Below are 57,671 nucleotides of genomic sequence, written 5' to 3' on the forward strand. Positions count from 1 at the left end.
CTGTTTCGCCGTCCTCCTGCTCTGTGGTGAACCATCATCATCCCGCACGCACCTCCGCGGTGTACATTTCGCCCACCCCATCGGCCACCAAGCGGTCCTCGCGCACCGGATCGCGCTGCATCAGTCGCGCCGCGGCGACGTTCGCGTACGACATCCGGTGCTCACGACTCGGGCCGAGCGCGGCCATCGCCGCGGTGTGCGCGGCCGTGCTGTACCCCTTGTGCGCGGCGAACCCGTACCCGGGCAGGTCCGTGTCCATCGCCACCATCGTGCGGTCGCGCGAGACCTTCGCCAGCACGCTGGCCGCCGCGATACACGCCGCCGACGCGTCGCCGCCGATCACCGGCAGCGACGGCGCGGGCAGGCCCGGCACCCGAAACCCGTCCGTCAGAACGTATCCCGGGGACAACGCCAGGCCCGCGACCGCGCGCCGCATGCCCTCGATGTTCGCCACGTGCACGCCGAGCGAGTCGACCTCCCACGCCGGGATCTCCACGATGCACCAGGCCCTGGCGATGCGCGTGATGGCGGGGAACAGCTCCTCCCGCGTCCGCTCGGTCAGCTTCTTGGAGTCGTCGAGGTTCGCCAGGGCCGGGTGCAGCTTGGGCCCGAGCGCGCAGGCGGCGACCACGAGCGGACCCGCGCACGCGCCACGGCCGGCCTCGTCGACGCCCACCACGGGGCCGAGGCCGCTACGGATGAGGGCAGACTCCATCGTCCGCAGGCCAGCCGCTCTGCGGATGATCGTCCTCGGTGGCCAGGTACTCACTGTCCTTGGATATCAGGCGAATCGATGAGGCCCCAACGCGAGGGCGGCAGCACGATGGCGACGGCCTTGCCGATGACGTTGTCCACGGGCACGCTTCCGTTGTACTCGTCGCCGACGTGATAGCGCGAGTCCGCGGAGTTGCTGCGGTTGTCGCCCATCATCCAGAGGTTGCCCTCGGGGACGGTGACGGGACCGAAGCAGCGACCCGACTTGAGCGGGGTGTCGCAGGTCTGGGTGCCCGGGGTGAAGGGGAAGTCGGTGACGACGTACGGCTCGTCGATCGGCTTGCCGTCGACCAGGATCCGGCCCTGGTCGTCGCAGCATTCGACGGTCTGACCACCGGTCGCGATGACCCGCTTGACCAGATCGTTCTCGTCCGGCGGCACCAGGCCGACCAGGGAACCGAACTCCTGCAATCCGCGGACCACCGGGTTGTCGGAGCGGGTGGACGACCAGCCGCTGTTCCAGGACTCCGGGCCCTTGAACACGATCACGTCACCGGGCTGCGGGTCGCCGAAGCGGTAGCTGATCTTCTCGACGGCGATCCGGTCGCCGGTGCAGCCGGCGCAACCGTGCAGCGTGGGTTCCATCGACTCCGACGGAATCAGGTACACCCTGACGATGAAGGTCTGCAGCAGAAAGCTCATCACGAGCGCGACGAGAATGAGGATGGGGAGTTCCCGCCAGAACGAGCGGGGTTTCTTCTCGACCCTCCCCGACATCGGTTCGGGGGATTCGGCACCGTCCGGCGCCGTCGATTCCTGAGGGGTATTTACCACCGGAACAGGTTAGCCCGGCCCCGGAACGGTGGTGCTGTTCCGGGGCCGGGCCGACGAGAAAAAGATCAGCGCTTTTCCTTGATCTTGGCGGCCTTGCCACGCAGATCGCGGAGGTAGTACAGCTTGGCGCGACGGACGTCACCACGGGTGAGGACCTCGACCTGAGCAATGTTGGGGCTGTGCACCGGGAAGGTGCGCTCGACGCCGACGCCGAAGGAGACCTTGCGAACGGTGAAGGTCTCGCGGATGCCGCCGCCCTGGCGACGGATCACGACGCCCTTGAAGACCTGCACGCGCTCCTTCGAGCCTTCGATGACCTTGACGTGCACGTTCAGGGTGTCGCCGGGACGGAACTCCGGAATGTCGTCGCGGAGAGAGCGGGCGTCCAGAAAGTCCAGGGTGTTCATCGGTTGTTCCATCCTTGCGTTTTCGCACGAGTAGAGGAACCGAGCGGCACTGCTCACGCTGTGCTCGGCTGGTTCGTACTCCGATTAGGTAGGTGTGGCCTGTACAGGCAACCCGTCAATTGTGCCAGACGACCAGGACGGGACGAAATCGGGACTACCGAGGCACCCGCTCGTGGTGCGGGGCCGGGGGCGCGGCCTGCACGGTCCGCTCCAGCTCCTGCTCGGTCGCGGCCTTCGCGTGCTCGACGCTCGGCTTGCCCGCGACGAGGTCCTGGACGTAGATCTTCGCCCGGACCGCCGGCCGGTGGTAGCGCTTCTCCCGTTCGATCGCCCGCAGCATCCGCTTGGGCCGCTCCGCGTAGCGCCACCGCGCCCACGGCGCCCCGGGTCGGCTCAACCGGATCGCGCCGACCAGGAGCACCGGGAAGACGAACATCCCCAGCAGGGCGGTCCAGATCTTGCCCTTGGCGATCACCACCGCCGCGACCATCAGGCCCAACACGGTGACCAGCACCACCAACCCGCGCACCCACCAGGGCTCCTGCCCGCGGAAGTCCTCGACGTCCAGGATCGCCGTCGGGCGGGCACCGAGCAGCAGCAGTCCGGTCACCCCGATTGCGACGAACACCGCGTCGACGGAGGTCCGGCCCTGCTCCGCCCAGTAGACGTCCTTGAGGTAGAAGATCAGCGCGAACTCGTCGAGCACCAGCGCGGCGCCGACCCCGAAGACGCCGGCGAGCACCGCGCCGGTGGTCGAGCTGCCGTCCTCGAAAACCGCGATCAACCACCCGCCGCTGACGAGCATGGCCACCACGCCGAAAACCACGTGATGCACGTGCTGGCCGCCCGGGGTCACGTTGCCGGGCCACCACCGGACCTTGGCGCGGATCATCCGCACGCTGAGCCGGATGAACGCGAAGCCGCCGATGAAACCCAGGAAGAACATGAGCAGCGGCAGCTTGCCCGGCTCGACGATCGCCCGCTGCAGCCAGTGGTCCATCAGCTCGGCCCCGGCGACCTGACGATGCAGCGGAACCCGAGGTGGCAGGTCGAGGTCTCCTCGGTCTCGCCCTGGCGGGCGGCGGGGCGATAGCGGAGGCAGTAGTTGGGCGCGCACAGGTGCGAGCCGCCCTTGATGACCCGGCGCGGGTAGCTCTCGCCCTCGGTCTGCGCCGCCGACTCCGACCTCGGATTGCGCGGGATGCAGCACGAGCTCGCCGGGTTGACGTTCTTCCCGCCCGCGCTGTGATCGGCGGTGTGGAGGTCGGTGGTCCACTCCCAGACGTTGCCCGCGACGTCCAGGAGCCCGTAGCCGTTGGGCTTGAAACTCCCGACCGGCGAGGTCCCGACGAACCCGTCCTCGACGAGGTTCTGCCACGGGAACTGGCCCTGCCAGGTGTTGGCCTGCTGCTTTCCGCCGGGGGTGTACTCGTCGCCCCACGCGTATGCCGTGCGGTCGAGACCGCCGCGGGCGGCGAACTCCCATTCGGCCTCGGTCGGCAGCTCCTTGCCCGCCCACGCGGCGTAGGCCTGGGCGTCCGCGTAGGCGACGTGCGTGACCGGGTGCCGCTCGCGCCCGCCGACGTTGCTGTCCGGGCCCTCCGGGTGACGCCAGTCCGCGCCCGGCACCCAGGACCACCACTGCTGGTAGTCGTCGAGCGAGACCGGTCCGGGCGGCGGGGTGAACACCAGCGAGCCGGGCACCAGCAGCGCCGGGTCGGCGTCGGGGTAGTCGGCGGGGTCGGGCGCGGTCTCGGCGACGGTGACGTGGCCGGCGTCCTTCACGAAACGCCGGAACTCCGCGACGGTCACCTGGTGGGTGTCCATCCAGAAGCCGTCCACCTCGACCTGATGGACGGGCTTCTCCTCCGGGTAGAAGTCCTCCGAGCCCATCCAGAAGAGACCGCCCGGCACCCAGGACATGTTCTTGAGTGGGGTGTTCAACGACTGGGTGTTCGACGCCATGCAAGGAAGCATGTCACCTCACCCGCACCGGGCGCAGCCACCTCCGGTCACCCTTTTCGGGTGGTTCCCGCCCACCCGGCGGCTGAGACCATGCCAACCATGGGAACTGCCATTGGTGACATTCTTCCGCTCGCGCTCGGCGTCGCGATCAGTCCGATCCCGATCATCGCCGCGATCCTCATGCTGCTGACACCGAAGGCGGGGAGCACCGCGACGGCGTTCACCGCAGGCTGGGTTCTCGGCATCGCGCTCGGGTACACGGTGATCGTGACGATCGCCAGCGTGGTCGGCCTGGACAGCTCGTCGGGCGGGAACGCGACGACCGCGACCATCAAGATCGTCCTTGGCGTCGCCCTGCTCTGGCTGGCGCTCAAGCAATGGCGGAGCAGGCCCGCGCCCGGCGCGGAGCCGACCATGCCCGGCTGGCTCGCCGCCATCGACAAGGTCACCCCGGGCAAGGCGCTTGGACTCGGCTTCGCGCTCTCCGCGGTGAACCCGAAGAACCTGCTGATGATCGTCGGCGCGGCGGTGGCCGTCGCCAACCTCGGGGTCAGCGGCGCCACGCTGGTGGTCACCGGGGTGGTCTTCACGGTCCTCGCCGCCAGCACGGTGGCCGTGCCGGTGATCGCCTACTTCGTCGCCAAGGAAAAGGCCACGGTCTGGCTGCAGAACCTCAAGTCCTGGCTGACCGCCAACAACGCGGCCGTGATGGCGACGCTGCTGCTGGTGATCGGTGTCGTGATGATCGGCAAGGGGCTCGGCGGGTACTAGGCGCTGCGCGCCTGTGCGCGGTTGACGAGTCTCTGGACTCGTCAACCGCGCACAGGCGGCGGAGCCGCCTACTTGCCGAAGCCGGCCTTGCGGAGGGCGTCCGCCATCGAGCCGCTCGCCGGGCTGCTGCCGCCCGATCCGCCGCCCTGACGCTGGCCGCCGCCCCGCTGCCCGCCCTGACGCTGACCGCCACCCTGACGTGATCCGCCGTCCCGCTGGCCGCCACCCTGACGCTGACCACCCGCGGCGCGCTGTCCGCCGCCCTGGCCGTCCTGCTTGGCGGCGCCGGGCTCGTCGTCCAGGCGCAGGCTCAGCCCGATGCGCTGGCGCGGGAGGTCGACCTCCATCACCTTCACCTTGACGACGTCGCCGGACTTGACCACCTCGCGCGGGTCCTTCACGAAGTTGTGCGACATCGCGGAGACGTGCACGAGCCCGTCCTGGTGCACGCCGACGTCGACGAAGGCGCCGAAGGCCGCGACGTTGGTGACCACGCCCTCGAGCGTCATACCGGGCTTGAGGTCGGCGACCTTCTCCACACCCGTCGCGAACGTCGCGGTCTTGAACTCCGGGCGCGGGTCGCGGCCCGGCTTCTCCAGCTCGGCGATGATGTCGGTGACGGTCGGGATACCGAACTTGTCGTCGGCGAAGTCCTGCGGCCGCAGCGCACGCAGCGCCGTGGTGTTGCCGATGATCTCCTTGACGCCGGTTCCGGTGGCCTCCACGATCCGCCGCACGATGGGATACGCCTCGGGGTGCACCGCGGAGGCGTCCAGCGGGTCGTCGCCGTCGGTGATCTTGAGGAAGCCCGCGCACTGCTCGAACGCCTTGGGGCCCAGCCGCACGACGTCGAGGATGCCTGCGCGGGCGCGGAAGGGACCGTTCGCGTCGCGGTGCGCGACGATGGATTCGGCCAGCGAGCCGGTGATACCCGAGACCCGCGAGAGCAGCGGCACCGATGCGGTGTTGACGTCGACGCCGACCGCGTTCACCGCGTCCTCGACCACCGCGGCAAGCGAGCGCGCCAGCAGCGTCTCGGAGATGTCGTGCTGGTACTGGCCGACGCCGATCGACTTCGGGTCGATCTTCACCAGCTCGGCAAGCGGGTCCTGCAGCCGACGCGCGATCGACACCGCGCCGCGGATGGACACGTCCAGGTCCGGCAGCTCGGCGGAGGCGTACGCGGACGCCGAGTACACAGAGGCGCCCGCCTCCGAGACCATCACCTTGGTGAGCCCGGCCTCCGGGAACTTCTTGATCAGGTCCGCGGCCAGCGCGTCCGTCTCGCGCGAGGCGGTGCCGTTGCCGATCGCGATCAGGTCGACCTTGTGCTTGGCGGCCAGCGCGGCGAGCGTCGCGAGCGACTGGTCCCATTTGTTGGCCGGCTGGTGCGGGTAGATGGTGTCGTACGCGAGCACCTTGCCGGTGGAGTCGACGACGGCGACCTTGGTGCCGGTCCGGAATCCGGGGTCGAGGCCCATCGTGGCGCGGGTGCCCGCGGGCGCGGCCAGCAGCAGGTCCTTGAGGTTCATCGCGAACACGTCGACTGCGTCCCGCTCGGCGGACTGACGCAGCCGCATCCGGGTGTCGATGCCGAGCGTGATGAGCATCTTGGTCTTCCAGGCCCAGCGGACCGTGTCGAGCAGCCACCGGTCCGCGGCACGTCCGCGGTCCGCGACGCCGAACCGGCCGGCGATGCGGCCCTCGTAGACGCTGACCTCGCCGAGCGGGAGCTCCTCGGTCTCGGGGTCGAGGGTCAGCGAGAGCACCTCCTCCTTCTCGCCGCGGAACATGGCGAGGATGCGGTGGCTGGGCAGCTTGCCGAAGGGCTCGGAGAACTCGAAGTAGTCGGCGAACTTGGCGCCCTCGGTCTCCTTGCCCTTGCGGACGGCGGACTTGACCTGGCCGCGGGTCCACATCAGCTCGCGCAGCTCGCCGACCAGGTCGGCGTCCTCGGCGAACTGCTCGACCAGGATGGCGCGGGCACCCTCGAGCTGCTCGGCGGTGTACTGCGCGGGGTCGGTGGTCGGGTCCGACAGCAGGGCGTCGGCGACGGGCTGGTGCCCGGCCTCGCGCGCGATTTGCGCCTTGGTGCGCCGCTTCGGCTTGAACGGCAGGTAGATGTCCTCGAGGCGGGCCTTGGTGTCCGCGAGCATGATCTGCGCCTCGAGCTCGGGATCGAGCTTGTCCTGGGAGCGGATCGACTCGAGCACCGCGACACGGCGCTCGTCGAGCTCACGCAGGTACCGCAGCCGCTCCTCGAGGGTGCGCAGCTGGGCGTCGTCGAGGGTCCCGGTGACCTCCTTGCGGTACCGGGCGATGAAGGGAACCGTCGCGCCGCCGTCGAGCAGATCGACCGCCGCGCGGACCTGCTCTTCCCGGACGCCGAGTTCCTCCGCGATGCGCGCGTTGACTGATTTCAGAGCTGGTGCATTCGGAGCTGAGGTCACGGCGATCGACCCTACCGGCAGGCACCGTCAGGGCTCGAGAACTGAGCGATCCGCGTCGGTGAGCTCGACGTGTTCGAGCAGGTCGGGGCGGCGTTCGCCGGTGCGCAACAGCGACTGTTCCCGGCGCCAGCGGGCCACCTTGGCGTGGTCACCGGAGAGCAGGATCGGCGGCACCTCGAGCTCACGCCAGCTCACCGGCCGGGTGTAGCTCGGACCCTCCAGCAGGCCGTCGGAGAACGAATCCTCTTGGTGCGACTGCTGATTGCCGAGCACGCCGGGGAGCAGCCGGACGACGGCCTCGGCCATCACCAGCACCGCGGCCTCGCCCCCGATGAGGACGTAGTCGCCGATGCTGACCTCCTCGACCCGCACCCGCCTGGCCGCGTCGTCGAACACCCGCTGATCGATGCCCTCGTAGCGGCCGCAGGCGAACACGAGGCGCTTCTCCCCCGCCCATCGGTGCGCGGTGTCCTGTGTGAAGGGCACGCCCGCCGGGGTGGGGACCACCAGCAGCGTGTCCGGGTCCGGGTCAGTGCCGAGCACCTCGTCCAGTGCCTCGCCCCACACGGTCGGCTTCATCACCATGCCCGGGCCGCCGCCGTACGGAGAGTCGTCGACCGCCTTGTGGACGTCGTGCGTCCAGTCCCGCAGGTCGTGCACGCCGACGGAGATCAGGCCCTTGTCGATGGCCTTGCCCAGCAACGCCGTTCGCAACGGCTCGAGGTACTCGGGGAAGATCGTGATGACGTCGAGGCGCACAGCTACTCCGGATTCAGAAGTCCCTCAGGCGGATCGATCTCGATGACTCCGTCGGCGACGGACACGGAGGTGACGATGGCCGCGACGAACGGGATCAGGATCTCGCCGGTCTTCTGCCCCTCCGGACGCACGGAGAGCAACTCTCCCGCGGCCGAGTGCAGCACCTCGATGACGGAGCCGACCGGGGTGCCGTCGCCCAGCCGGACGGCGAGGCCCTCGAGCTCGTGGTCGTAGAACTCATCGGGATCATCCGACGGCGCCAGGTCCGCGGTGTCGACGATGAACAGCGTGCCGCGGATCGCGTCCGACGCCGTGCGATCGTCGATCCCCTTGAGACGCAGCAGAAGCCGCCCGGAGTGTTCCCGGGCGGCTTCCACCGTGTAGCTGGTGAGTTTCTGCTCGCGGGGCTTGCGGCCGTGCAGCACGGTGCCGACCGCAAAACGCTCTTCGGGATCGTCGGTCCGTATGTCTACGGCCAACTCACCCCTGATGCCGTGTGACTTGGCCACACGCCCGATGACGAGCTCCACTGATTTACTGATCGGTGTCGACCACGTCGACGCGGATACCGCGGCCACCGATACCGGTGACCAGGGTCCGCAACGCGGTGGCGGTGCGTCCGCCACGACCGATGACCTTGCCCAGGTCCTCGGGGTTCACGTGCACCTCGACCGTCCGCCCACGGCGTCCGGTCGAGAGCTCGACCCGGACGTCGTCGGGGTTGGCGACGATGCCGCGAACGAGCTGTTCGACGGCATCGGCGACAACGGCACTCACTTGTCAGCAGCCTCGGAATCCGCGGCGGCCTCGGCCTCGGCGGGGGCCTCGGTGGCCTCCTCCGTGTCGGCCTTCTTGGCGGCCTTCTTCTTCGGGGTGATGGCCTCGGCCACCGGCTCGCTGTCGGCCTGCGCCAGCGCGGCCTGGAAGAGCTCCAGCTTGGACGGCTTGGCTTCCTTGACCTTCAGGGTGCCCTCGGTGCCCGGCAGGCCCTTGAACTTCTGCCAGTCGCCGGTGATCTTGAGCAGGTTCTCGACCGGCTCGGTCGGCTGCGCGCCGACACCCAGCCAGTACTGCGCACGCTCCGAGTCGATCTCGATCAGGGAGGGCTCTTCCTTGGGGTGGTACTTGCCGATGGTCTCGATCGCACGGCCGTTGCGGCGGGTGCGAGAGTCGGCGATGACGATGCGGTAGTGCGGGGTGCGGATCTTGCCGAGCCGCATGAGCTTGATCTTGACAGCCATGGTGGAGCCTTTCAGATGGTCACGGCGCAATTCAGCGATGCGCAAGGCCTGCGCACCCGGTTTCGCGTTGAGGGGTTGTCGTGACCGCCGCGCGGTACGTAACCGGAGACGGGCGAACAGCGGTCCATTCTGCCAGACGATGAGGTCGCTCCGTTAATCGCCCGCGGCCGCCGGTGTTTCGCCCTTCCGCGGGCGCCCCCTCGGCCTAGACTTCGTTGGCACGTCATCACCGCAGGTCGGTGACGAATTCGACCGAAGTCGTCGCTCGTTCACAAGGGGGATCATGTCCAACGCGCCGTTCGCAGCGCCCATCGCGGGGCCACCGGTTCCGGCCGTCGGCCGACCGAACGCACTGGGCATCGCAGTGCTCACGCTCGGCCTACTCAACCTGTTGCTCGGCTTCGGCCCCTACTTCGTCGTCCGAACCTCCGGCGATGTGATCAACATCAGCGGCTTCCTCCTCCCGCAGGCCCTGCTCGTCGTCGTCTTCCTGCTGTTCTCCGGCATCAGTGCGGGCCTGTCCACCGTGTCCCGGCTGTCCCAGTTCCCCGGCGCGGCGCCGGTCCTGCGGGCCATCGCGACCGCCGCGGCCGCGGTCGGCGCCCTGTTGGCCCTGTTCCTGCTGATCGCGATCAGCAACGTCCCCACCTTCACCGGCAACTTCTTCGACGATTCCGACGACGAGAGCCTGGCCGTCTCGCTCGGCTGGGGCGGCATCGCGATCCTCGTCCTGTCGATCCTGCAGACCGTCGCGGCGTTCCTCGCCCTGGCCTACGACCTCGGGCTGGTGCAGCCCCGCGCCGCCCGCGTACTCGATCTGGGCGCCGGTCTCCCGCCCGCACCGGCCGAGCACCTGGACGCGGAGGTCCCCGGGACGCCGCCGCCCGCGCTCGGGTCGCCCGCCCCGACCAAGCCGTACACGCAGGCACTGGCGCTCGATCCGTACACGCCTCTGCAGACGCTCGGGCACATTGCCCAGTCCGATGCCGCGTTGCGGCCGTACGTCGCGGCCAACCCCAGCGCCTATCCCGACCTGCTGGACTGGCTGGCCGAGCTGGGCGACCCCGAGGTGGACGCCGCACTGAAGGCACGCCCGGACCGCACCGAAGCCAAGCCCGGGGACGAGACGACGGACAAGGACGCGGACGCGCCCGCCGACAAGGACAAGGGCGAGGCCGACAAGTCCGCGAAGCAGTCCACCGACAAGGCCGCCCAGAAGGTGGAGGCCCCGTGACCCCCGACGACGGACCTCGCCCCGCCGCCGAGGCGACTCCCCCGCCGCCACCGCCCCCGCCGCCCGCCCAGCCCTTTTTCGACGCGCCCAATGGGCCAGCTCCCGCGCCCGCGCCCGGGCGCGGGCCGCTGTCCTGGAAGGGCTGGCTCGGCATCATCGCTGCCGTCACCGCCGCAGTCGTGCTGCTCGCCGGCGGCGGCTTCCTGCTCAACTCGACGCTGGCCCGCGACACGAACGGCGAGGCGACGGCAGCCACGGAGGAATCCGCCGACGGCGACGCCTTCGGCGGTGGCGACTTCGGCGACTTCGGAACCGACCCCGCCGCGATCACCCCGACCGGTGCCGTCCCCACCTGCGCCGCCTACCCGCCCGCTGTCGACTCCACCGGGCGCAAGAACTCCTACGAGGCCCCGAACGCCACCGACGGCGACGTCACCACCGCCTGGCGCTGCGCGGGCACCAAGGGCCAGGTGCTCTCGGTGAGCTTCGCCTGCAAGCTCGACCTCACCTCCGTCGGGATCGATCCCGGCTACGACAAGAAGGACGTGGACGGCTCGGACCGATTCGCGCAGAACCGCAAGGTCACGAAGGTGACCTGGGCCTTCGATGACGGCACCTCGGTCGTCCAGGAGGTCCGGCCGGAGCGCGGCATCCAGGCGCTCGATGTCGACAAGGCGGCCAAGACGGTCACCCTGACGATCAACGAGACAGTCGACGGTCAGCCGGTGAAGAACGCGGCAGGCCAGGAATCCGCGCCGTTCAACGACGTCACCTCGGTCAGCGAGGTCCGGTTCACCGGTCGCGCCGATGCCGGGGCCGATCCCTGCGTCAAATAGACCGCATCACACGACCTGGCCGCGCACCTCGACCACCCGGCCGCGCAGCATGACCAGGTCCGGGGCGGCGAGCACCTCGGGCCCGGTGCGCGGGTCCTGCTCGTAGACGAGCAGGTCGGCGGGCGCGCCGGGCTCGAGCCCGGGCCGACCGAGCCAGGCCCTGGCGTCCCAGCAGGCCGCGCCGAGGGCGCGCGTCGGTCCCAGTCCGGCCTGCGCGAGCGCGGCGACCTCGTCCGCGACCCGCCCGTGCACGATCGAGCCGCCGGCGTCGGTGCCCGCGTAGATCGGGATGCCCGCGTCGTGCGCGTCGCCGACGGTGCGACGGACCCGCGAGTGCAGCTCCCGCATGTGGCGTGCGTAGGCCGGGTACCGGGTGGCCGAGTCCGCGATGCCGGGGAAGGTGTCGATGTTGATCAGCGTCGGCACCAGCGCGGTGCCGCGTTCGACCATCAGCTCGATCGTCTCCGAGGTCAGGCCGGTGCCGTGCTCGATGCAGTCGATGCCTGCGTTGATCAGGCCCGGCAGCGCGTCCTCGGAGAAGACGTGCGCGGTCACCCGGGCGCCGACCCTGTGTGCGGCCTCGATGGACTCCTTGAGGATGTCGTCGCTCCACAGCGGGCGCAGGTCCCCCACCGAGCGATCGATCCAGTCCCCGACGATCTTGACCCAGCCGTCGCCGAGCAGCGCCTGCTGGGTGACCGCCTCCGGCAGCTGCGACTCGTCCTCGAGATCGACGGCAAGGCCGGGGATGTACCGCTTCGGCATCGCGATGTGCCGACCGGCCCGGATGATCCGCGGCAGGTCCTCGCGCGCGTCGAGGTCCCGGGTGTCCACCGGCGACCCCGCGTCGCGCAGCAGCAGCGCCCCGACCGCGCGTTCGGCCTCGGCCTGCGCGATCATTCCCGGCCGGTCCTCGTGACCCCCGCCGTACTTGATACCGACGTGGCAGTGCGCGTCGACCAGCCCGGGCAGGATCCAGCCCGATTCGCACAGCGACTCCGCGCCGGGCACCGGCTGATCGGAGATCACCCCGCCGCCGACCCACAGTTCCAGCGGCTGCCCGTCGGGCAACCCGACACCGCGCAGCCGGAAGGAACCTGGGCGGGCAGGCGCCACGGCTACTTCTTGGGCAGCTTCAGCTGGGACAGGTCGATGCCCTCGAGGCCGGGCGGCAGCTCGTCGAGACCCTTCGGCATCTTCGACAGGTCCATGCCCGCGGGCAGTCCGGGGAACCCGGCGGGCATCCCACCCGGCATCCCACCGGGCATGCCCGGGAAGCCGCCGCGGATCTTCGGCTGCGTCGGCCCCTTGCCGCCCTTCTTGCCCTTCTTGCCCTTCTTGCTGCGCTGGTTGGCGCGGGCTCCAGGCATCCCCATCCGGCCTGCCATCGCGGCCATCATCTTGCGGGCCTCGAAGAACCGGTCCACCAACTGGTTGACGTCGGAGACCTTGACACCGGAGCCGTTGGCGATGCGCAGCCGACGGGAGGCGTTGATGATCTTCGGGTCGTCGCGCTCCGCGGGCGTCATGCCGCGGATGATCGCCTGGACCCGATCGAGCTGCTTTTCGTCGACGTTGGCGAGCGCGTCCTTCATCTGCCCGGCGCCGGGCAGCATGCCGAGCAGGTTGCCGATCGGGCCCATCTTCCGCACGGCCATCATCTGCTCGAGGAAGTCCTCGAGGGTGAGCTGGCCGGAACCGATCTTCTGGGCGGTGGCCTCGGCCTGCTTCGCGTCGAAGACCTGCTCGGCCTGCTCGATCAGGCTGAGCACGTCGCCCATGCCGAGGATCCGGCTGGCCATCCGGTCCGGGTGGAAGACGTCGAAGTCCTCGAGCTTCTCGCCCGTGGAGGCGAACATGATCGGCTCGCCGGTGATCTCGCGGACGCTCAGCGCGGCACCGCCGCGGGCGTCGCCGTCGAGCTTGGTGAGCACCACGCCGGTGAAGCCGACGCCCGCACGGAACGCCTCCGCCGTCTGGACGGCGTCCTGACCGGTCATCGCGTCGAGGACGAACAGGATCTCGTCCGGGTTGACGGCGTCGCGGATGCCCGCCGCCTGACCCATCAGCTCCTCGTCGATGCCGAGGCGTCCGGCGGTGTCGACGATCACCACGTCGTGCTGCTTGGCCCTGGCCTCCGCGATGCCCTGCCGGGCGATGTCGACCGGGTCGGCGGCGGACTGACCCAGCGCGTTCTCGCCGCCGCCGATCGAGGTGCCCGGGTGCGGCGCGTACACCGCGGCGCCCGCGCGCTCACCGACGATCTGGAGCTGGCTGACCGCGCCCGGACGCTGCAGATCGCAGGCCACCAGGAGCGGCGTGTGTCCCTGCCCGGTCAGCCACTTCGCGAGCTTGCCCGCGAGGGTGGTCTTACCGGAGCCCTGCAGGCCGGCCAGCATGATGACGGTCGGCGGGTTCTTCGCGAACCGGAGCCGCCTGGTCTCGCCGCCGAGGATCCCGACGAGCTCTTCGTTGACGATCTTGACGACCTGCTGCGCCGGGTTCAGTGCACCGGAGACCTCGGCGCCCTTGGCGCGCACCTTGATCTTCTCGATGAAGGCGCGCACCACGGGCAGCGCAACGTCGGCCTCGAGCAGGGCGAGCCGGATCTCCCTGCAGGTGGCATCGATGTCGGCGCCGGAGAGGCGCCCCTTGCCCCGGAGGTCCTTGAGGGCACCGGTCAACCTGTCGGAAAGGGATTCGAACACCGATCGGGCTCCTGGCTGTCGCGTGGGCGTTTCGGTCAAGCCTAGCCGCTCTACCCGGAGCCCCCGTCCGTGGCGCCATCCTCGGCGCCCTCGCTCGTGCGCGGCCGGGGCGCCGGGACCACCGCGAGCATCGCCGCCTCGAACTCTTCCCTGGTGACCCGCGAGTCGGTGTCGCCGAGATGCAGGCAGAACGCGTCGACCACCGACGAGCCGAGCGTGGAGACTCGCGCCCAGCGGATGTCGGCACCGTGGTGCTCGAGCACGCTCGCCAGCCGGCACAGCAGGCCGAGCCGGTCCTCGGCCCTCAGTTCGAGGATCACCTGGCCCTCCACCGGGGTGTCGAACCAGATGATCCGCGGCGGCGCCTGCGCGTACTGGACCGGCACGCCCTCGGCGCCCCGCTCGAGCGCCTGCTCGGCCAGCGCCTGCTGCTCCTTCGCCTCGAGCATCGCGACCAGGTCCAGTTCCCCGGAGATGGCCCGGATGAGTTCCTGGCGCAGCAGGCCTGCCTGCGGCGGCGCACCGAACCGGGGCGCAACGGTGAACGAGTTCACCGCGGCCCCCTCGTGGCTGCCGAGGGAGGCCGAGAGCACGCGCAGCGAATGCAGCGCCAGCACGCCCGCGGCGTCCGAGAGCAGGCCGGGCGTGTCCGGCGCGACCACGGTGACGGTATAGGTGTGCGCGCCCTCCGCGGGCTGCAGCAGCACGTGCACGCCCCCGTCCGCTGCCAGCGCCGCGTGCTCCGGATCGATCGGATCCGGCGTCGGCAGGTGCTCGCCCGCCATCACCATCCGGCAGCGCCGGACCAGTTCCCGGATCAGCGACGACTTCCAGTCCCCCCACACGCCCGGACCGGTGGCAAGGGAATCGGCCTCGGCGAGCGCGTAGAGCAGTTCGAGCAGCACCGTGTCGCCGCCGAGTGCCTCCGCGACCATCCGGACCGTCGCCGGGTCGTCCAGGTCGCGGCGGGTGGCGGTCTCCGGCAGCAGCAGGTGGTAGCGCACCATCGCGCTGAGCACCGCCACGTCCGAGGGCCACAGCCCGAGCCGATTGCCGATCTGATTGGCGAGTTCGGCGCCGACCAGGCTGTGATCGCCGCCGCGGCCCTTCCCGATGTCGTGCAGGAGGGCGCCGAGCACCAGCAGGTCGGGCCGCGAGACCCGGGTGGTGAACCCGCTGGCATAGGCGGCGGTCTCGACGAGGTGCCGGTCCACCGTCCACGTGTGCACCGCGTCGCGCGGCGGCAGGTCGCGGATCGCGCCCCATTCCGGCAGCAGCCGACCCCACAGGCCGGTGCGGTCGAGCGCCTCGATCACCGCGATCGTGTTCCTGCCGGATCCGAGCAGCACGAGCAGGTCGTCGAGGGCCTCCTTCGGCCACGGCTCCCGCAGCTCGGGCGCGCTGTCCGAGAGCCGGTTCAACGTCGAGGCCGACATCGGCATGCCGGTCTGCGCGGCCGCGGCCGCCACCCGCATGATCAGCCCCGGGTCCTTGTTCGGCTTGGCATCGCGCGCCAGCACCACCTCACCCGCGTGCTCGACGACGCCCTCGTCCAGCGGTCGCCGCACCGGCACCCTGCGCAGCCGCGAGAGGCCACGGCGCGGCAACGCGTTGCCCGCCGTCCGCAGCCCGACGTCGACGGAGTAGCTGATGGTGCGGGCCGAGTCGCTGAGCATCCGGGCCAGATCGAAGCGGTCCCCTATCCGCAGGGCCGCGCCGATCTCGTCGGCGTCCTGAGCCCGGAGCTGGTCGCGGGCGCGTCCGGCCACCCGGTGCAGTTCGGTCCGCACATCCAGCAGCCGCTCGTGCGCGAATGCCAGTCCGCCGCCGGGTGTCTGCGGGCCGAGGCCCGGCACCGCGTCGGTCAGCTGCGCGATCGCCAGCGCGCTCAGCAGCTGGATGTCGCGCAGCCCGCCGCGGCCGTTCTTGATGTCCGGTTCGGCCCGGTGCGCGATCTCGCCGCTGCGTGCCCACCGCGTGCGGGCCTGCTCTACGAGTTCGTCGAAACGCGAACGGATCCCGGTGCGCCACTGCCGCCGCACCCCGCCGATCAGCAGGTTGCTCAGCTCCACATCGCCCGCGATGTGCCTGGCCTCGAGAAGACCGAGGGCGGCGGTGAGGTCCGACGACGCCACCTGCAGCGCCTGCGGGACGGTCCGCACGCTGTGGTCGAGCTTGATGTGCGCGTCCCACAACGGATACCAGAGCCGGTCGGCCACGTCGGAGACGACGGCGGGGTCCAGGTCGTCGTGCAGCAGCACCAGGTCCAGGTCGGAGTACGGCAGCAACTCGCGGCGGCCCAGCCCGCCGACGGCGACGATGGCGAATCCGCTGTCCGGCTTGATGCCGAGCTCTGCCCCCTTGGTGGTCAGCCAGAATTCGTGCAGGTCCACCAGTGCCTGCCGAAGGGCGACCGTGTCGAGGCGGCGGCTCCGGGAACCACCGTCCAGCAACTGCTTCCGGGCACGGACCAGATCGTCGGCGGCAACCATGCCCCCGGACGCGGGTGGCCCCGACCCCGCCGACGTCGCGGCGGGATCGGGGCCACCAGATCCGGACCCTGTTGGGTCAGAGCGCATCCGCGCCCCGTTCACCCGTACGTACGCGGATGACGGATTCGACGGGCGATACCCACACCTTGCCGTCTCCGATCTTTCCGGTACGAGCGGCCTCGACGATGACCTCGACGACCTTGTCCACGGCGGCGTCGTCGACGACGACCTCGACGCGAACCTTGGGCACGAAGTCGACCGAGTACTCGGCACCGCGGTACACCTCGGTGTGGCCCTTCTGACGGCCGTAGCCCTGGACCTCACTGACGGTCATACCGAGCACCCCGGCCTGCTCCAGGCCGGTCTTGACGTCCTCGAGGGTGAACGGTTTGACGATTGCGGTGATCAGCTTCATATTTCTCATGCCTCCCTGACGGTCGAGCGACCCGGTACCGAGCTTCCGCCGAGCGCGGCGAAATCGTATGCGTTCTCAGCGTGTTCTGCTTCGTCCACGCCGAGCGACTCGGCCTCATCGCTGGCCCGGAGGCCGATCGTGTACTTGACGATGAGCGCGACGATCGTCGTGGCGACGAGCGAGTACAGCAGAACCGCACCCGCACCGACCGCCTGACGCCACAGCTGGTCGAAGCCCCCACCATAGAACAGTCCCTTGACGCCCGCGGGCGCCTCCTCCGTCGCGACGAAGCCGATCAGCAGGGTGCCGACCAGACCACCGACGAGGTGGACACCGACGACGTCGAGCGAATCGTCGTAGCCGAAGCGGTACTTCAGGCCGACCGCGAGGGCACAGAGGACGCCCGCGGCCACGCCGATGGCCAGCGCGCCGAGCACGTTCACCGAGGAGCAGGCGGGGGTGATGGCGACCAGGCCGGCGACGATGCCGGAGGCAGCGCCGAGGGTGGTGGCGTGCCCGTCACGAATCCGCTCGACCAGGAGCCAGGACAGCATCGCGGCGCAGGTGGCGATCACGGTGGTGAGGAAGGTGGCACCGGCGATCCCGTTGGAGCCCACCGCGGATCCCGCGTTGAAGCCGAACCAGCCGAACCACAGCAGCGCGGCGCCGAGCATCACGAACGGCAGGTTGTGCGGACGGAAAGGCGTTCCGGGCCATCCCCGACGCTTGCCGAGGACGATGGCGAGGACCAGGCCGGCGATGCCCGCGTTGATGTGAACCGCGGTACCACCCGCGAAGTCGATTGCCTTGAGCTGGTTGGCGATCCAGCCACCCTTCTCCGCGGTCACGCCGTCGAAGGCGAAGACCCAGTGCGCCACCGGGAAGTACACGATGGTCGCCCACAGGCCCGCGAACAGGAGCCAGGGTCCGAACCGCAGGCGGTCGGCGACCGCGCCCGAGATCAGGGCGACGGTGATGATCGCGAACATCGCCTGGAAGGCGACGAACACGGTTGCCGGGATGGTGCCGACCAGCGGGATGGCCATGCCTGCGCCGGTGTCGGCGTCGGCCAGGTAGGCGCCGCCGAAGATGCCCTTCAGGCCGAAGTACTGGAAGGGGTCACCGAAGAGGCCGCCCTTGTCCTCGCCGAAGGCCACCGAGTAGCCGAACAGGACCCAGAGGATGCCCACGACGCCCATCGCGCCGATGCTCATCATGATCATGTTCAGAACGCTCTTGGCCCGGACCATGCCGCCGTAGAAGAATGCGAGCCCCGGCGTCATCAGCAACACGAGCGCGGCGCTCATCAGCATCCACGCGGTGTCTCCGGTGTCCGGCGCCCCGATTGTGGGAAATTCCACGTTGAGCCTCCTCCTTCTGTCGTCCCGCTCCTTGCGGCTTTCGACTTGGTGTGAAGACTGCTGATCCGGTGTTTCAGCTGTGGCGCTGTCGTGTTTCGCCCGGGTGAACGCATCCGGGGAATGTGTTGCTTCTGCGTTTCACGAACCTGTCGCCCAAGTGAATCTCCCTGTGCGGAGGCCGAGCCGGGCGAGCCCGGGCCGCTTCGTTACTCATTCGTTAGGCGTCCCCCGACGGTCACGGGGGCGCCGAGAGGGCGCCCCCGTGCCCCCTCACTCCCCGTCGAGCAGCTGCTCGAGTCGGGCCATGCAGAACCCGCTGATGCTGACGTTGTCACCGAGGTTCAGGTGGGTGGACAGGCGCAGCAGCGGCACCGAGAGCAGCACCGCGCCGAGCACCTCGTTGAACAGCAGGTTCTGTACCTTCCAGCCGGTCAGCTCCTCGTAGCGGGCGACGGTCTCCTCCCGCGTCGGGGTGCCGGGCAGGGTCGGGTGTCCCTCGTTCTCGCTGCACGCCCAATCCAGGAACAGCACCCAGGCCAGGTCGGCCTCGTGGTCGCCCAGGTAGGCCATCTCCCAGTCGAGTACGCCGGCGACCGCCAGCTCCGGCGTGTACAGGATGTTCGACATGCGGGCGTCGCCCCAGACCAGCGTCACGTGCTCCGGCTCGTAGAGGTTGCCCTTGAGCCAGGTCAGGGCCCTCTCCATCACCGGGGGCAGTTCCGGCGCCGCCCAGCGCACGGCCTGGTCGAGGTAGTTCACGATCTGCTCGACCGGTTTGTCCCCGAACTCGGGCATCGCCAGGAACCCGAGCCGCAGCTCCTCGGGGTCGAGCAGATGCACCTGTGCCATCGTCTCGATGCACTCCCACCACATCTTCGCCCGACCCTGCTCGTCGGCCTCGAAGTAGTTGCCTGCGGTGTGGTACGACGGGAAGTCGCTGGGCGCCTCGGCATTGCCGATGCGGTCCATCACGTAGTACGGGGTGCCGAGCGGGTTGTCGTCCGCCTCGATCCACCGGACGCTGGGGACCGGGAGATCGGTCGGGGCGAGCCGCTCCGAGACCAGGTACTGGCGCCGCAGGTCGTAGTCAGGGAACAGCGAGATCTCGGGCGGCCGTCGGAAGACGTACCCGGCCGACTCGTGCTCGGCACCCTCGAGGTTGAACAGGTAGGTCTCGGTCGAGAACCCGCGTTCGGTGCGCTTCCAGTCGACGATCTTCGCGTTCTGTGCACCCGGAATGCGCTGTTGGACGATCGGCTCGAGGGCGGCCGCCAGGTCCTCCGGCGCGACCCGCTCAGCCATTGTTCTTGCCGGATCGGTTGGCGCTCCAGTCGGTGTAGCCGTAGCGCGGGTTCACGCCCATGAACACCATCTCGACCAGTCCGTGTCCGACCTTGTCGCCCATCCGGACCTCGACGAGCGTCTCGCTGAGCATGCTCACCTTGCGGATCTCGTTGACGTCGGTGATGTCGACGTCGAAGCTGTCGCTGAAGTCCTTGCCGCGGTACATGCCCGACGCGTAGCCGTTGTACTCGTCGTACCCGGCAAGGCCCGGCCAGAAGTCACACACCGGCTTGACCTCGATGACGTCGGTCGAGCGGTCCGCGCGGTGCACGGTGAACGTGCCGGACTTGACGACGCGGAGGTCGTCGCGGAAGTCCAGGTCGTGCTCGACGTCGATGATCGGCAGCGGCTCCTTGCCGGAGTCGATCGGGAAGAGCACCTCGCCCTCGAACTGCCAACGCTCCCCGGTGTGGGTCTCGCGCTGTGCGAAGTGCACCACCTCGTCGTCGAACTGGAAGATGCCCATGTAGTAGAGGACGCCGGCAGGCACCTCGGAGGGCTGCATGTTTCCGCCCTCGGGCAGGCTGCCGCCGCCGCCGCCGTGGCGCACACCCCACGAGTGGTCGCGGCCGAACCACCAGTTCTCGGGGTCGATCTCGATGCGCTCGCCGTCGATCTCGATCCAGCCGGTGATGGTGCCGTTCTGGTAGAAGCGGCGGGCGTCCTCGCGGACCCGGCCGCGGCTGCGGTGGAAGGCCGCGGTCTGCTCGTAGACCGGGAAGTCGCCGGAGAAGTCGAGCTGCAGACTCAGGCCGTGCTCGTTGGACTCGACGGTGGAGCTCACCTTGCGCAGCGGCTCGACGATCTCGTACGTGTACGGCCCGACGCTGAACGCGTTCAGGGCCCCGGTCTGCGGGTTCAGCTCGGTGGACATGCGCACCACGCGGGCCTGCTCGCCCTTGCGGGTGACCATCGCGTAGGCATCCATGACGTTGCGGTTCGGGTACTTCGCCATGCCGGTCATGATGCTGATCTCGCCGGACTTGTCGAAGCCGTACATCACGATGCGCTCGGTCCAGCGCAGGTCGCTCTGCGAGACGTGGTCCAGGGTGGTGGGGAGCTGGTGGATGAGCAGTTCGTCGTGCGGGGTGATCATGGCGAGCCCTTCGTGAATCGGATGATTCCCGAAATATAATACGGAGCATGTCGCATCGTAATGATTTCGGCGAAATCTCTCCGGTACTGTCCGCCGATGTGAGCGAACACAGTGATCGGCAGGTCCAGCAGCCGGGCGCGGGCAGGCCCCGCGACCCCGAGGTCGACAGGTCGATCCTCCAGGCCACCCGCGAGCTGCTGACGGAAACGGGCTACCAGAAAACCACCATCTCGGCGATCTCCCGGCGCGCGAAGGTCGGCACCGCCGCGATCTACCGGCGCTGGGCGACGAGGGAATCGATCGTCGAGGACGCGATCTTCGGCATGCAGGACGTGGACCTGCCCACCGCGACCGGCGACCTGCACGCCGACCTGCTCGCGTGGACCCGGATGTTCCTCGACCGGATCGCGGAACCCGCGACCCGGTCGGCGATCCCCGGCCTGCTCTCGGCCTACCACCACCACGAAGGCGTCTACGAACGACTCGTCGGCCGCGCCGAGCTGCCCGCCAGGGAGGCGATGACCGAGCTGCTCGCCAGGGAGGCGCCGGAGCGCACGGCCGAGGCCACGCAGGCCACCGCGAACGCGGTCTTCGACCTGCTGATGTCGGCCACGACCATGCGCGGGCTCACGGTCGGGCTGATCGACGCGGAGTCGTTCTGCGCCCGGACCGCGGACGCGTTGACGGTGCTCGCCGAGTCCGGGGTCTGACCCCTCGGGTCAGCCCAGCAGTGCGTCCACGAAGGCGCCCGGCTCGAACGGCGCGAGGTCGTCCGCGCCCTCCCCCAGCCCGACGAGCTTCACCGGCACCCCCAGCTCGTGCTGCACCTGGAAGACGATGCCGCCCTTCGCCGTGCCGTCGAGCTTGGTCAGCACCACGCCGGTGATGTCCACGACCTCCGCGAATACCCGGGCCTGCATCAGGCCGTTCTGGCCGACGGTGGCGTCGAGCACCAACAGCACCTCGTCGACCACGGCGCGCTTCTCCACCACGCGCTTGACCTTGCCGAGCTCGTCCATCAGCCCGGTCTTGGTGTGCAGCCGGCCTGCGGTGTCGACGATCACCACGTCCACGCCGGTCTCGATGCCCTTGGTCACGGAGTCGAAAGCGATCGCGGCGGGGTCACCGCCCTCGGGACCACGCACCACCTCGGCGCCCACCCGCTCCGCCCAGGTCTGCAACTGGTCGGCGGCGGCCGCGCGGAAGGTGTCGGCGGCGCCGAGCAACACCCGGCGACCGTCCGCGACGAGCACGCGCGCCAGCTTGCCGGTGCTGGTGGTCTTGCCGGTGCCGTTGACTCCGACGACCAGCAGCACCCCGGGGGTCGAATCGTGCGGCAGCGCCTTGATCGAGCGGTCGAACTCGGGGTGCAGGGCCTCGATCAGGACGGTGCGGAGCAGGGCTCGGGCGTCGGCCTCGGACTTGACGCTGCCCGCCGCCAGCTCGGAGCGCAGTCGGGTCATGATCTGCTCGGTTGTGGCACTGCCGAGGTCCGCGATCAGCAGCGTGTCCTCGATCTCCTCCCACGAGTCCTCGTCCAGGTCGCCGCCGCCGAGCAGGCCCAGCAGGCTCTTACCGACCGCGGACTGCGAGCGCGAGAGCCGGCCGCGCAGCCGGTCGAGCCGGCCCGCGGTCGGCGCGATCTCCTCCACCGGAGCGGGAACGGCCGGGGCCGGAGCGGGCGCCGGTGCCTCCTCGACGGGGGCCGGCGCAGGTTCGACCGGCGCAGGCGCGGCGGGGGCTACCGGGGCGGGCGCGACCTCCGGCGCCTCCTCGACGGGCGCCTCCTCCGTGGGGGCAGGCGCGGGTTCGACCGGGGTGGGAGCGGCCGGGGCGGGCTCGACGGGCGCGGGCGGCACCTCCGTGACCGGTTCCTCGACCGGCGGAGTCACCGGCGGCGCCTGCGGCGGTGTCGGCCGCGACACGGGCGGCGCGGTGGCCGTCGCACCCTGGCTGAAGCTGATCCCACTATCGGGCTTGTATCCGCCCGACCGGTCCTTCGTTTCCTCCAGCTGACCGGGCGCGGGCTGCGTGGGCTGCAGGCTGACCCGCCGCCTCCGGTACAGCGCCCAGCCCACGACGAGCGCGACGAGAAGGACGGCCACGACAGCCGCGATTGCGATCCAAGCTCCGGTAGTCACGCCCCCCATCCTTTCAGGCACCGATCCGGCGCAGAGAGGCGACGGGAGATCACCCGGTCAGCGAGCGGTCGACGCCGCGCGCATCACTCCGCGACCGGCTGCGGAACGGCCAGGTTCTGCCCCCGCATACGCTGCGAGATGACCTGCGTGATGCCGTCGCCGCGCATGCTGACGCCGTACAGCGCGTCGGCCACCTCCATGGTCGGCTTCTGGTGCGTGATGACGATCAGCTGCGACTTCTCGCGCAGCTGCTCGAACAGGCCGATCAGGCGCCGGAGGTTGGTGTCGTCGAGCGCGGCCTCCACCTCGTCCATCACATAGAACGGGGAGGGACGGGCGCGGAAAATCGCCACCAGCATCGCCACCGCGGTCAGCGACTTCTCGCCACCGGAGAGCAGCGAGAGCCGCTTGACCTTCTTGCCGGGCGGGCGGGCCTCCACCTCGATGCCGGTGGTGAGCATGTCGGACGGATCGGTCAGCACCAGCTTGCCCTCGCCGCCGGGGAACAGTTTCGCGAACACCCCGACGAACTCGCGCTCGACGTCCTCCCACGCCTCGGTGAACACCTGCAGGATCCGGGCGTCGACGTCGGCGACCACCCCGAGCAGGTCCTTGCGCGCGGTCTTGACGTCCTCGAGCTGGGTGGCCAGGAAGTTATAGCGCTCCTCGAGCGCCGCAAACTCCTCCAGCGCAAGGGGATTGACCTTGCCGAGGGTCGCGAGGTCCTTCTCAGCCCGCTTGGCCCGTCGCTCCTGGGTGTCCCGGTCGTAGGGCATCGGCGCGGGCGCCACCACCTGTTCGCCCCGCTCGCGCGCCTGCTCGTACTCCGCCATCTCCAGTGCCGAGGGCGGCAGCGGTACGTCGGGTCCGTACTCCGCGACGAGATCGTCCAGGCCGATGCCGTGCTGCTCGGAGATGGTCTGCTCGAGCTGCTCGATCCGCAGCGCGGCCTGCGCCCTGGCCACCTCGTCGCGGTGCACGGCGTCGGTGAGCGCGGTCAGCTGTCCGGTGTACTGCCGCACCCGCTCCTTGACCGTCTCCAGTTGCTGCGTGCGTTCGGTCCGCTGCCGGGTCAGCTCGTCGCGGTGCGCCACGGCGGCCGCGACCACCTCCTCCAGGTGAGCCGCCACCCGCCTGCCGGACTCCGCGACGGCGGCGGCGACCGCGGCCGCGTTCTGCCGGGCGGCCATGGCCCGTTCGGCGCGGGCCCTGGCCTCGCGTTCCACCTGCGCCGCGCGCCGAAGCGAATCCGCCTTGCCGCGAACGGATTCCGCCCGTTCCTCGGCCGTCCGCAGTGTCAGGCGCGCTTCCATCTCCACGGACCGCACCTCGGCCAGCGCCGCGGCCGCGGCCTCGCGCTCGCCGCTGCTGGGGTCCCCCGCCGCCGGATCGCCGTCCAGCGACTGCTCCTGCTGGGCCAGCGCCAGGCGCTCCTCCAGCTCCCGCAGCGACGCAACCGCATCCTCACGGCCCGCCTCCGCCGCGGTGCGCTGGCCCGTAAGCCGATCGGACTCGGCATGCGCGGCGCGGGCCACCTGGCCGAGCCGGCCGAGCTGTTCGTAGATCGCCGACAGGGCGGCGTCGGACTCGTTGAGCGCGGCCAGGGTCTGCTCGGCGGACTCGGCGCGGTGCTCGCGTTCGGTGGTGGCCCCCGACAGCGCGGCGGAGAGCTCGTCGGCGCGGCGCTCGGCGTCCGCCAGGCCAGCGGTCGACGCGTCGATGGCCGACTGCACCTCGAGGGTGGAGGGTCGACGATCGGAGCCGCCGGTCATCCAGCCGGACCCGAGGAGGTCGCCGTCCCTGGTGACCGCACGCAGGCCGGGTCGTCCGGCGACGAGCTCCGCGGCTTCCTCCAGGGTGTCCACGACGGCCACCTCGCCGAGCAGCGCGCTGAGCGCCGCGCGCAGGTTGTCGGGATGTTCGACCAGGTCGAGGGCGCGCTGCGCGGCTCCGGGCAGGGCGGCGTGCTCACGCGGCGACGCCGAGGCGCCGTCCCCAACCACCAGTGCGGCCCGGCCGCCGTCGGCCTCCTTGAGCGCCACGACGGCCGACCGCGCGGCGGCAACCGACTGTGTCGCGATGGCGTCGGCGGCTGGCCCGAGCGCGGCGGCGATCGCGACCTCGTAGCCGTGCCGGATGCGGAGCATCCCGGCGAGCGGGCCGATCAATCCGTCCCCGGATCGATGTTCGATCAGCCAGGCGGCGCCGTCCTTCTGCTGCAGTCCGATCGAGAGCGCCTCGATCCTGGCCCGCAGCGACGCGACCTCCTGGCCGGCGGCGCGCTCGGCGTCCTGCAGTTCGGTGACCCGGGCGGTGGCCGCCTCGAGCGCGGCGACGGCGCGTTCGTTCTGGGTGTCGAGCCCGAGTTCGCCCTCGTCGAGGTCACCGATCTGTGCCTGCACGCCTTCGAATTCCGCCTGCGCCGCATCGCCGCGGGCACGGGCGTCCTCGATGGCAAGCGTCAGCCGCGCCACCTCGGCGTCGACGGAGTCCGCGCGGGAGCGGAGGGTGTCCACCTGGCCGGAGAGCCGGGCCAGGCCCTCGCGGCGGTCGGCGATGGCCCGGACGGCGGCCATGTGCGCCCGCTCGGCGGCGGCGGAGGCCTCCTCGTACTCGGTCAGGGTGTCCTTGGCGGCGTCGAGGGTGGCCCTGGCCATCTCGACCGCGGCCACCAGCTCCGCCTCCTCCGCCGCGACGCGTTCGGCCTGCGCCTCGAGCTGGTCGGGGTCCTGCCCGCGATTCGAGGTGGGTTCGCTGTCGAGGTGGCGGGCCCGTTCGGCGGCGATCCTGATCGTGGCGTTGACCCGCTCGGCCAGCGCGGAGAGCTGGAACCACGTCTGCCCCGCGGCCTCCGCGCTCGGGGTCAGCCGGGCAAGGGCCTGCTCGTGGGCGCCGAGCTCCGCGGACGCCGCCTCGAGCTCGGCCTGCACGTGCTCCTGCTGGGCTCGGGCCATCGCCTCGTCCTGGGACTGCGATGCCAGCTCCGCCCGCCGGGTGACCAGGTCGTCGGCCACCAACCGCAATCGGGCGTCGCGCAGGTCGGCCTGCACGGTCTGCGCGCGGCGCGCGACCTCGGCCTGCCTGCTCAGCGGCTTGAGCTGACGACGCAGTTCGGTCGTGAGGTCGGTCAGGCGGGCGAGATTGGCCTGCATGGCGTCCAGCTTGCGGACGGCCTTTTCCTTGCGCTTGCGGTGCTTGAGGACGCCAGCGGCCTCCTCGATGAATGCGCGGCGGTCCTCCGGGCGGGACTCCAGGATGGCGGCCAGGCGGCCCTGACCGACGATGACGTGCATCTCCCGGCCGATGCCGGAGTCGCTGAGCAGCTCCTGAACGTCCATCAACCGGCACGAGCTGCCGTTGATCTCGTACTCGCCCGCGCCGTCGCGGAACATCCGCCGGGTGATCGAGACCTCGGAGTACTCGATCGGCAGCGCGCCGTCGGAGTTGTCGATCGTGAGCGTCACCTCGGCGCGGCCGAGCGGGGGCCGGCCGGAGGTGCCGGCGAAGATGACGTCTTCCATCTTGCCGCCGCGCAGCGCCTTCGCGCCCTGCTCGCCCATCACCCAGGTGAGGGCGTCGAGAATGTTCGACTTGCCGGACCCGTTCGGCCCCACCACGCAGGTGATGCCCGGTTCGAACCGCAGAGTCGTCGCGGACGCGAAGGACTTGAACCCCTTCAGCGTCAGACTCTTGAGATGCATGGCGAATGACGTTACTGCACCGCACCGACCGGATCGGCCATTGAACGCCGCGCCGGGGCGAAGACCCGTGCCTTCGCCCCGCGGCACCGGCGAGGCCCTACCCCGATGCGCCCCGAGCCGGGGAACCCACGGTGAACTTGGCGCCGAACGGGTCGGTGATCTCCGCGGTCCGCCCGTAGGGCATGTCGGTCGGGTCGTCCGCGACACCGCCCGCTGCTCGCGCGGCGGCAACGGCCGCGTCGGCGTCGGCGACCTGGAACAGCGTGCCCCAGGCCGATGCGGGCGCCGCCGGGTCGCCCATGATGCCGCCGATCTCGTGTCCGTCCGGCCTGCGCAGGAACGTGAAGTCCATGCCGGGCAGGTCCTCGTTTCCGTCCAGCGTGAAGTCGAACACCGCGGCGTAGAAGTCGCGGGCCGGGCCGGGATCAGCCGTCACCAGGTCGTTGCGCAGCAGCGTGTTCGGCTCGTTCACCAACTCGCAGCCGACGTGCGCCTGTCCCTGCCACAGCCCGAACTGCCCGCTCGAGGGGTCTCGCACGATCGCCATCCGGCCCTGGCCCATCACGTCCATCGGCTCGACCAGCACGACGCCGCCCGCGTCCCTGGATCGCGCGACGGTGATGTCCAGGTCGTCGGTGGCCAGGTAGACGTTCCACCAGAACTCGGTCGCGTTCTCGTCGGGGTTCGGCATCAGCGCGGCGACCTTCTTCCCCCGCAACAGACACATCGTGTACCGCCCTGCCTCCTCGGGGCCGATGTCGAATTCCCACCCGAAGACCTGCCCGTAGAACGACATCGCCCGATCGAGGTCGGGGATGCCCAGGTCGATCCAGGTCGGGGTGCCAAGCGGTTGGTTCGTCGTGACGGCGCTCATCGCTACTCCTCAACTGTCGGGTACGCCGTCGACGCTAGCCTTCGGCGCCGACACGGACCCTGCACTACTCTCCCCCGAGTGATCGATGATGTGACCAGTTCCAAGGGGCTCCGGGCGGGGGCCCTGAGCCTGACCTCCAGCGTGGTGATCGGGGTGGCCTCCGCCGGCCCCGCCTACAGCATTGCCGCCACCCTCGGCCTCGTCGTCGCGGCGGTCGGGCTGCAGGCCCCTGTGGTCGCGTTGCTCGCGTTCGTCCCGATCCTGTTCGCCGCGTTCGGCTACAAGGAACTCAACCGCGCCGACCCTGACTGCGGCACCACCTTCGTCTGGGCCACGCGCGCGTTCGGCCCGTCCTGGGGGTGGATGGCCGGCTGGGCCATCGTGGTGGCGGACGTGCTGGTGATGGCGAGCATGGCCCAGGTCGCGGGCCAGTACACCTTCCTGCTGTTCGGTGCGGACGGGATCGGCCGCGACGCCACCAGCATCTGGGTGCTGCTGCTCGGGGTGGCGTTCATGGTCGCCATGACCTACCTGTGCTTCCGCGGCATCGACATCTCGGCGCGCTTCCAGTCGGTGCTGCTGACGATCGAGTTCGTCGCGCTGGTGCTGTTCGCGGTGGTCGCCCTGATCCGCGTGTGGCTGGGCAATGCGGGCGCCGCGGCCCTGACCCCGCAGTGGAGCTGGTTCAACCCGTTCGAGATCGGATCCTTCTCGACGTTCGTCAACGCGATCCTGCTGATGGTGTTCATCTACTGGGGCTGGGACTCGGTGGTCTCCGTCAACGAGGAGACCGTCGACAAGCGGCGCACCCCCGGCCGCTCGGCGGTGATCTCGACGATCGTGCTGGTCGCCCTGTACGTGCTCGTCACCGTCGCGGCGCAGTCGTTCGCCGGGATCGGCGAGGAGGGAACCGGGCTGGCCAACCCCGAACACGTGGACGACATCTTCGCCGCGCTCGGGACCGCGGTGTTCGGCGAGAGCATGCTCGGGCAGATCCTGGTGCACGTCCTGCTGCTGATGATCCTGACGTCGGCGATCGCCTCGACGCAGACCACCATCCTGCCGACGGCTCGCACCACCCTGTCGATGGGCGTCTTCAAGGCGCTGCCGGACAGCTTCGCGAAGGTGCACCCCCGTTTCCTGACACCGACGGTGTCCACCCTCGCGATGGGCGCGGTGTCCGCGGGGCTCTACATCGCGTTCAACTTCGTCTCCGCGGGCAACCTGATCTTCGACTCGGTCTCCGCGATCGGGATCGCCGTCGGCTTCTACTACGGCATCACCGGTGTGTCCTGTGCGTGGCTGTATCGGGACACCCTGCGCGACGGCCCGCGCGAGCTGTGGATGCGGGGCATCCTCCCGCTCCTCGGCGGCGCGATGCTGCTGTTCTCCGCCGGATGGACGGCGGTGACCTCGTTCGCCTCGGACTACGGCGAGACCAGTTGGACACTGCCCTTCGCCCCGCACTGGCAGATCGGCGGTGTGTTCATCCTCGGCGTGGGGTCGATGCTGCTCGGCCTGCCGCTGATGTGGTGGTGGCGCAGCCGCGATCGCCGGTTCTTCGACGGCGAGATCATCGATCGCCGACTCCCCGAACCCGAGGCCCGCGACCGCGCACCCGTCGTCTGAGCGTCAGGTGCGCTTCGTGGCCGGCATGACCCGCTTGAGCACCTCGAGCATGGGCCGCTGGTACCACGAACCGAGAACCCGCACCATGAGGTCCAGGCCGCGGGCATCGTTGCCGACCAGCACGCGCGCTCGGTTCTTCGCGACGCCGTCGAGGATGATCTCCGCCGCCTTCTCCGGGCTCATCCTCAGCAGCTTCTCGTTGTAGAGCGCGGTCTCGGCCGCGTCCTTTGTCGGGCCCGCATGCCCGGCGTTGTTGGCGACGTTGGTCTTGACGCCGCCCGGGTGCACGCACGTGACGCGCACGGGGTGTCCACCCGCGAGCATCTCCAGGCGCAACGACTCGGTGAACCCGCGGACCGCGAACTTCGCGGAGTTGTAGGCGCTCTGGCGGGGCAGTGCGAGGATGCCGTAGAGGCTGGACGTGTTGATCACGTGGCCGTCGCCCGACGCGATGAGGTGCGGCAGGAAGGCCTTGGTGCCGTTGACGACTCCCCAGTAGTCGACGTCGAGGACGCGCTCGATGTCCTTGAACTCGGACTCGAGGATGGAGCCGGAGAAGGCGATGCCCGCATTGTTGTAGACCTGGTTGACGACGCCGAAATGCTCGACGACGGCGTCGGCATAGTGCAGGACCGATTCGCGCTCGGACACGTCGAGCCGGTCCGACCTCACCTCGGCACCCAGTTCCTCGAGCAGCCCGACGGTCGCGGCGAGCCCCTCGGTGTCGACGTCGGACACCGCCAGTCGCGCCCCGCGGCGAGCCAGACCGAGTGCGAGGGTTCGCCCCATGCCGGAGCCTGCGCCGGTGACGACCGCGACACGTCCGAGGAATTCGCTCATGCCGCCAACCTACTCCCGGCCCGTGGGAGCGGGACGCCTACAGGATGGCGACCGCGACGATCAGGCCGAGCGCGACATGCGCGGCCGCGACGACGAGCACCTCGGGGGTGAAGCGTTCCTCGGCGAGCACCTCGCCGATGTCGATGCCGGTGACGAGCTCGATGAATCGCACCGAGAACACCTGCGCGACAATCCCCAACAGCCCGAAGACGAGCGTGTAGATCAGGCCCTCGACCAGTCGGCCGGAGGAGGCGTAGATCGCCAGCACGATGATCAGCGCCATGCTCACCATGCCCGCCGACGTCACGATCGCGGCGTTGGGCCTGCCCTCGCGCACCAGCGTTCGCAGGTGGCCGGGCGTGGTCCAGTCGATGGCGTAGAAGCCGAGGACCATCAGCAGCAGACCGACGATCGCGTACAGCGCGATCGCGGAGACGCCCCTGCCCAGATCGGACCAGTAATCGCTGCTCAGGGCGAGCACCTCAGTCGTCATCAATCGCTCCGTTTCGGTATGCATCGGGGTTCGAAGAGTGCGGTCACGGCTGCGGAATCCGGTGCGGCACGAAGGCCGCGCCGTCATCGGTGATCAGCCCGGAGGTCTCGCGGATGCCGAGACCGGCTGCCGTGTCGCCGACGATCCAGGCGCCGAGAGCCGGCCGCATGCCGTCGAATTCCGGTAGCGGATCGAGCAATTGGTAGACGAAGCCCTCGTCGCCGTAGATGCCGCCGGTGGTCGTCTCCATGCCGGCGCCCACCACCGAGATGTTCGCGCCCTCCCGGCCGAGCCTGGGCTTGCGCACGTACTCGGTGAGCTCGTGCGGGTCGTCGAGATAGGCGGGCAGCAGGTTCGGGTGCCCGGGATACATGCCCCAGAGCACCGCCAGGATCGCCTTGTTGCTCAGCAGCGTCTTCCAGAGCGGCTCGACCCACATCGTCTCCGGGAGCAGCGCGAGGGCCTTCTTCCCGAAGTCGTCGTCGAGCACCCACTCCCAGGGGTACAGCTTGAACAGGGTCGAGATCGGCGCCTCTTCGAGGTCGACGAATCGGTGCAGGTCCTCGTCGTAGCCGATCTCCTCGATCGCGAGCGCCACGGTGTTCAGTCCCGCTTCCGCCGCGGTCTCCTGCAGGTACGCGACGGTGATGTTGTCCTCGCCGCTGGCATCCGCTGACGACCAGGAGAAATGCGCCTCGTCGCCGGGCAGCCGGTCGCGGATGGCTCCCCATCGCTCGACCAGCGCCTCGTGCAGCGAGTTCCACTGGTCGTCGTCGGGGTGAGTGTCCTTGAGCCAATGCCATTGCAGGATGGACGCTTCGAGCAGGGTGGTCGGTGTGTCCGCGTTGTACTCGAGCAGCTTCGCGGGACGGCGACCGTCGTAGCGGAGGTCGAATCGACCGTAGACGTGCGGGTCGCCGCGACGCCAGGACTCGGCGATCGGGCCCCAGGTCCATTCCGGCAGACCGAAGTCCGCGAACCGTTCGGTGAGGATCACGTGCTCGACCGCGTTGAGGCACATCGAGTGCAGCAGTTCGACATCCGCCTCGATCGCCAGGATCTCGTCCATGTCGAACTCGTAGTGCACCGACTCGTCCCAGTAGGGGCGGGCGGTGCCGTCGCCGAGTCGGGCCGGGGTGCCGTACACCAGACCCTGGGATTCGACGATCTTCTGCCACCCCGGACGCGGGGTGGAACGAACTCTGCGCACGTCAGCTCCCGCCGCTGCCGGTCGACTTGCTGCCGAACCCGCCGCGTTGAATCGTGGTACCGGACTTGGTGGTGATGGTGGTTCCCTTGGGCGTCACGACGGTTCCGCCGGTCACCTTCGTGCCGACGCCGCCCGCGCTGCCGCCGTAGTAGTAGCGGTACGGCGAGCCGGCGTAGATGAACATGCCCGCCATGGCGCCGGTTCCTTGTGACCCGGTCGTGCAGTACTTCTCGTCGACCTCGACCTCGGTGTTCGGGTCGATGCAGGTGGCCTGGACCTCATCCGAGGACAGCGCGGTGTATCCGAGCGCGACCAGCCCGACCACGCCGACCACCGCGACGCCGCCGATCAGGCCCTTCTTCCGCTTGCGCCGGCGTTCCTCTGCCTTGGCCTCGGCCTCGGCAGCCAACCGCTCCTGTTCGGCGCGGTCCTTGCGGGCCTTGTCCCTGGCCCGCGCCTCGCCGACGGTCGGCGGACGGGGCACGGTGGCGCCGGGTTCCTGACGCCGTATCCGGCCGCCGCGGGGAGCCTGCGCGGCCTCGTCGCCGCCGCCGGACCCGTCGACGCCGCCGGTCTCGCCTGCCCCGTTCCGGTCGTCCGGTCCGCCCTGATCCGGTCCCACTCGTCCCTCCCCATCCTGTGACGTCATCGCACCGAGGTTATCGTTCGTCGAAACCGGTGAGGTTCCCCGCGGCGTCCGACCAGCTCTCCACCACGAGATCGACCCGACCGGGCGTCGAACCGGACCGGAGCAGCTCCAGCAGCAGCTCGCACCGCGGCCGGGGCCCCTCGGCGATCACCAGCACCCGCCCGTCCGGGCGATTGGTGGCATGTCCAACGAGGCCGAGTTCGAGCGCCCTCGACCGCGTCCACCACCGAAACCCCACGCCCTGAACCGACCCGTGTACCCAGGCGGTCAGGCGCACCGGTTCCGGTGGGCGCATCGGAGCTCGCTCAGCTGCTCTTCGGCGGCACGAGCTTGTGCACGCTGCCGTCAAAGCTGGTGGTGTACAACGCCGCCGGATCCCAGCCGGGGCCGGATCCGAACCGGACGGAACTCGTCAGCGGCAGATCAGAGCCGATCTCGCAGGTGGAGCCGGTGGTGGGGTCGACCCGAACCACCTTGCCCGCGCCGTTGAGCGCCATGTAGATGTTGCCGTCGGCCCCGACTGTGAGGTCGTCGCCCGCGTTCGACGAACCGGATCCCGCGACCTTGATGGTGTGGACCGCGCCCTTGAGATCGGTCGCGTCCAGCTCCCGGATCTCGGTGTTCGCGTCAAAGGTGTTGCCGACGTAGACAGTTGCGCCGTCCGCTGAAACTGCGAGGCCGTTGGCGGAGCCCAGGTCGGTGCGCACCGACGCCGGGGTGCCCGGCTGCGCGGCCGGAATTCGGGTCAGACCCTGGTCGGACCCGAGGTTCCTGGTGACCAGCAGGTCACCGTTCGCCAGCTTGGCGAGCCCGTTCGGCATGGTCAGCCCCTTGGCCACCGTGGTCTGCTCGCCGGTGTCCAGGTCGAGGGACTCGACGGTGCCGTTCTTGCTGTTCGACAGGCCGGCCATCGCGTTGTTCCCTGTGGTGAAAAGGATGGTGTCACCGTTCACGACGATGCCGCCCGGCCCGGTGAAGTCCGAGACCAGCGTGCCGGTCTTGCCCCCGGGTGACAGCGTGCGGATGGCTCCGTCGCCGAACAGGGTGCCCTCGGACAGCAGCATCTTTCCGCGGCCGTCGAACGCCAGGTTCTCCAGCATCCCGAATCCACTGGCCACCTCGCTCGCCGTCCACGGCGTACACGACTGCGCGGCAGCGGTGGTCGTGGTGGCGGACGGCGTCGTGGTCGCGGCAGCCGGCGCGGCAGCCGAGCTCGCGGGCGTCGACGTCACGGGCGCCGCGGTCGGCGCCGCGGTGGCGGCGGGCGTCGCGGCAGCAGGTGCGGCGGACGTGGTCGGCGCGACGGCAGGCGCGGCCGTCGTGGTCGGCGCGACGGGTGCGGCCGTCGTGGTCGGCGCGGCAACTCCGGGCAACGGCGAGGTCAGGCCGGGCAGCGAGAAGGGCGGCGCGACAGTGGGCGTCGTCGTAGCCGCGGGCTCCGCGGGAGTCGGAGCGGGCTGAACGGGAGCGGGCTGGGCGACGGCGATCGGGGCACCCACGATCGCGCCGGTTGCCACCAGGGCACCGACCATCGCAACACGAGAGAGCAACATGGCGCCTATTTGATCACGAATCAGTTTCAACCGTCAGGTTCACCACGGTGCCATTTTTCAGGGTACGTCCGACCGTGCACACCTTGTCCACGGATTTGAGCACAACGGTGAGCAAACGCTCCTGCGCCTCGGCGTCGAGTTCGCTGAGATCGACCTCGAGGACCTCGTCCAGCCGCGGGTACACCTCGTTCTCACGGTCCGCCGCGCCCGACACCCGGACGGTCGCGTCGTAGTTGTCCCCGAGCCTGCGCGAGAGCGGCAGATCCGAGCTCATGCCGGTGCAGGCGGCGAGCGCGATCTTGAGCAGCTCACCGGGGGTGAACACGCCGTCGACGCTCTCCGACCCGATCAGCACCTCCGCGCCGCGCGAGCTGCGGCCCGTGTAGCGGCGCGTCCCGGTGCGCTCGACCCACAACTCGGTGGACGCGGCCGGCTGGGCGGGGGTGCTAGCGGAAGTCTGATCAGCCATACCCCGAATCCTGCCATCCGCCGCGGTCGGGTCCGCAGGCGACATGGCGCCACTCGGCTACACCTGGAAGCGGTACCCCATCCCGGATTCGGTGATCAGATGCTTGGGCTGCGAGGGATCCCGTTCCAGCTTGCGGCGGAGCTGTGCGAGATACACACGCAGGTAGTGGGTTTCGGTGGCATAGGACGGACCCCACACCTCTCGCAGCAACTCCTTCTGCCCGACCAGCTTGCCCTTGTTGCGCACCAGCATCTCCAGCATCCCCCACTCGGTGGGAGTCAGATGTACCTCGCGCTCGTCCTTGATCACCCGCTTCGCGGCCAGGTCGACGGTGAACGACTCGGTCACCACCACCGGCTCGCCCACATCGGTTGCCGCGGAGTGCCGCCGTACCGCGGCCCGCAGGCGTGCCAGGAACTCGTCCATGCCGAAGGGCTTGGTGACGTAGTCGTCGGCGCCCGCGTCGAGGGCCTCCACCTTGTCGGCCGAGTCGGTGCGCGCCGAGAGCACGATCACGGGGGCGGTGGACCAGCCGCGGAGCCCGGCCAGCACCTCGATGCCGTCCATGTCCGGCAGGCCCAGATCGAGCACGATCACCTCGGGGTGCTTCTCAGCGGCGGCCCGCAGCGCCGCCGCCCCGGTCGCCGCCGTGGTCACCTCGTAGCCCCGCACGCTCAGATTGATCCGCAGCGCCCGCAGGATCTGCGGTTCGTCGTCGATCACCAACACCCGTGTCACGCAGTCACCTTCCCGATCCCGGCCAAGTCCACCACCATTGTCAGCCCACCGCCCGGTGTATCCGTGGCGCTGACGCTGCCCCCCATCGCCTCGACGAACCCCCGAACCACCGATAACCCCAGACCGACCCCGGTCGACATGTCGCGGTCGCCGAGGCGTTGGAACGAGTCGAAGATCTGGTCCTCCGCACCGCGGGCGATCCCGGGGCCGGTGTCCGCGACGGTGATCAGCACCCGATCCTTGACCGGCGCCGCCGCGATCCGCACCGCCCCGTCCGGGGCGTACCGAAGCGCGTTGTCCACCAGATTCGCCAGCACCCGCTCGAGCAGTCCGCTGTCCGCCATCACCGCGTTGCCCCCGACCTCGACCTTCACCCGGTCCGGTCCCGCCCGGCCGATTCCCGGCGCGCCGATCCCGACACCGACGAGCGCACGATGGACCACCTCTTCGAGGTAGACCGGACGCAGGGTCGGGCGCACCACCCCCGCCGCCAGCCGCGAGGAGTCGAGCAGATTGCCCACCAGATTGGTCAGCTGGTCGGCCGACTCTTCCACCGTGGCAAGCAGTTCCGCGGTGTCCTCCGGCGAGAACTCCACGTCGTCGCTGCGCAGGCTCGAGACCGCGGCCTTGACCGCGGCGAGGGGCGTCCGCAGGTCGTGGCTCACCGCGGACAGCAGCGAGCGCCGCAGCCGGTCCGCCTCCGCGAGGGCCTTCGCCTGACTGGCCTCCTCGGCGAGCTCGCTCTGCCGGATCAACCCCACCGCCTGATTCGCGACGGCCGACAGCACACGTCGGTCGCGCGCGTGCAGCTCGTCGCCCCGCAGCGCCAGCGCGTACTCGCCGTCGTTGACCTCGCACACGGTGTCGGCCCGGTCGACCTCCGTGAGCGGGTCCGGTCCCACCGAGCTCACCACCCCGTGCCCGCGACGGATCATGCTCACCGACTGTTGGGCGTAGGTCTCCCGCACCTTCTCCAGCAGCGCGGGGAGGTCGGCGCCGCGCAGCACCGACCCCGCGAACAGGGCAAGCAGTTCCGCCTCCTTCGACGCCCGGCGCGCCTCCCTGGCCCGCTTCGCGGCCGCGTCCACCAGCACGGCCACCGCGACGGCGATCACCAGCAGCACCACCGTGGTGATGAAGTTGTCCGGCTCGGCGATCGTGAAACTGCGCACGGGCGGGGTGAAGAAGTAGTTCAGCAGCAGGCCCGAGATCAGCGCGGACAGTGCTGCAGGCGCCACGCCGCCGAGCAGGGCGACGAGCAGCACCACGATGAAGAACAGCGCGCTCTCCCCACCCCACCCGAGGTGCCGGTCGACCGCTCCCATGACGAGCGCTGCCGCCGAGGGCACCAGGACCGCAGCGACCCAGGCCAGGATCTTGCGCGAACGCGTGCCCACCGGGGTCAGCCTGCGTGGCGTGCTCGACTCACCGTGGGTGACCATGTGCACGTCGATCGAGCCGGACTGCTGCACCACGGCGGCGCCGATGCCCTCGTCGAGGATGCGGGCCCAGCGCGACCGCCTCGAGGTCCCCAGCACCAGCTGGGTCGCATTGGCCGCGCGCGCGAACTCGAGCAGGGTCGACGGCACGTCGTCGCCGACCACGCTGTGCAGGCTCGCGCCGATGCTGGTCGCCAGCCTGCGCACCTTGCCCATCTCCGGTGCGGACACCCCGGCCAGCCCGTCGCCGCGCACCACGTGCACGACGATGAGCTCGGCACTGGACTTCGAGGCGATCCGGCCGGCCCGCCGCACCAGGGTCTCCGACTCGGGTCCCCCGGTGACGGCCACCACCACCCGCTCCCTGGCTTCCCAGGTGTCGGTGATCTCGTTCTCCGCACGGTACTTCGCGAGCGCCGCATCCACCTGGTCGGCGACCCACAGCAGCGCGAGTTCCCGCAACGCGGTGAGGTTTCCGCGACGGAAGTAGTTGCTCAGTGCGGCGTCCACCTTCTCCGCGGCGTAGACGTTTCCGTGGGAGAGTCTGCGGCGCAGCGCCTCCGGGGTGATGTCGACGAGCTCGACCTGGGTGGCCGCGCGCACCACCGCGTCGGGCACGGTCTCCCGCTGCGCCACCCCAGTGATCTGCTGGACGACGTCGTTGAGGCTCTCGAGGTGCTGGACGTTGAGGGTGGTGAGCACGTCGATGCCCGCGGCGAGCACCTCCTCGACGTCCTGCCACCGCTTCTCGTTGCGGCTGCCGGGGGTGTTGGTGTGGGCGAGTTCGTCGACCAGCACCAGCGCAGGTCTCCGCCGCAGCACCGCGTCGACGTCCAGTTCCCCCATCGTGGTGCCGCGGTAGTCGATCAGCTTCGGCGGCACCACCTCGAGGTCGCCGATCTGAGCGGCCGTGCGGGCGCGGCCGTGGGTCTCGACCACGGCCGCGACCACGTCGGTGCCCCGTTCGCGACGGCGATGGGCCTCGCCGAGCATCGCGAACGTCTTGCCCACCCCGGGGGCCGCGCCCAGATAGATGCGCAGCTCACCGCGCTTGCGCTCGCCCCCGGAACCCGTACCGCTCACTCCGTCATCATCCACCAGTGGGCACTTCAGCCGCAGGAAGGCGCGGTCAGGCCAAGCGCGAGGTTGAGCTCGAGCACGTTCACCCGTTCTGCGCCGAGCACGCCGAGCTGGCGTCCCTCGGTGTGTTCGTCGACGAGCTGGCGGACCCGCTCCTCGCCGAGCCCGTTCGCCGCGGCGACCCGCGGCACCTGGATCGCGGCGTAGGCGGGGCTGATGTGCGGGTCGATGCCGGACCCGGATCCGGTCACCGCGTCGACGGGAACCTGGTCCGGGCGCACGCCCTCCCGCTCCGCGATCGCAGTGCGGCGCTCGGTGATGAACGACGCCAGGATCTCGCTGCTGGGGCCCTGGTTGGTCGGCAGGGCGGCCGCGGGGTCGCCCGGCGCGAACGGATCCTCGTCGGCGACCGAACCGGTGACCCGATTGTGGAAGTACGGATCCGGCGCGCCTGCCTCCACCTGCGGGTCCACCCCGACCCAACGGCTGCCGACCACGCATCCGTTGCTGTCACGCACCGGTGAGCCCTCCGCGGACCCGGAGCTGATCCGGCCAACCCCCCACACCGCGGCGGGGTAGATCACCCCGAGAATCACGGTGAGCGCGAGCAGGACCAGCAGGCCTGCCCACACCTGCTTCACGAAACCGATAGTGAATCGCATTCAAGCTCACCCAATCCCAGGAATAAGTCGGACGACGAGGTCGATCAGCCAGATGCCGATGAACGGCGTGATCACACCACCGAGGCCATAGATCAAGAGGTTTCGGCCCAGCAACTGCGAGGCCGAGGACGGCCGGTAGCGCACGCCCCTGAGCGCCAACGGGATCAGCGCCACGATCACGAGCGCGTTGAAGATCACCGCCGACACGATCGCCGACTGCGGCGTCGCCAGGCGCATGATGTTCAGCGTGTCCAGCTGCGGGTAGATCCCGCTGAACAGCGCCGGCAGGATGGCGAAATACTTCGCCAGGTCGTTGGCGAGCGAGAACGTGGTCAGCGCCCCACGGGTGATGAGCAGCTGCTTGCCGATCTCCACCACCTCGATGAGCTTGGTGGGATCCGAGTCCAGATCCACCATGTTCCCGGCCTCCTTGGCCGCGGAGGTACCGGTGTTCATGGCCACGCCGACGTCGGCCTGCGCCAGTGCGGGCGCGTCGTTGGTGCCGTCACCTGTCATCGCGACCAGACGGCCACCCCGCTGCTCCTTGCGGATCAGCTCGAGCTTGTCCTCCGGGGTCGCCTCGGCCATGAAGTCGTCCACGCCTGCCTCGGCGGCTATCGCCTTGGCGGTCAACGGGTTGTCCCCGGTGATCATGACGGTTCGGATGCCCATCGCCCGCAGCTCGGCGAACCGCTCGGCCATTCCCGGCTTGACCACGTCGGACAGCTGGATCACGCCGAGAACTCGTGCGCGGCCTGCTTCCGCCACCGCGACGACCAGCGGGGTGCCGCCGCCCTGCGCGATCTCGTTGACCGTGTCGGTCACAGCCGGGGCCGCAATGCCTCCCAGAGTCCGCACCCAGGTGAGCACCGCGTCGCTCGCGCCCTTGCGAATCAGTTCGCCGCCTGTGCCCGATCCCCCGTCGCTTCGCTCGCCCGCTATGTCGAGGCCGCTCATCCGGGTCTGCGCCGTGAACGGCACGAACTCGGCCGCCTTCTCCGCCTCCGCGGGTTCCGCGGCGAGCCCGAAGTCCCTGGCGCACAACTCCACGATGCTGCGACCCTCGGGCGTGCCGTCCGCAAGACTGGACAGTCGTGCGGCCTCCGCGAGTTCCCCTGCGGTGACACCGGGGGCGGGATACAGGGCGGTGGCCCTGCGGTTGCCGTAGGTGATGGTGCCGGTCTTGTCCATCAGCAGCGTGTCGATGTCGCCCGCCGCCTCGACCGCGCGGCCGGACATGGCCAGCACGTTGCGTTGCACCAGTCGATCCATGCCCGCGATGCCGATGGCCGAGAGCAGCGCGCCGATGGTCGTCGGGATGAGACACACGAGTAGCGCGATCAGCTTGATCGGGTCCTGCTCCTGGCCCGCGTACATACCCATCGGCCCGATGGCGACCACGGCCAGCATGAAGATGATGGTCAGCGAGGCCAGCAGGATGTTCAGCGCGATCTCGTTGGGCGTCTTCTGCCGCGCGGCGCCCTCGACCAGGGCGATCATCCGGTCCACGAAGGAGTGTCCCGGTGCCGCGGTGATCTCGACGACGATCCGGTCGGACAGCACGATGGTGCCGCCGGTCACCGCACAGCGGTCGCCGCCGGACTCGCGGACCACGGGTGCGGATTCACCGGTGATGGCCGACTCGTCCACGGAGGCGATGCCCTCGACGACATCGCCGTCACCGGGGATCACCTCGCCCGCGACCACGACAACCCGATCTCCGACCACCAGGTCCGCGCCCGGGATCGACTCGATGGCACCGCCGGCGGTGATGCGGTGAGCGGTGGTGTCCTGCTTGACCTTCCGCAGGCTCGCCGCCTGGGCCTTACCGCGCCCCTCGGCGACGGACTCGGCCAGGTTCGCGAAGAGCACGGTGAACCAAAGCCAGGCCGCGACCACCCAGGAGAACACCGACGGATCGGCGATCGCCATCACCGTGGTGATGACGGAGCCGATGAGCACCACGAACATGACCGGGTTGCGCGCGAGGTGTCGCGGGTCGAGCTTGCGGACCGCGCCGGGCAGCGCCGTGAGCAGCTGCTTCGGGCTGAAGATCCCGCCCTGCACCCGATGCTGGTTGTGCTCGCCCCCCACGTCCTCCCCGGATCGCGGGGTGACGTCGGGTCGTTCGGTTGTTTTCACACTCATTGCAGAGCCTCCGCGATCGGGCCCAGAGCCAGGGCCGGGAAGAATGTCAGCGCCGCGACCAGGACGACGGTGCCGGTGAGGAGCCCGGCGAACATCGGGCCCGCGGTGGGCAGGGTGCCCGCGCCGGGCGCCGTCTTCTTCTGCGATGCAAGGGATCCGGCGAGCGCAAGCACGAAGATGATCGGCAGGAAACGTCCGAGCAACATGCAGACGCCGAGCGAGGACTGGAACCAGTCGCTCGTCACGGTCAGGCCGCCGAAGGCGCTGCCGTTGTTGTTCGAGGCCGAGGCGAACGCGTAGAGCACCTCGGAGAATCCGTGGATGGAACCGGGCGTGCCCGGATCTCCGCTGTTGCCCTGGTATCCGGTGGTGGACGCCAGGATCACGGTGATGCCGGTGCCGATGAGCACCAGTGCGGGCATCACGAGCACCGAGAGCGCCGCCAGGGTGATCTCGCGCTGCCCCAGCTTCTTGCCGAGGTACTCGGGGGTCCGGCCGACCAGCAATCCACCGACGAACACCGCGATCAGCGCCAACACGAGGATGCCGTACAGGCCGGTGCCGACACCGCCGGGCGCGATCTCGCCGAGGAGCATGTTCAGCATCACCGCGCCGCCCCCGAGCGGCGACATGCTGTCGTGCGCTGAATTGACGGCGCCGGTGGAGGTTCCGGTGGTGCTGACCGCGAACAACGCGGAGCCGGGGATCCCGAATCGAACCTCCTTGCCCTCCATCATGCCGCCTGCCGCGGTGGCCGCGACGCCACGCTGGCCGGATTCGGCGGCGAGGGTCACGGCGAGCAGTCCGGACCAGAGGATGCCCATGACGGCCAGCAGGGTCAGGCCCTGCTTGCGGTCGCCGACCATGGTTCCGAAGGTGCGGGTGAGCGACACCGGGATGAGCAGGATCGCGATGATCTCGACGATATTGCTCAGCGGGGTCGGATTCTCGAAGGGGTGCGCCGAGTTCGCCGCGAGGATGCCGCCACCGTTGGTGCCGAGCTCCTTGATGGCCTCCTGTGAGGCCACAGGCGCGAGCGCGTTGGTGACGGAGTTCCCGTCGAGACCGGTCGAGGTGAAGCCGGAGTCGAAAGACTGGATCACGCCCTGGCTCAACAGGATCAGCGCGATGACAAAGGAGATGGGCAGCAGGATCCGAATGCAGCCACGGGTCAGGTCCACCCAGAAGTTGCCGATCTCGCCGCCCCGGGAGACACGGACGAAGCCGCGGATCAGCGCCGCCGCGACCGCCATGCCGACGGCAGCGGACACAAAGTTCTGCACCGCAAGGCCGATCGGCTGGGTCAGGTTGGACATCGTGGTCTCGGGCGCGTACGACTGCCAGTTGGTGTTCGCCACGAACGAAGCGGCGGTGTTGAACGCCATCGCCGGGCTCACCCCGGACAGGTCACCGCTGAGCGGCAGCACGCCCTGGACGCGCTGCAGGAAGTAGAGGAACAGCACGCTCGCGGCCGAGAAGCCGAGCAGGCTCCCGGCGTAGCCGTACCAGGTCTGGTCGGTGCGGGCGTTGATGCGGCAGAGCCGGTACAGAACCGTCTCGATGCGCAGATCCCCTGAGCGGAGATCGGTGTCGGTGGTGTAGACCTTGGCCATGTAGTCACCGACGGGGACATACAGAATCGCTAGCACGGCGATCACCAGTGCTATCTGCAGTCCCGCAGCAAGCGCGGGATTCATGTGTCAGAACCTCTCGGGGTCAAGAAGCGCGATCAGCAGGTAGATCACGAGGGCCGCCGCGATGGCGATCAGGATGACGCTGAGCGTCCCGCCGGCGGTCACTGCGCACGCTTTGTCTGCAACCCGCGCAGCACCAGCGCGCAGAGGCCGAAGGTGCCGATGATGAGCGCCACGTAGGCCAGATCAGCCATGACAGTTCCTTTTCGAAAGTCTCACGCGCGCCGTCCATCGGCGTGCGCCGTCCCTGTTTTCGGGCACAGTGCAGCGTGCTCCCGGACGGGGACGAATAGGGACTTCCTTACGGCTCACTAACGCCGCTACCTGGGCTGTTGACGCCTTCTTTACGCGCGTGCGACGGCGATCACGGAGCACCATGCGCGAGCCGCCGAACCGAAGCGGGCACCGTGGTGTGTTGGTCCACCCAGGGCGCCGGGATCGGCTCGCCGGGCACGGTCCGGAGCGGCACCACGCCCGCCCAGGCACCACCGTCTCCGTCGGGTTCACTCGGCGGGGCGTCGCGCACCTTGACGGTCCACCCGCCCGCGCTGATCGGCAACGCGATGGTCAGCGTGGCCGCGAGCTCCTTCTTGGTGTGGCAGCGCACCTCGGCACTCCGGCCCGGGATCAGGGCGTCCGAGAGTGCGTTCAGCGCGTCGGCGGACTCCTCCCGCGTGAGCGCGGTCAGGTGCCCGCGCACCACCGCGGATCGGTAGTTGGCCGAGGAGTTGAAGAGGTTGTCCGCCACCACGATTCCGTCGAGCAGGGCAACGCAGAGCGCGGCGGGTGCGCCCGACGCGACCTGACGAAGCGCCCCGGCACCGGTTGACCCGTGCAGGATGATCCGGTCGCCGTCCCTGGCATAGAGCATCGGGACCGCCCACGGCATGCCGTCGACGACGGTGGCGAGTGTGCCCACCGCCGCGGCGTCGAGCACGGCGTCGAGCTTGGTGCGGTCGAGCATCGAGCGTTCGGGGTGCCTGGTGATTTTGTCCACGCCACCAGCCTCGCCGCATTCTGGCATAGTCAACAGGTCCAGAATTACCAAACTTGATGGTCCAGTATTCTCCTCCTCATGGCCCGCCATGCCCGTGACGTCCAACTGACGCTGACGCTGCCGCCCACCGGCGCCGCTCTCCGGCACCGCATCTCGGAGGCGATCATCGACGCGATCCGGCTCGGCCGGCTCCACCCTGGCGACGCACTGCCTCCGACCAGGGCGCTCGCCGCCGAGCTGGGCGTGTCCAGGGCAGGCGTGGTCGAGGCCTACGACGAACTCTGTGCGGCCGGATATGCCTGCGCGCGGCCGGGATCCGGGACCCTCATCGCGCCTGGGGCCGATGCCGCGGCCGCCGCGGGAGCCGAGTCCCACGTGTCGGACCGACCGACGCCGGTCCCTGACACCGAACCGACACCGACCGCCCCGACCTGGGACCTCACCCCGGGCTGCCCGGACACCGGCCTCATCTCCCCCGACGACTGGCGGCGAGCCTGGCGTGCCGCCGCTGCGGCACCGATCCGCCCGCGCTCCCCCGGCTCGACCGGCCATCCGGAGTTGCGCCACGCCCTGGCCCTGCACCTGCGCCGCACCCGCGGGATTATCGCGCACCCGGACGAACTGGTGCTCGTCCCCGGTGTCGATTCCGCGCTGCGCACTCTCGCCGCGGCCGCGGACCTGGCCGGACGGGATGTCGCCTTCGAGGAGCCGGGGTACCGCAACGCCCGCCGGACTCTCGAGCTGTCGGGGGCCCGGCCACGGCCGATCGCGGTCGATGCCGACGGTCTCGATCCGGCGGCGCTCCGCGAGACCGATGCTGCCGTGTATTGCACTCCGGCACACCAGTATCCGCTCGGCGCCCGGATGCCGGTCACCCGTCGCGCCGGGCTGGTGGCGCGGGCGGCCGCCTCCGGGACGCTGATCATCGAGGACGACTACGACGGCGAGTTCCGCTACGACGTCTCCGCATTGCCCGCCCTGCGCAGCATCGAGGGCGGACGCGAGCACGTCGCCTACCTCGGCACCGCGTCGAAGATCCTCTCGCCCTCGATCCGCATGGCCTGGCTGCTCCCCCCGCCCGCGCTGCTTGCGCGGGTGCACGAATCGTTGCGCCGCACCAGCGAGAACTGCTGCGGGGTCACCGGGCTCGCGCTCGCCCACTTCATCGAATCCGGCGCACTGACCCGGCACCTCGCCCGGGCGTCGCGCACCTATTCGGCGCGGCGGGCCGCCCTGGTCGGTGCGCTCCGGAGCCGCCCCACCCTGATGGGCCGGCCGGGGGTCGACCTGGTTGGCATCGAGGCCGGGCTGCACGTGGTGCTGCGCCTGCCGGACCACGCCGATGACGACGCCATCGCCACGGAACTCGGCGCGCGCGGCATCGCGGTGCCCGGCCTGGGTCCGTACCGCACCGACGCCGCGGGCCCGCGGGGCCTGATGTGCGGGTATGGGCAGTTACCCGAGACCCAGGCCGACGCCGTCGCCGGAGCGATCGCGGAGGTGGTCGGCAGGCATCTCGCACGCTGACTCACGGCTGCTCATCCGGCTCCTGCTCGAGGACCTTTTCCAGGAACTCCTTGAGCTCCTGGATCGCCGACGCGCCGGGGATGGCGCTGAGACTGGCGAGCGCCGCGTTCAGCGCGGCCAGGAGGGTTCGGAAGATCCGCCGCCCGATCGTCCCGCCGCCTCGGACTACCCCCATCACCTCGCTGCGGCCTGCCCGCTCGATCACCGCGAGCTTGAAATCACGCATGGCGCCGTCCCAGCCCGCCGACCCCAACGCGTCGATCACGGTGTCGGCGGGGAACTCCCGGCTCTCGCCGCTGAGTGTGCGGAGCGCCTCCGCCCCCTGATTCGCCACGAGTTGTTCCACGGCGGAGGCGAACTGGCGCCGGAGATCCTCGTCGGGCAGCACGGCGCGCTCCACACCGCTGTCGTCACCGAGGGTCGCGTCCGGTTGCGCCGACCACCGCAACACCAGGATCACATCGTCGACGAGCTGGCGCACGATGAGCATGTCGTCGTAGTCGGCCACGGGACCTCCTCGCCGAAGGACACTCGTCAGTGTGCGCGCCGCGGGTCGGGGTCTACAAGCCTCGCGGCCGTGGCTGACATTTCGGGCAGCTGTAGGAGGACCTGTTCATGAATTTCTCCCGCCGGATGGGCGCACCACAACGCGGGCACGGGCGGTCCTCGCGGCCGTAGGCGGACAGTGACCGGTCGAAGTACCCGGACTCACCGTTCACGTTCACGTACAGCGCGTCGAACGATGTACCACCCTGCGCCAGCGCCTCACTCATCACCTCGGTGACCGAGCCGAGCAGCAGGCGCAGCTGTGGGCGGGTCAGCCGGTCCGCAGGCCTGTTCCCGTGGATCCCGGTGCGCCACAACGCCTCGTCTGCGTAGATGTTGCCCACCCCGGACAGCACCGTCTGGTCCAGGATCACCCGCTTGATCTCGGACCCCTTCGTGCGGATCGCGGCGACGACCGAATCCGCGTCGAACAACGGGTCCAACGGGTCTCGCGCGATGTGGGCCACCGGTTCGGGCAGTGCCGTCCCGTCCACGTCGACGATCGGCGCCAACGCCCAGCCGCCGAAGGTGCGCTGGTCCACAAACCGCAACTGCGACCCACTGTCCAGGTCCGCAAGGATGCGCAGATGCTTCTCGCGCGGCGCGGCCGGCGGCTGCACCAGCATCTGCCCGCTCATCCCGAGGTGCACCACCACAGCGAGGTCGCCTGGCGCCAACTCGAGCCAGAGGTACTTGCCGCGACGGCTGGCGCCGGTGACCGAGAGACCGGCCAGCTGCGCCGCGAGATCGGCACCGCCGAGGACGTGCCTGCGGACGGCACGGGGATGCAGGACCTCGACGGCGTCGATCCGGGAACCGACGACGTGGGCCTCGAGCCCGCGCCGGACCACCTCGACCTCGGGCAGCTCCGGCACGGTGTCAGCCGACCTGGTCGGAGTCGTCCTCCGAGAGGGACTTCCAGGCGGTGCTGGCCGCCTTCTGCTCGGCTTCCTTCTTCGACCGTCCCACACCGACGCCGAGCGCGTTCCCCGCGACCAACACGGTCGCGGTGAACTCCTTGTCGTGATCGGGCCCGGTCGCGCTGATCTCGTAGACCGGCACGCCCGCGCCACGCTCCGCGGTCAGCTCCTGGAGGCTGGTCTTCCAGTCGAGACCCGCGCCCAGCTTGGGCGCGCGCTCGAGGAGATCGCCGAACAGCGAGAGCACGACGGTCCGCGCGGTGTCGATGCCGTGCTGCAGGTGCACGGCACCGAGCAGCGACTCCATGCCGTCGGCCAGGATGCTCGCCTTGCCGCGGCCCCCGGTCATCTCCTCGCCCTTGCCGAGCAGCAGATGGGCACCGAGACCACCCTCACCGAGATCGCGTGCGACCTCCGCGAGAGCGTGCATGTTGACGATGCTGGCCCTGATCTTGGCCAGCTCACCCTCGGACTTCTCCGGATGCGCGACGTAGAGCTTCTCGGTGATGGTCAGGCCGAGCACCGAGTCGCCCAGGAACTCGAGCCGCTCATTGGTCGGCAACCCGCCGTTCTCGTACGCGTACGAGCGGTGGGTCAGCGCCAGCGTGAGCAGCGGTTCGTCCAGGACAACGCCAAGAGCGGCGAGGAGGGAATCATGATCCCCCTCGCCGCCGGCGGGTGCTGCGTTGCTACTACTTGTCACTGCGCGACTAGACCGCAGCGGTGACCTGACGACCCTTGTAGGTGCCGCAGGACGGGCACGCAATGTGGGGCAGGGTCTTCTCGCCACAGCCACGGTTCGGGCAGGTGATGAGGGTGGGCACAGTGGTCTTCCACTGGCTGCGACGCGACCTGGTGTTGGACCGCGACATCTTGCGCTTGGGGACAGCCACTTCTACTTCTCCTCGGCTTCAGTGTTCACACGACTCTTGCTGGGCTGGGATGATGCATCCTCAGCGTCGAACTTCCCCGCGAGGGCAGCCCAGCGAGGATCCAGTATCTCATGTCCATGCCCAGATTCTGCAATCGCCAGACGAACCCCACATTCGGGGCACAGTCCCTGGCAATCTTCGCTGCACAATGGCTGCAGCGGAAGCGCTAGCCCGGCCGCATTGACGATGACCGGTTCGAGATCGATCAGGTCGTCGACGATGCGGTAGATCTCATCTTCTTCGGTGGTCGCCTCGGTGGTGCTGTTCGGGTACGCGAACAGCTCGGTGAGGTAGAGGTCGAGCTCGCCGCCGAACGGTTCGAGGCAGCGCGAGCACTCCCCCTCGGTTGCCGCCCGGACGGTGCCGGTGACCAGCACGCCCTCCGAGACGGACTCCAGGCGGAGGTCGAGTTCGACGTCACCGCCGACCGGCACCGCGATCATGTCGAGGCCGATGCGGGAGGCGGCGGGCACCGTGCGGGTGGCCGTGGTCATCGACCCGGGACGACGCCCCAGACTGAGGATGTCCAGCACGAGGCCGCCCTCGTGAAGACGGGGCGAACCGGAACGATGCGAGGACACGCGAATACTCTTTCGTCAGCGAAGAAGGGGATGGGCAACCACTCAACGGTACGCGATGGGGTGCCCCAATGGAAAATCTGCAGCCGGCGACCCTCGGCTACCGGTGACGGCTCGACCGGCTGGGGCGCTCGTCGGGCTCGTCGTAGTCGGGGATCCCGGACCCGGTCCGCAGCTGCTGACGGCCGCGGCCAACGGAGCGGATGGTCCCGCTGAGGAACTCCTCGAACTCCGCGAGCTTGCCGTCGACGTACAGGTCGCATTCGCCCCGCAGCCGGTCCGACTCGGCGTGCGCGGAGTCGATGACCCGTGCCGACTCCGAGTGTGCGGCCTGCACGACCTCGGTCTGCGACACCAGCCGCTCCTGCTCGGCGCGGCCGTCCGCGACCGACCGCTCGTGCGCGGCGCGGCCGGATTCGACAAGGCGCTCCGCCTCGGCCGCGGCCTGTCCGGTGAGGCTGTCGTATTCGTGCTGCCCCTCGGCGATGGTCCGGTCCGCCTCCTCGCGCGCGTCGGCTACGAGTTCATCGGCGTGTGCCTGCGCCTCGGAGACCATCCGGTCGGCCTTCGCCTTGGCGTCGGCGAGGATCCGGTCGGCGTTGTCCCGCGATTCGGCGAGGGTGGCCGCCGCCTCGGCGTCCGCGCTCGAGACCGCCTGCTCGGCGTGCGCGCGGGCGTCGCCTACCAGCTTGTCGCGGTGGTCGAGCACGTCCTGCGCGTCGTCGAGCTCGCCCGGGATCGCCTCACGGACGTCGTCGAGCAGTTCGAGGACGTCGCCGCGGGGCACCACGCACCCGGCCGTCATCGGGACACCGCGCGCCTCTTCCACGATCGCGACGAGCTCGTCGAGCGCCTCGAATACCCGGTACACGCCAAACCCCAATCGTCGACGACGGCTTACGGGACCAGTCTGCCCGTCGCGCCGCTCACCGGCGCGCCGCCACGCCCAGTGTGTCGAGGATCAACCGCTACGTGGTCGGTCCCGCTGCGTTCTCCGCCAGCCTGGCCAGCAGCCGCTCGTGCACCTTGGCAGGCAGCATGTCCGCGACGTCACCGCCGTAGGTCGCCACCTCCTTGACGAGCGAGCTGGACAGGTAGCTGTAGCGCGGGTTCGTCGCGATGAAGAGGGTGTCGACGCCGGTGAGCTTGTGGTTCATCTGCGCCATCTGCAGCTCGTAGTCGAAGTCGTTGGCGCCGCGCAGGCCCTTGACGATCGCGCCGGCCCCGTTGGCCTTCGCGTAGTCGACGAGGAGTCCCTGCCAGGAGTCGACCCGGACGTTCGGCAGGTCCGCGACGGCCTCGCGCAGCATCTCGAGGCGTTCGTCGATGCTGAACAGCCCCTTCTTGTTCTTGTTGATCATCACCGTGACGATGACCTCGTCGAACTGAACCGCCACCCGGCCGATCACATCGAGGTGACCGTTGGTGATGGGATCGAAGGACCCGGGGCAGACCGCACTGCTCATGACTGCAGACCGTAACAGGCGATCTCGATCCGGGTCTCGCCGTACTTGCGCACCCGGTCGGCCGCCAGTCCGGACGGCCACACGGTCGCAGGCGATCTCGAGGACCGCTCGAGCACGACCAGCGAATCCTCCCCGATCCAGCCCCCGTCGACGAGCGCGCCGAGCACCGACCCGACCTCATCCTCGCCCATCGCGTACGGCGGGTCGAGGAAGACGAGGTCGTACTCGCGATCGGGGGTGCCCGCGACGACCGCGGCCACCGGCGACGACCGCACGAGCGCGCCGGGCAGCCCGAGCGTCGCCACGTTCTCGCGCGCCACGGCGGCCGCCTTCGCGTCCGACTCGACCAGCACCACGTGCTCGGCGCCCCGCGAGAGCGCCTCCAGGCCAAGCGCTCCCGATCCCGCGAACAGGTCGAGCACTGCGGCGCCGTCGAGATGCATCCGGGCGTCGAGCGAACTGAACAGCGCCTCGCGCACGCGCTCCGAGGTGGGCCGGGTGCCCTTCGGCGGGACCCGGAGCCGGCGCCCACCCGCGGCGCCGGCGACGATCCGGGTCACTGCGGCCCGTCCTCCTCCGTCGACACCACGGAGATCACGGCCAACAGATCGCCGCCCTCGACCTGCTGCACCGGGGTGATCGCGAGCCTGCTCACGACGCCACCGCGGGTTGCGGTGATCGCCGCCTCCATCTTCATCGCCTCGATCGTCGCGACGGTGTCGCCCGCGGCGACCTTCTGTCCCTCCGCCACGACGAGGGTGACGACGCCCGCGAACGGCGCGGCCACGTGGCCGGGGTTGCCCCGGTCCGCCTTCTCCGCGGCGGGGACCTCACTGGCGATCGAGCGGTCGCGCACCGACACCGGCCGCAGCTGGCCGTTGAGGATGCACATCACCGTGCGCATGCCGCGCTCGTCGGGTTCGGAGATCGCCTCCAGCCCGATGAGCAGCTCGACGCCGGGGGCCAGCGTGACCCGGTGCTCCTCGCCGCGGCGCAGGCCGTAGAAGAACTGGTTCGCCGACAGCCGCGAGGTGTCGCCGTACTTCTCGCGGTGCTCGAGGAACTCGCGGGCCGGGCCGGGGAACAGCAGCCGGTTCAGGGTGCCGCGGCGCTCGGCCGGGGAACCGTCGAGTCCGGCCTGGTCGTCCGCGGTCAGCGGGGTCTCGGGCTTCGCGTCGCCACGGCCCTCGAGCGCCCTGGTGCGGAACGGCTCCGGCCAGCCGCCCGCCGGGTTGCCCAGTTCGCCGCGCAGGAACCCGATCACCGATTCCGGGATGTCGTATCCGGCGGGGTTCTCTGCGAACTCGTCCGTCGACACGCCCGAGCCGACGAGGTGCAGCGCGAGGTCGCCGACCACCTTGGAGGACGGGGTCACCTTCACCAGGCGGCCGAGCATCCGGTCCGCCGCCGCGTACTTCGCCTCGACCTCCTCGAACTGGTCACCCAGCCCGAGCGCGATGGCCTGCTGGCGCAGGTTCGACAGCTGACCGCCGGGGATCTCGTGCGTGTAGACGCGACCGGTGGGAGCAGGCAGCCCGGACTCGAACGGCGCGTACACCTTTCGCAGCGCCTCCCAGTACGGCTCGAGGTCGCACACGGCCTGCAGATCCAGGCCGGTGTCCCGCGCCGAGTGGGCGGTGGCCGCGACGATCGCCGACAACGCGGGCTGGCTGGTGGTGCCCGCCAGCGCCGCGCTAGCGCCGTCGACTGCGTCGGCTCCCGCCTGCCACGCCGCCAGGTAGGTGGCCAGCTGGCCGCCGGGGGTGTCGTGGGTGTGCACGTGCACCGGCAGGTCGAAGTTGCTGCGCAGCGCCGACACCAGGGTCGCGGCCGCCGGTGCGCGCAGCAGTCCGGCCATGTCCTTGATGGCCAGCACGTGGGCGCCCGCGTCCACGATCTGCTCGGCCAGCTTCAGGTAGTAGTCGAGGGTGTAGAGGTCCTCGTTCGGGTTCGACAGGTCACCGGTGTAGCTCATCGCGACCTCGGCGACGGCGGTGCCGGTCTCGCGGACCGCGTCGATGGCCGGCCGCATCTGGTCGACGTTGTTGAGCGCGTCGAAGATCCGGAAGATGTCCACGCCCGTCGAGGTGGCCTCGCGCACGAACGCGCGGGTGACCGACTCGGGGTAGGGCGTGTATCCGACGGTGTTGCGGCCACGCAGCAGCATCTGCAGGCAGATGTTCGGCATCGCCTCGCGCAGCGCGGCCAGCCGCTCCCACGGGTCCTCGTGCAGGAAGCGCAGCGCGACGTCGTAGGTCGCGCCGCCCCAGGCCTCCACCGACAGCAGCTCGGGCGTCATCCGAGCGACGTGACCGGCGACGTCGAGCAGGCCGCCGGTACGCACCCGGGTCGCCAGCAGGGACTGGTGCGCGTCGCGGAAGGTGGTGTCGGTGACACCGAGCGCGTCCTGTGCGCGCAGCGCGGCGGCGAAGCCCTCGGGCCCGAGCTCGATCAGGCGCTGCTTCGAGCCGGCGGGCGGCGGCGTGGTCAGGTCGATCTTGGGCAGCTTGTCGCGCGCGTAGACGGTGGTGGGGCGCTCGCCGTGCGGCTTGTTGACGGTCACGTCGGCGAGGTAGGTCAGGATCTTGGTGCCGCGGTCGGCCGACGCCCTCGAGGTGAGCAGCTGCGGGCGCTCCTCGATGAACGAGGTCGTCACGTTGCCCGCGCGGAAGTCGGGGTCGTCGAGGACGGCCTGCAGGAACGGGATGTTGGTGGCGACGCCGCGGATCCGGAACTCGGTCACCGCCCGGCGCGCCCTGGCGACGGCCGCGGGCAGGTCCCGGCCGCGACAGGTGAGCTTGACGAGCATCGAGTCGAAGTAGGCGCCCACCTCGGCGCCCAGGTTCGCGCCGCCGTCGAGGCGCACGCCTGCACCGCCTGGGGTGCGGTACGCGGTGATCCGGCCGGTGTCGGGGCGGAAGCCGTTGGCCGGATCCTCGGTGGTGATGCGGAGCTGCAGCGCCGCGCCGCGGAGCTTGATCGAATCCTGGGACAGGCCCAGATCGGCCAGCGTCTCGCCGGAGGCGATCCGCAGCTGTGCCTGCACCAGGTCCACGTCCGTCACCTCCTCGGTGACGGTGTGCTCGACCTGGATGCGCGGGTTCATCTCGATGAACACGTGATTGCCGCGGGTGTCGAGGAGGAACTCGACGGTGCCGGCGCAGCTGTAGTTGATCTCCTTGGCGAACGCGACCGCGTCTGCGCAGATCCGCGCGCGCAGTTCCTCCGGGAGGTTCGGCGCTGGCGCCAGCTCGATCACCTTCTGGTGCCGTCGCTGCACGCTGCAGTCGCGCTCGAACAGGTGGATCACGTTGCCCTGACCATCGGCCAGGATCTGCACCTCGATATGGCGCGGATCGACGACGGCCTGCTCGAGGAACACGGTGGCGTCACCGAAGGCGGACTCCGCCTCGCGGGCCGCGGCCTCGATCGACTCGCGCAGCTGGGCCCGCTCGGCGACCCGGCGCATGCCGCGACCACCGCCGCCTGCGACCGCCTTGACGAACAGCGGGAACTGCATGGACTCGGCGGCGGCGAGCAGCTCGTCCACGTCGGCGGACGGCGCCGACGAGGAGAGCACGGGGAGACCTGCCGCCTTCGCGGCGGCGATCGCGCGGGCCTTGTTGCCGGTGAGCTCGAGCACCTCCGCGGACGGGCCGACGAAGGTGATGCCCTCGGCGGCACAGGCCGCGGCGAGGTCCGGGTTCTCCGAGAGGAAGCCGTAGCCGGGGTAGATGGCGTCGGCGCCGGACTTCTTCGCGGCCGCGACGATCTCGGCGATCGACAGGTAGGCCCGGACCGGGTGCCCCTCCTCCCCGATCTGGTAACTCTCGTCGGCCTTCAGACGGTGGACCGAGTTGCGGTCCTCGTACGGAAAGACAGCTACGGTCCCCGCGCCCAGCTCGTAGGAGGCGCGGAATGCCCTGATCGCGATTTCCCCGCGATTGGCAACCAAAACTTTAGAGAACATTGCTGAAAATTACCCTTGCTCTCGTACCGCTCGCCGGACGGTGTCCTAGCATCCGGGAAATTCCCGCATACTCGACCCGCTGTAACGATGCAGTACGCTACCGGCCCCCACCTCACAGGGATACGGCACCCACCGTGAGCTGCGGATACGACTCGTTCGCGACCTCTTTCGCAGGGTTCGCAGATGACCCGAACGGCGGGCGAACACCCCCGCAGCGAGCTGGTCGACCGCTCCCGGTCTGCCTCATATACTCGTCAGTGCAATCGGTCCGCCCGGTGTGGTCATGAGGAGCCCCGAAGTCCCCGCCCGGCGTCGAAGCACGTCTCCCTTGCCTATGAGGAGAGAGGTGTGAGAGGGAACCCGGTGAGAATCCGGGACTGTCCCGCAGCGGTATGCAGGAACGACCGCCGTCACCATGCACTGGACTTCGCGTCTGGGAAGCGACGGCCACTAGGACCGGTGTCGATCACCGGGCGCCTGCGAGTCCGAAGACCTGCCGACTGCGTCGGGCACGCCGTGCCCGACGGTCCACCGCCTCGTGGAATGGGCGAGTAGATCGGATCGCCGTTGACTGCTGCCCGCATGCGGGCGCCACCTGGGCTCGGTCCGTGCTCTCGTCTGCCGGTGGTGGCCAACCCGCTGTCAGCAACTGGAGAACACCGTGACATCCACCTTCACCGCAACCGTGCTGGGCTCCCCGCGCATCGGTCCCCGCCGCGAACTCAAGAGGGCCGTCGAGTCCTTCTGGGCAGGCACGCTCGACGCCTCCGCGCTCGATGCCGTCGCACGGGACCTGCGCACACACACCTGGACCGAACTGCGCGACGCCGGGATCGATTCCGTTCCGGTCAACGTCTTCTCGTACTACGACCAGATGCTCGACACCGCCGCGATGCTCGGCGCCCTGCCGGAGCGGGTCGCCGGAGAGTCGACGGCCCTGGATCGCTATTTCGCGGCCGCCCGCGGCACCGCCACCGTCACCCCACTCGAGATGACGAAGTGGTTCGACACCAACTACCACTACCTGGTCCCCGAGATCAGCTCTTCGACCCGGTTCACCCTCGACCCGTCGAAGGTGCTGGGCGAGGTCGAGGAGGCGCAGTCCCTCGGCATCACCGCGCGACCGGTGCTGATCGGGCCGGTCACCTTCCTGCTCCTGTCGAAAGCGATCGACTTCGAGTCCTCCCTCCTCTCCCGCGTCGGGGAGCTGCTCCCGCTGTACTCCGCGCTGCTCGGGCGGCTGGCGGACGCAGGCGTCGAGTGGGTCCAGATCGACGAACCCGCGCTGGTCGCCGATCGCACGGAGCCCGAGATCGCCACCGCTGGCGAGGTCTATCGGGCGCTGTCCGGGCTCGAGCATCGGCCCGCGATCCTGCTCGCCTCCTACTTCGGCGACCTCGGCGCCGCCCTGCCCGCACTGGCGAAGACCGGCGTCGAGGGTCTGGCGGTCGACCTCGTCGCAGGTGACCCCGAGGCGCTGGCCGGAATCCCCGAACTCGCGGGCAAGCACCTCGTCGCCGGGATCGTCGACGGGCGGAACATCTGGCGCAACGACCTGGCCGCATCCCTGACGACGCTCGAATCCCTACGTGGGAGCGTGGCTTCGATCGCGGTCTCCACCTCCTGCTCCCTGCTTCACGTGCCGTACTCGCTCGAGAGCGAGGGCGAACTCGACGACGCCCTGCGGTCCTGGCTGGCCTTCGGCTCCGAGAAGGTGCGCGAGGTCATCACCCTCTCCAGCGGCCTGCGTTCCGGTCGCGAGGCCGTCGCCGCGGAACTGGCGCAGGCGGCTTCCGCGAAGGCCACCCGGGCGGCCGATCGACGACTGCACGACTACGCGATCCGGGCGCGATTGACGGGCCTGAAGGCGTCCGACGGCGGGCGGCGTCCCGCCGCGGAGCGTCGCGAGGTGCAGGCGGCCGTCCTGCCGCTGCCGCAGCTGCCCACCACCACGATCGGCTCGTACCCGCAGACGACCGCGATCCGGGTGGCCAGGGCCGCGCTGAGGAAGGGCGAGATCGACGAGGCCGAGTACCTGCGCCGGATGCGCGGCGAGGTGGCCGATGTCATCGCCCTCCAGGAACAGCTGGGTCTCGACGTGCTGGTGCACGGCGAACCCGAGCGCAACGACATGGTGCAGTACTTCGCCGAACAGCTCGACGGCTTCTTCGCCACCGCCAACGGTTGGGTGCAGTCCTACGGGACCCGCTGCGTGCGACCGCCGATCCTGTACGGCGACGTCCGTCGACCGCGCCCGATGACGGTCGACTGGACCTCGTACGCACAGTCCCTGACGGCGAGGCCGGTCAAGGGCATGCTCACCGGGCCGGTCACCATCCTGGCGTGGTCGTTCGTCCGGGACGACCAGCCGCTGTCCGAGTCGGCCGACCAGGTGGCGCTGGCGATCCGCGACGAGACCGTCGACCTCGAAAGAGCGGGGGCGCGGGTGATCCAGGTGGACGAGCCCGCGCTGCGTGAGCTGTTGCCGCTGCGGTCGGCGGATCAACCCGCCTACCTGGACTGGTCGGTCGGCGCGTTCCGGCTGGCCACCTCCGGGGTCGCCGACGCGACCTCGGTTCACACCCACCTGTGCTACTCGGAGTTCGGCGAGGTGATCGGGGCGATCGCCGGTCTGGATGCGGACGTCACCTCGATCGAGGCGGCGCGCTCGCACATGGAGGTCCTCGACGATCTCAACGCGGTCGGATTCGATCTCGGTGTCGGTCCGGGCGTCTACGACATCCACTCCCCCAGGGTGCCCTCGGTCGCGGAGATCGCCGACTCGCTGCGCGCCGCGCTGAAGGCCGTTCCTGCGGAGCGGCTGTGGGTCAACCCCGACTGCGGCCTGAAGACCCGAGGCCGGGCCGAGGTCGAGGCGTCCCTGCGCAACCTCGTCGCCGCAACGGAACTGGTCCGGGCCGAACTCTAGGCAGTCGCCGTGCCCCGCTCGCCCTGGCGGGCGGGGTGCGGCTACGCGTGCGGGTACGGCAGGTGGCCGCTGCTGTTCTCGTTCACCAGGACCGACCGCCCCAACTGCGGGAATGCCCGTTGCGCGCAGGCGGGGCGGTCGCACACCTTGCACCCCGCGCCGATCGGCACGATCGTGGCCGGGTCGTCGGTCTGGATTCCGTGCGAGTACACCATCCGATCGGCGTAGGCGATGTCGCAGCCGAGCCCGATCGCGAAGTTGCGCTCGGGCGCCAGGTAGCCGAGGCCGCCGCTGTGCGTGGTCCGGGCCACCCACAGGTAGGTACGCCCGTCTGGCATCTTCGCCACCTGGGTGTGGATCCGGCCCGGGTTGGCGAAGGCCTCGTGGACCACCCACAACGGGCAGCTCCCACCCACCCGGGAGAAGTGAAAGGCGGTGGCGGACTGCCGTTTGGAGATGTTCCCGGCGCGATCGGTGCGGACGAAGAAGAACGGCACCCCGCGCTGGCGGTGCCGCTGCAGCGTGGACAGCCGGTGACAGATGGTCTCGAAGCCGACCTCGAACTTCAGGCTGAGCAGGTCGATGTCATAGCGCAGCGATTCGGCCGAGTCAAGGAACTGGCTGTACGGCAGGATCAGCGCGCCGGCGAAGTAGTGCGCCAACCCGATCCGCGCCAGCGCCGCGGACTCGGCGCTCAGCGAATCATCCTCCGCGACAATGGAGTCGATCGCCTCTGCCTGCGTCAGGAAGGCCAGCTGCATCGCGATCTGGAAGGCGCGCTGACCCGCTGTCAGCCGCCGCGCGAGGGTGAGGGTCGACTTCTTCGCGTCGAAGAAACGCTTGGGACCCAACTGATCCGGTTCATCGGTCCGGATCCGCACCGTCACGCCGTGCCGATCGCGCATCAGCCTCGCGAGCTGCAGATCGAGCGCGCCGATGGTCAGCTCGTTGCGGGTGAACATCTGCTCCGCGGCGTCGTCGAGCCGGGCGATGTGGTTGCGGCGATCGTAGAAGAAATCGCGAACCTCCTCGTACGGCATCGGAACCCGCGCGGACCCGGCAGGGGCCTCCCCGGACAGCTGCGCCGAGAACTGGTCCAACTGATCGGTCGCCGCGTGCAGGCGACGGTGCAGCGTCACCAGGGTTCGGCCCACCGCCGGCATGCGGGCCACCAACTCGTCCAGCTCCGCGAGCGAGACGTCGCCGGATTCGGACGTCTCCGCCAGCGCCTGGTGCACATCGGCGACCAGGCGGGCGTCGGAGTCCGCCGCAAAGAACTGGACGTCGAGATCGAACTCGGAGTTGAGCTTGAGGAGCACCGGCACCGTGAGCGGGCGCTGGTCGTTCTCGAGCTGGTTCACGTAGCTCGGCGAGAGTCCCAGCGTCTTGGCGAGCGCCAGCTGCGAGAGGTGCCGCTCCTCGCGGAGCCGCCGCAGCCGGGCCCCGGCGTACATCTTCTTCATCGATTCCTCCTCGCTCGCCCCGTGAGAATATCGCGCACCCATTCACAAGATTCGCAAGATTATCGGTCCGCTCACACAAAAATAGGCAAGTGCAACGTATTTCATAGGCCTCACCCGATGCGTAGCGTGCGAATGAACAGCAGGCCAGGCATCACCACGGAGGATTGATGAAGACACATCTCGTACGCACGCACCGGTCCGCGGAGGAGTTCCCCCGGCCCGAGCACCTGGCCTGGAAGATCGCCGAGGTCGCCACCGACGCGGTCGAGGTCCCCGCCGCCACCTCCGAGATGATCGTCAACCGGATCATCGACAACGCGGCTGTGGCGGCGGCCTCCCTGACTCGACGCCCGGTGTCCAATGCCCGGGCCCAGGCGCAGTCGCATCCGTACGGCC

53 protein-coding genes and 1 riboswitch (1 of these 54 running past the window's edge) are annotated in these 57,671 nt (G+C 69.8%); of the genes, 9 read left to right on the forward strand and 44 right to left on the reverse strand.

Features of this window, described 5'->3' with window-relative positions:
* Window positions 1–37: 37 nt before the first annotated feature.
* The 5 genes from FCG67_RS00740 to FCG67_RS00760 form a co-directional block, all read right to left on the reverse strand.
* Window positions 38–769 (reverse strand): ribonuclease HII, encoded by a 732-nt coding sequence (locus FCG67_RS00740; protein ID WP_136906296.1) that lies wholly within the window; start codon window positions 767–769, stop codon window positions 38–40.
* The gene (gene lepB / locus FCG67_RS00745; protein ID WP_136907095.1) at window positions 766–1,491 is read right to left on the reverse strand and encodes a signal peptidase I; all 726 of its coding nucleotides are present in this window, start codon (window positions 1,489–1,491) and stop codon (window positions 766–768) included. Before lepB ends, FCG67_RS00740 begins: the two co-directional genes overlap by 4 nt.
* Before the next feature lie 122 nt (window positions 1,492–1,613).
* Window positions 1,614–1,955: a 50S ribosomal protein L19 gene (rplS, locus tag FCG67_RS00750; RefSeq protein WP_027499292.1), complete on the reverse strand. Its 342-nt coding sequence runs from the start codon at window positions 1,953–1,955 to the stop codon at window positions 1,614–1,616.
* Between the two features lie 154 nt (window positions 1,956–2,109).
* Window positions 2,110–2,955, reverse strand: a complete 846-nt coding sequence (locus FCG67_RS00755; RefSeq protein WP_136906297.1) for a hypothetical protein — start codon at window positions 2,953–2,955, stop codon at window positions 2,110–2,112.
* A complete protein-coding gene (locus FCG67_RS00760) occupies window positions 2,955–3,878 on the reverse strand; it encodes a formylglycine-generating enzyme family protein (RefSeq protein ID WP_136907097.1) in 924 nt (307 codons plus the stop codon). The genes FCG67_RS00755 and FCG67_RS00760 overlap by 1 nt, the downstream gene beginning before the upstream one ends.
* 141 nt (window positions 3,879–4,019) lie before the next feature.
* Here FCG67_RS00760 and FCG67_RS00765 point away from each other — a divergent pair, with 141 nt between their 5' ends.
* A complete protein-coding gene (locus FCG67_RS00765; protein ID WP_136906299.1) occupies window positions 4,020–4,691 on the forward strand; it encodes a GAP family protein in 672 nt (223 codons plus the stop codon).
* A 68-nt stretch (window positions 4,692–4,759) separates the two neighbouring features.
* Here the strand turns inward: FCG67_RS00765 and FCG67_RS00770 are convergent, their stop codons facing one another.
* From FCG67_RS00770 to rpsP, 5 genes are read right to left on the reverse strand one after another with little or no spacing between them, the layout of a single operon-like run.
* Window positions 4,760–7,141: a Tex family protein gene (locus FCG67_RS00770; protein WP_136906301.1), complete on the reverse strand. Its 2,382-nt coding sequence runs from the start codon at window positions 7,139–7,141 to the stop codon at window positions 4,760–4,762.
* Between the two features lie 27 nt (window positions 7,142–7,168).
* Window positions 7,169–7,900: a tRNA (guanosine(37)-N1)-methyltransferase TrmD gene (gene trmD, locus FCG67_RS00775; protein ID WP_136906303.1), complete on the reverse strand. Its 732-nt coding sequence runs from the start codon at window positions 7,898–7,900 to the stop codon at window positions 7,169–7,171.
* A 2-nt stretch (window positions 7,901–7,902) separates the two neighbouring features.
* Window positions 7,903–8,430: a ribosome maturation factor RimM gene (gene rimM, locus FCG67_RS00780; RefSeq protein WP_136906305.1), complete on the reverse strand. Its 528-nt coding sequence runs from the start codon at window positions 8,428–8,430 to the stop codon at window positions 7,903–7,905.
* 4 nt (window positions 8,431–8,434) lie between these two features.
* Window positions 8,435–8,677, reverse strand: a complete 243-nt coding sequence (locus tag FCG67_RS00785; RefSeq protein ID WP_027499286.1) for an RNA-binding protein — start codon at window positions 8,675–8,677, stop codon at window positions 8,435–8,437.
* Entirely contained in the window at window positions 8,674–9,141 is a 468-nt protein-coding gene (rpsP, locus tag FCG67_RS00790; protein WP_136906307.1) for a 30S ribosomal protein S16, read from the reverse strand. The genes FCG67_RS00785 and rpsP overlap by 4 nt, the downstream gene beginning before the upstream one ends.
* Window positions 9,142–9,424: 283 nt before the next feature.
* On the opposite strand from rpsP, the gene FCG67_RS00795 reads away from it, so the two are divergent.
* Both FCG67_RS00795 and FCG67_RS00800 read left to right on the forward strand, forming a co-directional pair.
* Entirely contained in the window at window positions 9,425–10,375 is a 951-nt protein-coding gene (locus FCG67_RS00795) for a DUF5336 domain-containing protein (RefSeq protein WP_136906309.1), read from the forward strand.
* Window positions 10,372–11,211 carry an NADase-type glycan-binding domain-containing protein gene (locus FCG67_RS00800; protein WP_136906311.1) on the forward strand — a complete coding sequence of 280 codons (840 nt, stop codon included), beginning with the start codon at window positions 10,372–10,374 and terminating at the stop codon, window positions 11,209–11,211. Before FCG67_RS00795 ends, FCG67_RS00800 begins: the two co-directional genes overlap by 4 nt.
* Before the next feature lie 6 nt (window positions 11,212–11,217).
* Here FCG67_RS00800 and FCG67_RS00805 read toward each other — a convergent pair whose 3' ends face one another.
* The 7 genes from FCG67_RS00805 to FCG67_RS00835 form a co-directional block, all read right to left on the reverse strand.
* On the reverse strand, window positions 11,218–12,327 hold the full coding sequence (locus FCG67_RS00805) for an amidohydrolase family protein (RefSeq protein WP_211243079.1): 1,110 nt from the start codon (window positions 12,325–12,327) through the stop codon (window positions 11,218–11,220).
* 2 nt (window positions 12,328–12,329) lie between these two features.
* Window positions 12,330–13,919 carry a signal recognition particle protein gene (ffh, locus tag FCG67_RS00810; protein ID WP_136906313.1) on the reverse strand — a complete coding sequence of 530 codons (1,590 nt, stop codon included), beginning with the start codon at window positions 13,917–13,919 and terminating at the stop codon, window positions 12,330–12,332.
* Between the two features lie 50 nt (window positions 13,920–13,969).
* Window positions 13,970–16,498, reverse strand: a complete 2,529-nt coding sequence (locus tag FCG67_RS00815; RefSeq protein ID WP_136906315.1) for a [protein-PII] uridylyltransferase — start codon at window positions 16,496–16,498, stop codon at window positions 13,970–13,972.
* Entirely contained in the window at window positions 16,488–16,826 is a 339-nt protein-coding gene (locus tag FCG67_RS00820) for a P-II family nitrogen regulator (protein WP_005240467.1), read from the reverse strand. The genes FCG67_RS00815 and FCG67_RS00820 overlap by 11 nt, the downstream gene beginning before the upstream one ends.
* A gap of 5 nt (window positions 16,827–16,831) precedes the next feature.
* Window positions 16,832–18,139, reverse strand: a complete 1,308-nt coding sequence (locus FCG67_RS00825; RefSeq protein WP_189636668.1) for an ammonium transporter — start codon at window positions 18,137–18,139, stop codon at window positions 16,832–16,834.
* 318 nt (window positions 18,140–18,457) lie between these two features.
* Complete coding sequence (locus FCG67_RS00830) at window positions 18,458–19,489, reverse strand: phosphotransferase family protein (protein ID WP_136906317.1); 1,032 nt, start codon at window positions 19,487–19,489, stop codon at window positions 18,458–18,460.
* The gene (locus FCG67_RS00835) at window positions 19,482–20,627 is read right to left on the reverse strand and encodes an Rv3169 family protein (protein ID WP_136906319.1); all 1,146 of its coding nucleotides are present in this window, start codon (window positions 20,625–20,627) and stop codon (window positions 19,482–19,484) included. Before FCG67_RS00835 ends, FCG67_RS00830 begins: the two co-directional genes overlap by 8 nt.
* Before the next feature lie 98 nt (window positions 20,628–20,725).
* On the opposite strand from FCG67_RS00835, the gene FCG67_RS00840 reads away from it, so the two are divergent.
* On the forward strand, window positions 20,726–21,337 hold the full coding sequence (locus FCG67_RS00840; protein ID WP_246044703.1) for a TetR/AcrR family transcriptional regulator: 612 nt from the start codon (window positions 20,726–20,728) through the stop codon (window positions 21,335–21,337).
* A gap of 9 nt (window positions 21,338–21,346) precedes the next feature.
* Here the strand turns inward: FCG67_RS00840 and ftsY are convergent, their stop codons facing one another.
* The 3 genes from ftsY to FCG67_RS00855 form a co-directional block, all read right to left on the reverse strand.
* Complete coding sequence (gene ftsY, locus FCG67_RS00845) at window positions 21,347–22,768, reverse strand: signal recognition particle-docking protein FtsY (protein ID WP_136906323.1); 1,422 nt, start codon at window positions 22,766–22,768, stop codon at window positions 21,347–21,349.
* A gap of 83 nt (window positions 22,769–22,851) precedes the next feature.
* Entirely contained in the window at window positions 22,852–26,469 is a 3,618-nt protein-coding gene (gene smc / locus FCG67_RS00850; protein WP_136906325.1) for a chromosome segregation protein SMC, read from the reverse strand.
* 97 nt (window positions 26,470–26,566) lie between these two features.
* On the reverse strand, window positions 26,567–27,343 hold the full coding sequence (locus tag FCG67_RS00855; protein ID WP_136906327.1) for a VOC family protein: 777 nt from the start codon (window positions 27,341–27,343) through the stop codon (window positions 26,567–26,569).
* A gap of 78 nt (window positions 27,344–27,421) precedes the next feature.
* On the opposite strand from FCG67_RS00855, the gene FCG67_RS00860 reads away from it, so the two are divergent.
* The gene (locus tag FCG67_RS00860; RefSeq protein ID WP_136906329.1) at window positions 27,422–28,972 is read left to right on the forward strand and encodes an APC family permease; all 1,551 of its coding nucleotides are present in this window, start codon (window positions 27,422–27,424) and stop codon (window positions 28,970–28,972) included.
* 3 nt (window positions 28,973–28,975) lie between these two features.
* On the opposite strand, the gene FCG67_RS00865 is transcribed toward FCG67_RS00860, so the two are convergent.
* The 6 genes from FCG67_RS00865 to FCG67_RS25285 form a co-directional block, all read right to left on the reverse strand.
* Window positions 28,976–29,812, reverse strand: a complete 837-nt coding sequence (locus FCG67_RS00865; protein WP_136906331.1) for an SDR family NAD(P)-dependent oxidoreductase — start codon at window positions 29,810–29,812, stop codon at window positions 28,976–28,978.
* A 37-nt stretch (window positions 29,813–29,849) separates the two neighbouring features.
* Window positions 29,850–30,305: a DUF350 domain-containing protein gene (locus FCG67_RS00870; protein ID WP_077041205.1), complete on the reverse strand. Its 456-nt coding sequence runs from the start codon at window positions 30,303–30,305 to the stop codon at window positions 29,850–29,852.
* Between the two features lie 43 nt (window positions 30,306–30,348).
* Window positions 30,349–31,515, reverse strand: coding sequence for a glutathionylspermidine synthase family protein (locus FCG67_RS00875; RefSeq protein ID WP_077041204.1), 1,167 nt, complete (start codon window positions 31,513–31,515; stop codon window positions 30,349–30,351).
* Window position 31,516: 1 nt separating this feature from the next.
* Entirely contained in the window at window positions 31,517–32,026 is a 510-nt protein-coding gene (locus tag FCG67_RS00880; protein WP_136907103.1) for a hypothetical protein, read from the reverse strand.
* A gap of 148 nt (window positions 32,027–32,174) precedes the next feature.
* Window positions 32,175–32,459, reverse strand: coding sequence for an acylphosphatase (locus FCG67_RS00885; protein ID WP_136906333.1), 285 nt, complete (start codon window positions 32,457–32,459; stop codon window positions 32,175–32,177).
* A 10-nt stretch (window positions 32,460–32,469) separates the two neighbouring features.
* On the reverse strand, window positions 32,470–33,282 hold the full coding sequence (locus FCG67_RS25285; protein ID WP_246044706.1) for an SMP-30/gluconolactonase/LRE family protein: 813 nt from the start codon (window positions 33,280–33,282) through the stop codon (window positions 32,470–32,472).
* A 49-nt stretch (window positions 33,283–33,331) separates the two neighbouring features.
* On the opposite strand from FCG67_RS25285, the gene FCG67_RS25290 reads away from it, so the two are divergent.
* Entirely contained in the window at window positions 33,332–33,625 is a 294-nt protein-coding gene (locus tag FCG67_RS25290; RefSeq protein WP_246044708.1) for a hypothetical protein, read from the forward strand.
* Window positions 33,626–33,730: 105 nt separating this feature from the next.
* Here FCG67_RS25290 and FCG67_RS00895 read toward each other — a convergent pair whose 3' ends face one another.
* The 8 genes from FCG67_RS00895 to FCG67_RS00930 all read right to left on the reverse strand — a co-directional run bounded on the left by FCG67_RS00895 (window position 33,731) and on the right by FCG67_RS00930 (window position 42,944).
* Window positions 33,731–34,186, reverse strand: a complete 456-nt coding sequence (locus FCG67_RS00895; RefSeq protein ID WP_077041202.1) for an OsmC family protein — start codon at window positions 34,184–34,186, stop codon at window positions 33,731–33,733.
* A gap of 57 nt (window positions 34,187–34,243) precedes the next feature.
* Window positions 34,244–34,924 (reverse strand): response regulator, encoded by a 681-nt coding sequence (locus FCG67_RS00900; protein ID WP_027499265.1) that lies wholly within the window; start codon window positions 34,922–34,924, stop codon window positions 34,244–34,246.
* Complete coding sequence (locus FCG67_RS00905) at window positions 34,921–37,446, reverse strand: sensor histidine kinase (RefSeq protein WP_136906335.1); 2,526 nt, start codon at window positions 37,444–37,446, stop codon at window positions 34,921–34,923. Before FCG67_RS00905 ends, FCG67_RS00900 begins: the two co-directional genes overlap by 4 nt.
* 26 nt (window positions 37,447–37,472) lie before the next feature.
* Window positions 37,473–38,105 (reverse strand): potassium-transporting ATPase subunit C, encoded by a 633-nt coding sequence (locus FCG67_RS00910; RefSeq protein ID WP_136906337.1) that lies wholly within the window; start codon window positions 38,103–38,105, stop codon window positions 37,473–37,475.
* Window positions 38,106–38,111: 6 nt separating this feature from the next.
* The gene (kdpB, locus tag FCG67_RS00915; RefSeq protein ID WP_136906339.1) at window positions 38,112–40,253 is read right to left on the reverse strand and encodes a potassium-transporting ATPase subunit KdpB; all 2,142 of its coding nucleotides are present in this window, start codon (window positions 40,251–40,253) and stop codon (window positions 38,112–38,114) included.
* The gene (gene kdpA / locus FCG67_RS00920) at window positions 40,250–41,950 is read right to left on the reverse strand and encodes a potassium-transporting ATPase subunit KdpA (RefSeq protein ID WP_136906341.1); all 1,701 of its coding nucleotides are present in this window, start codon (window positions 41,948–41,950) and stop codon (window positions 40,250–40,252) included. The genes kdpB and kdpA overlap by 4 nt, the downstream gene beginning before the upstream one ends.
* 3 nt (window positions 41,951–41,953) lie before the next feature.
* Window positions 41,954–42,052: a K(+)-transporting ATPase subunit F gene (kdpF, locus tag FCG67_RS00925; protein WP_099459055.1), complete on the reverse strand. Its 99-nt coding sequence runs from the start codon at window positions 42,050–42,052 to the stop codon at window positions 41,954–41,956.
* A 259-nt stretch (window positions 42,053–42,311) separates the two neighbouring features.
* Window positions 42,312–42,944 (reverse strand): pyridoxamine 5'-phosphate oxidase family protein, encoded by a 633-nt coding sequence (locus FCG67_RS00930; protein WP_136906343.1) that lies wholly within the window; start codon window positions 42,942–42,944, stop codon window positions 42,312–42,314.
* Window positions 42,945–43,022: 78 nt separating this feature from the next.
* On the opposite strand from FCG67_RS00930, the gene pdxR reads away from it, so the two are divergent.
* Complete coding sequence (pdxR, locus tag FCG67_RS00935; RefSeq protein ID WP_136906345.1) at window positions 43,023–44,471, forward strand: MocR-like pyridoxine biosynthesis transcription factor PdxR; 1,449 nt, start codon at window positions 43,023–43,025, stop codon at window positions 44,469–44,471.
* A 1-nt stretch (window position 44,472) separates the two neighbouring features.
* Here the strand turns inward: pdxR and FCG67_RS00940 are convergent, their stop codons facing one another.
* The 9 genes from FCG67_RS00940 to FCG67_RS00980 form a co-directional block, all read right to left on the reverse strand.
* Window positions 44,473–44,979, reverse strand: coding sequence for a hypothetical protein (locus FCG67_RS00940; RefSeq protein WP_136906347.1), 507 nt, complete (start codon window positions 44,977–44,979; stop codon window positions 44,473–44,475).
* A 52-nt stretch (window positions 44,980–45,031) separates the two neighbouring features.
* A complete protein-coding gene (gene mutM, locus FCG67_RS00945) occupies window positions 45,032–45,892 on the reverse strand; it encodes a bifunctional DNA-formamidopyrimidine glycosylase/DNA-(apurinic or apyrimidinic site) lyase (protein ID WP_136906349.1) in 861 nt (286 codons plus the stop codon).
* 4 nt (window positions 45,893–45,896) lie between these two features.
* Window positions 45,897–46,640, reverse strand: a complete 744-nt coding sequence (rnc, locus tag FCG67_RS00950) for a ribonuclease III (protein WP_077041192.1) — start codon at window positions 46,638–46,640, stop codon at window positions 45,897–45,899.
* 7 nt (window positions 46,641–46,647) lie between these two features.
* Window positions 46,648–46,830 (reverse strand): 50S ribosomal protein L32, encoded by a 183-nt coding sequence (gene rpmF / locus FCG67_RS00955; protein WP_077041191.1) that lies wholly within the window; start codon window positions 46,828–46,830, stop codon window positions 46,648–46,650.
* Between the two features lie 2 nt (window positions 46,831–46,832).
* Window positions 46,833–47,402 (reverse strand): YceD family protein, encoded by a 570-nt coding sequence (locus tag FCG67_RS00960; RefSeq protein WP_136906351.1) that lies wholly within the window; start codon window positions 47,400–47,402, stop codon window positions 46,833–46,835.
* Window positions 47,403–47,547: 145 nt separating this feature from the next.
* A complete protein-coding gene (locus FCG67_RS00965) occupies window positions 47,548–48,318 on the reverse strand; it encodes a DivIVA domain-containing protein (protein WP_077041189.1) in 771 nt (256 codons plus the stop codon).
* A gap of 97 nt (window positions 48,319–48,415) precedes the next feature.
* Entirely contained in the window at window positions 48,416–48,913 is a 498-nt protein-coding gene (coaD, locus tag FCG67_RS00970; protein ID WP_136906353.1) for a pantetheine-phosphate adenylyltransferase, read from the reverse strand.
* A complete protein-coding gene (gene rsmD / locus FCG67_RS00975; RefSeq protein ID WP_136906355.1) occupies window positions 48,910–49,473 on the reverse strand; it encodes a 16S rRNA (guanine(966)-N(2))-methyltransferase RsmD in 564 nt (187 codons plus the stop codon). The genes coaD and rsmD overlap by 4 nt, the downstream gene beginning before the upstream one ends.
* Window positions 49,470–52,883 carry a pyruvate carboxylase gene (locus tag FCG67_RS00980; RefSeq protein WP_136906357.1) on the reverse strand — a complete coding sequence of 1,138 codons (3,414 nt, stop codon included), beginning with the start codon at window positions 52,881–52,883 and terminating at the stop codon, window positions 49,470–49,472. Before FCG67_RS00980 ends, rsmD begins: the two co-directional genes overlap by 4 nt.
* Before the next feature lie 302 nt (window positions 52,884–53,185).
* Window positions 53,186–53,398: riboswitch (cobalamin riboswitch) on the forward strand.
* 146 nt (window positions 53,399–53,544) lie between these two features.
* Here FCG67_RS00980 and metE point away from each other — a divergent pair.
* Window positions 53,545–55,812, forward strand: a complete 2,268-nt coding sequence (metE, locus tag FCG67_RS00985) for a 5-methyltetrahydropteroyltriglutamate--homocysteine S-methyltransferase (protein WP_136906359.1) — start codon at window positions 53,545–53,547, stop codon at window positions 55,810–55,812.
* 41 nt (window positions 55,813–55,853) lie between these two features.
* On the opposite strand, the gene FCG67_RS00990 is transcribed toward metE, so the two are convergent.
* Window positions 55,854–57,275, reverse strand: coding sequence for a short-chain fatty acyl-CoA regulator family protein (locus tag FCG67_RS00990; protein WP_136906361.1), 1,422 nt, complete (start codon window positions 57,273–57,275; stop codon window positions 55,854–55,856).
* A gap of 167 nt (window positions 57,276–57,442) precedes the next feature.
* On the opposite strand from FCG67_RS00990, the gene prpD reads away from it, so the two are divergent.
* Window positions 57,443–57,671: the 5' portion of a 2-methylcitrate dehydratase PrpD gene (gene prpD / locus FCG67_RS00995; protein WP_136906363.1), read on the forward strand. The gene runs 1,274 nt beyond the window's last position; 229 of the gene's 1,503 nt are visible here — the first part of the coding sequence; its start codon is at window positions 57,443–57,445; its stop codon lies off the right edge, out of view.

The organism is Rhodococcus oryzae, assembly GCF_005049235.1.
Taxonomy (GTDB): Bacteria; Actinomycetota; Actinomycetes; order Mycobacteriales; family Mycobacteriaceae; genus Rhodococcus_G; species Rhodococcus_G oryzae.

Coding starts and splice junctions, on each gene's coding strand:
- lepB (WP_136907095.1), bottom strand. CDS start 1,491: ATGTCGGGGAGGGTCGAGAAGAAACCCCGCTCGTTCTGGCGGGAACTC.
- rplS (WP_027499292.1), bottom strand. CDS start 1,955: ATGAACACCCTGGACTTTCTGGACGCCCGCTCTCTCCGCGACGACATT.
- FCG67_RS00755 (WP_136906297.1), bottom strand. CDS start 2,955: ATGGACCACTGGCTGCAGCGGGCGATCGTCGAGCCGGGCAAGCTGCCG.
- FCG67_RS00760 (WP_136907097.1), bottom strand. CDS start 3,878: ATGTCCTGGGTGCCGGGCGGTCTCTTCTGGATGGGCTCGGAGGACTTC.
- FCG67_RS00765 (WP_136906299.1), top strand. CDS start 4,020: ATGGGAACTGCCATTGGTGACATTCTTCCGCTCGCGCTCGGCGTCGCG.
- rpsP (WP_136906307.1), bottom strand. CDS start 9,141: ATGGCTGTCAAGATCAAGCTCATGCGGCTCGGCAAGATCCGCACCCCG.
- FCG67_RS00795 (WP_136906309.1), top strand. CDS start 9,425: ATGTCCAACGCGCCGTTCGCAGCGCCCATCGCGGGGCCACCGGTTCCG.
- FCG67_RS00815 (WP_136906315.1), bottom strand. CDS start 16,498: ATGCGCTCTGACCCAACAGGGTCCGGATCTGGTGGCCCCGATCCCGCC.
- FCG67_RS00820 (WP_005240467.1), bottom strand. CDS start 16,826: ATGAAGCTGATCACCGCAATCGTCAAACCGTTCACCCTCGAGGACGTC.
- FCG67_RS00825 (WP_189636668.1), bottom strand. CDS start 18,139: ATGCTGATGAGCGCCGCGCTCGTGTTGCTGATGACGCCGGGGCTCGCA.
- FCG67_RS00830 (WP_136906317.1), bottom strand. CDS start 19,489: ATGGCTGAGCGGGTCGCGCCGGAGGACCTGGCGGCCGCCCTCGAGCCG.
- FCG67_RS00835 (WP_136906319.1), bottom strand. CDS start 20,627: ATGATCACCCCGCACGACGAACTGCTCATCCACCAGCTCCCCACCACC.
- smc (WP_136906325.1), bottom strand. CDS start 26,469: ATGCATCTCAAGAGTCTGACGCTGAAGGGGTTCAAGTCCTTCGCGTCC.
- FCG67_RS00855 (WP_136906327.1), bottom strand. CDS start 27,343: ATGAGCGCCGTCACGACGAACCAACCGCTTGGCACCCCGACCTGGATC.
- FCG67_RS00865 (WP_136906331.1), bottom strand. CDS start 29,812: ATGAGCGAATTCCTCGGACGTGTCGCGGTCGTCACCGGCGCAGGCTCC.
- FCG67_RS00870 (WP_077041205.1), bottom strand. CDS start 30,305: ATGACGACTGAGGTGCTCGCCCTGAGCAGCGATTACTGGTCCGATCTG.
- FCG67_RS00885 (WP_136906333.1), bottom strand. CDS start 32,459: ATGCGCCCACCGGAACCGGTGCGCCTGACCGCCTGGGTACACGGGTCG.
- FCG67_RS00895 (WP_077041202.1), bottom strand. CDS start 34,186: ATGGCTGATCAGACTTCCGCTAGCACCCCCGCCCAGCCGGCCGCGTCC.
- FCG67_RS00910 (WP_136906337.1), bottom strand. CDS start 38,105: ATGCGATTCACTATCGGTTTCGTGAAGCAGGTGTGGGCAGGCCTGCTG.
- kdpB (WP_136906339.1), bottom strand. CDS start 40,253: ATGAGTGTGAAAACAACCGAACGACCCGACGTCACCCCGCGATCCGGG.
- kdpA (WP_136906341.1), bottom strand. CDS start 41,950: ATGAATCCCGCGCTTGCTGCGGGACTGCAGATAGCACTGGTGATCGCC.
- pdxR (WP_136906345.1), top strand. CDS start 43,023: ATGGCCCGCCATGCCCGTGACGTCCAACTGACGCTGACGCTGCCGCCC.
- coaD (WP_136906353.1), bottom strand. CDS start 48,913: ATGAGCAGTGCGGTCTGCCCCGGGTCCTTCGATCCCATCACCAACGGT.
- FCG67_RS00980 (WP_136906357.1), bottom strand. CDS start 52,883: ATGTTCTCTAAAGTTTTGGTTGCCAATCGCGGGGAAATCGCGATCAGG.
- FCG67_RS00990 (WP_136906361.1), bottom strand. CDS start 57,275: ATGAAGAAGATGTACGCCGGGGCCCGGCTGCGGCGGCTCCGCGAGGAG.